The following is a 53,294-nucleotide window of genomic DNA, read 5'->3' as shown; positions in this document are numbered from 1 at the left end:
GATGCTGCGCTGCGATGCGAAGGGCAAGTTGTTGCCGCCGAAGCTCCTCAAGCCTGGCGACCAGGTGACCCTGACCAAGGGGCCTTTTGCCAACTTCGTGGCGGAGGTCGAAAAGATCGCGCCGGACCGGCGCGTCTGGGTCCTCATGGAAATCATGGGCGGACAGACTCGGGTTGCGGTTGGGGCCGATCAGTTGCGGTCCTTGTGAACTCGATAGATAAGCGCAATCACAAATAATTCGTATCGGAAAACCTTCATGACACCCGTTCGCAAAGCTGTATTTCCCGTTGCCGGTTTCGGCACCCGATTTTTGCCGGCTACCAAAGCTATGCCGAAGGAGCTGCTGCCGATCGTGGATAAGCCGTTGATTCAATATGCAGCTGAAGAAGCCATTGCGGCAGGGATCGACACGCTGATCTTTGTGACTGGGCGGAACAAGAGGGCGATCGAGGATCATTTCGACAGCAATCAGGAACTAGAGGCCGCACTCCGGGCAAAAGGCAAGAACGAGCAAGCGCAGATGGTGCGCAGCATTCTGCCTGATGGTGTCGAATGCATTTTCGTCCGTCAGCCGGAGCAGCTGGGGCTTGGCCACGCTGTCCTCTGCGCCGAGCGTGCTGTGGGTAATGATCCCTTCGCGGTCCTCTTGGCAGACGACTTCCTGACCTGCGAAGGGGCGGGCGTGACGGCTGATCTGGTCAAAGGATATAAGGCCTCAGGTCGCACGCAGCTGTCGGTCATGGAGGTCAACGGACCCGACATCTCGAAATACGGCGTAATCCAGCCCGGCGCTGCCACAGGCAGTGTTGCGGGCCTTGTCGAAAAGCCTGCCTTTGAGCAGGCGCCATCAAACCTGGCCTCGATCGGCCGCTATGTGCTAACGCCTGACATCTTCGAGATCCTACGTGGCCAAGCGCCCGGCGCCGGCGGCGAAATCCAACTGGCAGACGCGATCAACACCCAAGCCGCCGCCGGCCAGGTGGAGGCCGTCACGCTGAACGGCCGGCGGTTCGACTGCGGGTCTGTGAAAGGATTCTTGCAGGCCATCATGCATGTGGCGCAGCGATACGGTTTGGTTTGAAGGGGAGCATTACGATGACGGGGCGAGTTTTCATCACCGGCGCTGCTGGTTTTATCGGGTTTCACCTTGTAAAACGAATGCTGAGTGACGGCTGGCAGGTGATGGGCTTTGATGGCATGACGCCGTATTACAGCCCCAAACTGAAAGAGTCCCGCCTATCTGTCCTGCAGGCTCAGCCAGGTTTTTCTTTTGAGCAAGGCATGCTCGAGAAGGAGGGACGCCTGACAGATCTGGTCGGGGCATTCGATCCTGACGTGATTGTCCATTTGGCGGCTCAGGCAGGTGTCAGATATTCGATCGACGCACCACGGTCCTATGTTGCATCAAATTTGATAGGCGCGCACGAGGTCTTGGAAGCGGCACGGGCCTGCAAGCCGAAGCACCTGATGATGGCGTCCACCAGTTCTGCATATGGCGCCAACACCGAGATGCCCTATGCCGAGACGCATCGGGCCGTCCATCCCATGAGTTTTTATGCGGCAACCAAAATTGCCAATGAGGCTATGGCTCACTCTTACGCTCATCTGTTTGGTATTCCGACAACCATGTTCCGGTTCTTTACCGTCTATGGAACTTGGGGGCGCCCTGATATGGCGTTGTTCAAGTTTACAAAGGCGATCCTCAATGGCGAGCCAATTGACGTCTACAATCATGGCAACATGCAGCGTGACTTCACTTATGTCGAAGACTTGGTCGAGGGGATCGTCCGTCTGGCTGGAACTGTCCCCGGAACAGAACCGATAGGTCCGGCCGACAGCCTGTCGCCTGTAGCGCCATTTCGGGTCGTAAATATTGGAAACGGGATGCCCATTGCGCTGAACGAATTCATCGCGGCCATTGAAGCCGCGACAGGGCGTGAGGCACAGCGCAACTTGATGCCGATGCAGCCTGGTGATGTTCCTTCAACCTGGGCAGATGCGAGCCTGGTGGAAGCTTTGGTTGGGAAATTGCCTCGTATGGACATTCGGGAGGGCGTGCAGCATTTTGTGGATTGGTATCTTGGGTGGAACGCCGCCGAATGAGATTTGCTTTGCGCAAGTTGGTTCGCGGTCAGATCCATTCGAACCAGATGACTTTCGAACTCAGTCCACAATCAACGATTACAATGACTTAATGGGTGGAGAGGGTTCGCCGCCAGAGCCATTCCCTCCTCGGACGCCCCTGGCAGCGAACTTTTTCTCTGCAACATTTTTACGACGGGCGCCTTAAAGCCAGAAATGTCTCGTAACATACTGAATTATTGACGAAAATGAGGGAAACCTGTTTTCTATTTTTTCCGCTGAATTCCGTTGCAGAGATGGTTCGCTCCGAGTCCCATGTGAAGGGCGGATAGGGTTGAAACAGAACTTTTCTCTGGAACGGAATTTTCCGCGAGATGCTCCTGCTGCATGTCTTTTAAGCGCCTGTTTTCGAGACATAAAAATGCAGCGCGATCAACGTCTTTCCGTAGAATTCTGTAGCGCAGAATTTTCGCCACGAAAGTCGAGCGCCGGCGTGGAGATGCGATGTGCTCGAAAAACAACTGAATTTGCACCCTTTAAGGGAAGTCGCCTCTGAGAATGCAGCTTAGAGATCAGCCTCGTCATGGCGGAATGCGCGGCCTTCGAAGTATCTTGTTGGTCGGACTAGGTGTCTATTATATGGTCACATCTTGACATTTGTTTATTTTGTGAACGCGCTGGCGCAGGAGGTGCAAACCATGCAATCAACGACGACTGTTAAGGCAACAAGCCGTAAGGACCTGACGGGTCCGGCATTGCGCACGTTCTTCCGGATTGCAGAGGCTTGGAAGCTGCAGGAGCAAGAGCAAATGCGCTTGCTTGGTCTTGAGAGCCGATCAACATTCCAGTCTTGGAAGCGGGGCAGTGTATCAACGATCCCAAAGGATGCGTTAGAGCGCATCTCTTACGTTTTGGGGATCTACAAGGGCCTGCACATCCTTCTTCCGCAGACCGCTGACGAGTGGGTACGAAAGCCTAACGCCGCCAAAACGTTCAGTGGTCGTTCTGCCTTGGACAGGATGATGTCTGGTAACGTTGCGGACCTCTTTGTCGTGCGGCAATACGTTGATGCGCAACGCGCATGATCGACGAAATCCAAACGAGTAACGTTGCATGTCAACCTTGCTTTCGTATCGTGCCAAGCCGCTTCCCGCCAATCAGCCTCTTTGAGGACGTTGCAGATCCGGCTGACCTTGAAGCAATTTACGAAATCGAGGCCATGACCAATGATAAGCTGCGCGAAGAAATCGGGGACATTGCGTTGGTTGCGCTTGAAGACCGAGTGTCCGGTCCGGGTACTTCGCCTATCATGGCTGCTTTCACACATCTCAATCCTGAGGGTGATCGCTTCACAAACGGCACCTATGGCGTTTTCTATGCTGGCAAGTCGATTGAGACAGCCGTTGCGGAAACCAAGTATCACCGTATCAAATTCCTGCAGGCAACCAACGAGCCCGCGCAGGAGCTTGATATGCGCGTTTACACCGTTGATTTGAATGCTGATCTCCACGACATCCGAGGTATGCAGTCCAGCCATCCAGCCTACTATCACGCAACAAGCTATGGGATGTCACAGGATCTGGCACTCCGGCTTCGCGAGAGTGGGGCGGACGGGATCGTCTACATGAGCGTTCGGGATGAGGGCGGTGAATGTGTTGCCGTGTTCCGGCCTCGGCTTCTGTCCAACTGCCGTCAGGAGCGCCATCTCTGTTACGTCTGGGATGGAAAAACAATCTCGACCATCTACGAGAAAAAAACGTTCAGCTGAGGTTGATGAAATTTGGGAGGGGTTCGCTGTCAGTCTCGTTCAAGCCAGTTAACTCGCGAACTCACATCCACACCAATGATTACAATGGCTTAAGGGGTAGAGAGGATTCGAGCGAAGTCGACAGTCCTCCCAAACCGCCATAGGCCGCCATGAACCGACACTGGCCGACATGGAGTAAATTAGTCGAGCCAAGACTCGCCATGCAAGGAAATGAAAAAATCAATTATTTACAAAGCACTAAAAGATTTTTCTGGCCACTTCAAGTCGTTTAAAAAATGTTGCAATGCCCGAGTAGAGAATGTTTGCATCCCGTCCGCCTGTTTTGAGAAATTCATGCGTGCGCGGAGCCTTCGCAGGCATTGAGTACATTCTGAAAGGTTGCCCTGAGCAGCAGCAACGTATTGTTTCTACTCATAAATACGCATTGACCGCCATGAGCCGGCAATGTGGGTAGAGAGGGTTCGCGGCGTGTGACTCCCTATCCTCGCTTATTTTTGCAGCTTTCTGAATGACTATGAGGCCCAGCCATCACCTAGTGAAGCTAATTTGATTCAATGCAATAGAAGGTCGGCGATCTTCGCAGGATGACGCTGATTATTGATAATTATGTCTTTTTTGCGGTGTGAATTGCTAAACGTTGACATGGCGCCAACATTAGATGCCTGGATATTTCACCAGTACTTCATTCGGGAACTAAGTATTTATTGGTTATGAAATTTCGTTGAGAAGACGGAATTTTAGCCAGTGAACTTTGAATAACACACTTACATTTACAGGAATTTTGATAGCTGGCTATATTTTCAAAACTGCTGAATATAATTTCCAACTGACCTGCGTACGAAACTGGGAGTGCGTCAAAACCAAATACAAATTTAGCCCCGCAATATAGGTTTTGTATGAGGTTTAGTATTTAGTGCAGACCAAAATTTTTGCTGAGATATTTTCTCTTTAGGGCGTTGTTTACGAAAAAGTGTATCTTGAAGTGTATCTATATTGCGGTCTAGACTAGAATAAACCAATAAATTTAATTACTTAAGCCATATAGATGGCGGAGGAGGTGGGATTCGAACCCACGGAGGGCGTTAACCCTCGTCGGTTTTCAAGACCGGTGCATTCAACCACTCTGCCACTCCTCCGACGCGGCTTCCTTAGCCTGAGATTGTGGCAGTGAAAACCACAAAAATACACATTGGGTGAAGATTTTTACAGAGATGTCATTTTACAGGTCTTTTCGGCTGACGATTTTATGCCGATTGCGAAGCGCAGACTTTTCATAAGCGGCCCAAAAGGCTAAGCTCTTGCTCAAAGCGTGTGAAAAAGCGCGGTGGTGAAGCGGGCAGGGCTGTCTCTTGGGGCAGTTCGGCGGGAGTTGGCAGAGAGCAGAATGTATAAACAGTATATTTCCTACGGATTTGGCGGCGCACGCAAGCTTGGCTTGATGTTCGGGGCTGTCTTGGTGGTGGCCGGATGTGAAGAGGGCGGTGAGTTTACGCTTTTCAAGCCCAAGGTTGAAGGCGAGGCCAGTGTTGCATCGGCCGCTGCAGGGCAGAAGACAGTTGAACGCGATGTCGAAGCGCCTGATGTGTTTCAGGTGAGTGAAGCGGGTCTTTGGGATGGTCGCCCCTCGCTTGGCGGGGTCTGGGTTGCGCATCCTGATGTCAAAGAGCCTGAGCGCGTGATTATCCGCAACCCTTCCAATGGCAAGTTTGTGGTGGGGGCGCTGTTCCGTCGTGAGCGGGAAAACCCTGGCCCACGCTTGCAGATCTCTTCAGATGCGGCGGACGCCTTGGGAATGCTTGCAGGGGCGCCAAAAGAGCTGAATGTGACGGCGCTGCGGCGTGAGGAAGTGGCTGTCGAAGCTGATCCTGCGACGGATGCGGCGGCGGGGCTGAGCGAGCCCGAGTTTGTGGCCGAGACATCGCTTGACCCTATCGAGAGTGCGGGTGCGGCGATTGATGCGGCAGATGCTGCTTTGGAGGCTCCTCTGACGCCTGCTCCTGCCGCCGCGTCGGTTGCCACATCTTCCTTGGCGAAGCCTTTTGTGCAGATCGGTATTTTCAGTGTTGAAAAGAATGCGGGCAACACCGCGACGGCGATGCGCACAGCGGGCATGGTTCCGACTGTGAAGCAGCAGAGCCTGAACGGCAAAACCTTCTGGCGCGTGATTGTCGGACCCGCTCAGAGCAAGTCTGATCTTGCGCAGCTGCTCAAGAAGGTTAAGTCGCAAGGCTTTAACGATGCTTACGCGGTGAGAAACTAAACCCCAAACGGACGGAGGCGCTGATGCTGCGCGCGGCCTTTTCTTCTTTTGTTTTCGGGCTCGCGCTTGCGGGTCAGTCCCTCAGCCTTGCGGCCTTTGAGACGCAGGCAACCTCGGCTTTTGTGCTCGATTACACCACGGGCACTGTTTTGCTCTCTAAGGATGCGGATGTGCCTTTGCCGCCTGCGTCTATGAGTAAACTGATGACGTTATATGTGGCGTTTGAGGCTGTGCGCGACGGGCGGCTCAAGCTTGATGAAGAGTTGCGCGTCTCTGAGCATGCGATGAGCTATACAGGTTCGACCATGTTTTTGCAGGCGGGCGAGCGTGTTAATGTCGAAGATCTGTTGCGAGGGATCATTGTGTTGTCGGGCAATGACGCTTGTGCTGTGATTGCCGAGGCGCTTAGCCCTGATGGGACAGAGGCGGGCTTTGCGCGGTTTATGACGGGGCGGGCCAAGGCTTTGGGCATGACCCATTCGACATTTGCCAACGCCAATGGCTGGCCCGATCCGCGGCATCGGATGTCGATGCGGGATTTGGCTATTTTGGGCACAAAGATCATTGAAGATTTCCCTGAGTTCTATGAGATGTTTGCGGAAAAGGAGTTTCTTTTTGACAAGAAAGAAAGCCAGAACCGCTTTAATCGTAACCCGCTTTTGGGGCTCGGGATTGGCGCGGATGGGCTTAAGACGGGTCATACCAAAGAAGCAGGCTATGGCCTTGTCGGCTCTGTGAAGCAGGGCGCGCGGCGAATTGTTTTTGTGATTTCAGGATTGCAGACCGAGCAAGCGCGTGCGCGTGAGGCTGAAGCAATCACAAATTGGGCATTTCGCCAGTTTACCACTGCGCAGCTTTTGGAAGAGGGGCAGATCGTGGCTGAAGCCGAGGTCTGGATGGGGGAAAAGGCGACTGTGCAGCTCACCGCGGCCAAAGCGTTGAACACTCTTGTGCCGACAGGAACAACGGATCGTAAAGTCGAGGCCGAAGTCATTTATGACAGCCCCTTGAAGGCGCCTGTGATGGCGGGAGACCAAGTGGGCAAGCTGATTATCCGTCCCGAGGGGCTGGCGGCCACAGAAGTGCCCTTGATCGCGGCCAAGACAGTTGAGCAGGGCGGTGTGATGGTGCGTCTGAAGACGGCTTCGCAGCGGGTGGTCAAAAAGCTGATGGCTGAGGCTGAGGGTGCGCTTTGAGCCACGTTAAAGCGCAGTTTATCACGCTGGAAGGCGTGGACGGGTCGGGAAAGTCGACCCAAGCCAAGCTCTTGAAAGAGGCGCTGGAGGCTGAGGGCCACAGCGTTTTGCTCACCCGCGAACCGGGCGGCTCTCCCGGCGCGGAAGAAATCCGCAGCCTTGTGCTTGAGGGCGAGCCCGACCGCTGGTCTGCGGAGACGGAGATTCTGCTATTTACAGCCGCGCGACGTGACCATCTGGAGCGCACGATTTTGCCGGCGCTTGCGGCGGGAACCATTGTGATTTGTGACCGCTTTGTGGATTCGACACGCGTCTATCAAGGGCTCACGCGCGGGGACTTGCGCGATGTTGTGGACAAGCTTCATGCGTTGATGATCGGGCGCGAGGCTGATCTGACGCTTTTGTTTGATATGGACCCAAAGCTTGGCCTCGCTCGGGCCAAAGCGCGACAGACGTCAGAGGAACGCTTTGAAGATATGGGTCTTGAGATGCAGCTTGCGATGCGGCAGGGCTTTTTGGCGCTGGCCAAGGGCGCGCCAGAGCGTTTCGCTGTGATTGATGCGGGGCGCGATATTGAGGCGATTGCGGCGGACACTCTTGCGGCTGTCAGGGCGTCGCTCTGATGGCGGATGAGGCGCTTATCGAGCCTGACCGTCTGGACGGTACGCCGCACCCGCGCGACACGGCTAAACTCTATGGGCAAGAAGCTGCGGAGGCGCGTTTCCTGCAAGCGTTCAATGCGGGGCGGTTGCATCACGCCTGGCTTTTGACAGGGCCGAAGGGCGTGGGAAAAGCGACGCTGGCATGGCGGATTGCGCGGTTTTTGCTAACTGAAGAGCAGGCAGAGGCGGGGATGTTTGGCGATATGACTGATGCCAAGCCTGAGCGGCTTGATGTGCGCGCCGACCATCCTGTTTTGCAACGTATTCTGGCGGGCAGTGAGCCACGCTTGTTCAAGATCACGCGTTCAATCAATCCCGATACAAAGCGTATGCGCGATGTGATCGTTGTGGATGACGTGCGCAAGCTGGGGCATTTTCTGTCGATGTCAGCGGCGGAAGGCGGGCGACGTGTTGTGATTTTGGACGCAGCGGACGAGATGAACACACAGGCGGCAAACGCGCTTTTGAAGATGCTCGAAGAGCCGCCCAAGCTGACCACGTTCTTGCTGATCGCGCATCAACCTCAGGGGCTTTTGCCGACGATCCGCTCACGCTGTCGAGAGTTAAGACTGAATACACTTGAGGCGAATGATATCGCCGCCGCCCTTGAGGCGGCGGGTGTTGAGGCGGAGCTTGGTGCGGAGGCAGCCAGTGCTTTGAGTGCGCTTTCGGGCGGGTCTGTCGGGGCTGCCGCCCGCATGCTCGAGCTAGAAGGGCTTGTGCTCTATGGCGAATTGGTCGCCATTTTTGAGAGCTTGCCCAAGCTTGACCGTGCGCGCGTCTTGCGACTTTCAGAGGCCTTTGCTGCGCGGGGCAGCGAGCAGAAGCTGGATCTGTTGCTCGTACTTTTGGAGACCCTGCTGTTTCGTCTTGCGCGCGCAGGCGCGATGGGAGCGCAGGCGCAAACCCTGGCGAACCCGAACGAGCCGGCGCTCTTTGAACGGCTTTCGCCCAATCATCAGGCGGCGCAGCGCTGGGCGGTGCTTTCGGATGAATTGCTCGCGCGCGCGCGCCATGGGCGGGCGGTGAACCTTGACCCTGCTGCGCTGATCCTTGATACGTTCTTGCGTATTCAACGATCCGTGGCAGAGCACAGCGCAAGATGACTTCAAGCACCAAGATAACCGACAGCCACTGCCACCTCGACTTTCCCGACTTTGATGACGCGCGCGCGGCGTATATCGACCGCGCCCTCGAGGCGGGTGTTCATCGTATGGTGACAATCTGCACAAGACTGAAAAACGAGCCGAATGTGCGCGCTATTGCTGAAGAGTTCGCGCCCGTGTTCTACGCTGCGGGGACGCATCCTATGAGCGCGGCGCAAGAGCCTTTGACCAATGTGGAGGAGCTATGCCGAATGGCCAAGCACCCCAAGATGGTCGGGATTGGCGAGACAGGGCTTGATTATCATTACACCGCCGACAGCAAGGATATTCAGCAGAAGAGTTTGCGGATTCACTGCGCGGCGGCAGCGGAGGCGGGTTTGCCTCTGATCATTCATGCGCGGGCGGCAGACGACGATATGGCGCGGATCCTTGCGGAAGAGCACGGCAACGCGCCATTTGGCTGCGTCATGCATTGCTTTTCTTCCAGCCGCGAGCTGGCAGAGGCAGCTCTGGATCTCGGATTTTATCTATCTATGTCGGGGATCGGGACATTTCCGAAAAGTCAGGAGATTCGCGATATTTTTGCGAGTGCGCCTGTTGAGCGTATTCTTGTGGAGACGGACGCGCCCTATCTTGCGCCGCCGCCCTTTAGAGGCAAGCAGAACGAACCTTCATATGTGGTGCATACGGCCAAGGTTGCAGCAGATGTTTACGGCTTGAGCTATGAAGACTTTGCCGCGCAGTGTGAGCGGAATTTTGAGCGTCTCTTCACGAAAGCGGTGTTTGCATGAGCGAGAAGCTGCGCTTTACCATATTGGGCTGTGGCTCTTCGGGGGGCGTCCCACGCCTTGGTGGCCATTGGGGCGATTGTGACCCGGAAAACCCGAAGAACCGCCGGCGCCGCTGCTCCATGCTTGTTGAGCGTGTTGGGGCGGAGGGTATCACGCGGATTTTGATTGATACATCGCCTGACATGCGCGCGCAGCTTTTGGACGCTGGTGTCGGGGCGCTGGATGCTGTGGTTTATACCCATAGCCACGCCGACCATGTGCATGGCATTGATGATTTGCGTATGATCGTGTTCAACCAACGCGCACGTTTGCAAGTCTGGGCCGATGGCGACACGCAGCGCGACCTTTATGCACGCTTTGGCTATGCCTTTGTGCAGCCGAAAGACAGCCCTTATCCGCCCATTCTGGATATGAACACAATAGACGGCCCGTTCGAAATCAGAGGCAAAGGCGGGGTGATCAGCCTTTTGCCATTTGAGGTCAATCACGGCTCTATCGAGGCTTTGGGCTTTCGCATGGGCGGGCTCGTTTATCTGCCTGATGTGGCGGAGATGTCTGATGAGGGCTGGCTTGCTGTTGAGGGAGCAGATGTTTGGGTGCTTGATGCGCTGCGCCGTACGCCGCATCCGACGCATGCGCATTTGGAAAAGTCGCTCGCGTGGATCGAGCGGGCAGCACCTAAGCGGGCTGTTCTCACGAACATGCATATTGATCTGGACTATGCCACTTTGGAGGCTGAAACGCCTTCGCATATCACGCCTGCCTTTGACGGTATGGTGATTGAGCTAGAGGCCTAAAATGCAAGCGCTTCTTGACGTTATCCTGCCTGTTTTTCTTGTTGTCGGGGCGGGATACGCCACTGTCAGATTTGCGTTGTTTTCGGATGGTGTGATCGACGCGATCATGAAGTACACACAGAATTTCGCGATCCCTGCGCTGCTCTTTAAGGCAATTGCTGGGCTTGATCTGAGTGAGAGTTTTGACCCTGCACTGCTGGTGAGTTTTTACACGGGCTCGGCGACCTGCTTTTTTGCGGGGCTTCTGGCCGCGCGATATCTTTTTAAGCGCGACTGGGAAGACAGTGTCGCCATCGGCTTTTGCTGCCTGTTTGCCAATTCGGTGATGATGGGCCTCGCGATCACGGAGCGGGCCTTTGGGGCTGATGCACTGGCAGCGAATTATGCCATTGTGGCGGTGCATTCGCCGTTTTGTTATGGGCTTGGGATCACCGCTATGGAGATTGCGAGAGCACATGCGACGGGGCAGCCTGCGCGCACTTTGCCAGCGACTGTGGGCAAGGCGATGTTTCGCAACGCACTTGTGCTCGGTATTTTGCTTGGCTTCGCCACAAACCTGTCAGGTGTTGTGCTGCCGCAGGTTTTTAAGGACGCTCTGGGCATGATTGTGAGCACGGCGCTGCCGCTGGCGCTCTTTGGTCTGGGGGGCGTGCTCGTGCGCTACAAGATCAAGGGTGATATCAAGCTTGTTGCGTTTGTTTGTGGTGTCTCGCTGTTTTTGCACCCCACAGTGGTGTGGAACATGGGCAAGGTCATGGAAATTGATGTGGGCCAGTATCGCTCTGCCGTGCTTACGGCGGCGATGGCACCAGGCGTTAACACCTATATTTTCGCGTCCATGTATGGGAAGGCGCAAAAAGTCGCCGCGACCTCTGTCTTGGTCGCGACGGTGTTGTCGATCTTTTCGGTATGGCTTTGGCTTGACTGGCTGCCTTAAGCGGCGTTGGCCAAAGCTTGACGCTTTGCGATAAACGCGGCGCGGCGTGTGCCACGCTGCCAGGGCATTGCTGTTGTTTCTTGACGCGCGGCCTCGATCATTGTGTCGAGCCAGCGCTTGCGTGTTTGGGTTGCCTGCATTTCGTTACTCCTCAAACTATGCCAGTCGGTGCTGGCTTCATTGCTGCTCAGGAGTAAATAAAGCCCCGAATTGGGGCGCAGATTGGGCGCATTGGAGACAATATTGAAGTGATTTGAAATTAAAACTGAGGCAAATGTGGCGGATCTTTTGCCTAGAGTCGGATCACTGAAACGAGGCGGCCATAGTCTTTTTCGCCGCGATGTGTGGTGCGACGGTAGCTGTAAAAGCGCTCCTCGTCCCCATAGGTGCAATGGCCTGTCCAGCGGGCTTCGCGGACACCTCGGGCGCGCAAGCGCGCAAGGCCGAAGGCGGGCAAATCAAAGAGGTATTTGTCAGGCGTTGCACCGCTTGAGAAAAAGCGTGTGCTTTCGGGGTCTTCATCAGTGAAGCGCTCGAAAAACTCGTGACCCACTTCATAGGCGCGTTGCGAAATGCAGGGGCCGATGACGGCGGTTATGTTGGAGGCTGTCGCGCCGAGAGCTTCCATGGCGTCGATTGTGGCTTCAAGCACGCCAGTCTGTGCGCCCTTCCAGCCTGCGTGGGCCGCGCCGATCACGCCAGCGGTTGTGTCAGCGAAGAGAACGGGCTGGCAATCGGCTGTGAGAATGGCGAGGCCAATACCTTTTGTCGCGGTGACCATTGCGTCGGCCTTGGGCTTCTCGGCGAGAGGCTCTGTGAGCGCAATTGCGTCTGCAGAATGGATTTGATGCACCGACGCGAGGGCCTCTGGGCCCAGATCAAGCGCATCGGCGACGCGGGCGCGGTTGAGCGCGACGATCTCGCTTTGGTCCGAGGAGCCTTGGCCACAGTTCAGCCCAGAAAAGATACCTGAAGATGCACCGCCCTTACGGGTGAAGAACCCGTGTTTGAACGTGGCGAGGCCTTCGTCGGTTATGATTTCAAGCACCATTTTGCAATCCTGCGGGGGCGGGCGCACCACTTGGCATGAGCGCCATCACTTTGAAGAGCGTCCCCATTTCTGCAGGGTGCGTCAAGCGGCGATGTGCGGCGATATGGCTTTCAAGCGCCGCTCCAGTGAGGTTTTGGGTGAGAGCTTGCGCGCGGGCGGTTATTCCGAGACGCTCCAAAAACACGCCTTGGGGCGTGAGGGGCGAATGCGCGGCAGGCTCTGCCGCCTGTGCGAGCACTTCAAAGTCAACGTGGGCTGTGAGATCGGCTGAGCCGAGGCTTTCGAGCGGGCTGACTTTTTCATGGGCTTTGACGGCTTGGAACGTGTCTCCGCTTGATCGCCAGTTTCCATAATCGATGATCAGAGCGCATCCGCCATGGTCGGCGATATGGGCGCCGATTTCGGAAGCGACGGCCTCGGCGGGGCCGCAGACTTCGACAAGATCGCCAATCTCGGTGTCATCCAACCGGTGTTCCAGAGCGGCAAGTTGGGTTGCGTCTGTGAGGCCGAAGGCAAGCGCCCTCTCCTCAAGCCCGATAACGCGCTCGCGCCAGCCTGCTTCATCACGGATAAACTGCCGAATGGGCAGGGCATCAAAGAACTCGTTTGCGACGAGAAGAAGCGGCTGAGGCTTCGGGGCAAAGGTATTTTCCCACGTGGGCGCATAGCCTGCGAGCGCCTCGGCCTGGCGTGCGCGAAGGGCCGGCGACGTTTCGATCAGGACAATTTCGGCTGCGGCGTGAAAGCCAGCCACGCCGCGTGTGGCGCGCAGGATATCGGCCATGAGCGTGCCACGGCCAGGGCCAAGCTCTGCAAGTGTGAAGGGGGCAGGCGCGCCCATATCGAGCCATGTTTGGGCAAGACAAAGCCCGATGAGCTCGCCGAACATCTGGGAGATTTCGGGGGCTGTTGTGAAGTCACCGCCTGCGCCGAGGGGGTCGCGGGTTGTGTAATACCCATGCTCAGGGTGCTGAAGGCAGAGCGCCATGAACTCAGCGAGGGTCAGGGGACCACTGGCGCGGATGAGCGCGGTGATATGGTTTTGAAGTGGGCTCATGCGATGCGTTGGCGCTTGGACCAGAGGATAATGAGCACACCGACAAAGACCATCGGGAGCGAGAGGAGCTGGCCCATAGTCAGTCCAAGGACAACATGGCCGAAGGGATTGTCAGGTGTCACGAATTGCGCGTCAGCTTGGCGGAAGTGCTCAACAATAAAACGCGCTGTGCCGTAGCCCGCGACGAAGACGCCTGTTACGAGGCCGCGGGTTTTGAGCGCGCCACGCGCGAAGGCGAGATAGAGCAGAACGAGGCCGAGGAGCGCGCCTTCAAGCGCGGCTTGGTAGAGCTGCGAGGGATGGCGCGTGAGCTCGGCGCCTGTGTAGAACCATTCGCCTGCTTTTTCACAACCTTGCAGAACCGTATTGTGACACATGGACGGGAATTTCATCGCCCATGGTACATCAGAGGGCCTGCCCCAGAGCTCGGCGTTGATAAAATTGGCCAATCGCCCGAGCATGAGGCCCCAAGGCACGCCGAGAGCGATTGTGTCGGCGGCGGCGATCTTGCTGACGCCATTGCGCACACACCAGACCCATGAGGCCACGACCACGCCGAGGAAGCCGCCGTGGAAGGCCATGCCGCCTTGCCAGACCTTGAGGATCTGGGAGGGGTTGGCGAGGTAGTAGGCGGGCTCGTAGAACAGCACAAAGCCGAGGCGGCCGCCAAGGATGATCCCGAAAATGATCCATGTGAGCAGGTCTTCAAGCTGTGGCTTGGTGAGGGGCGCTGTGCCGCTCCAGAGCGCGGGGCTGCTTACAGCGCGGATGCTGACGCGCCATGCGATGAGAATGCCGACGACATAGGCGAGCGCATACCATCGCAGAGAAAACTCCATGCTGCCGATGGGCAGGGTGAATATCTCGGGGGAGATTTCGGGGAAGGGGATTTGTTCCAACATGTCTCACGTTGTTGCCTGCCTTGAGGGCGCGGTCAAGCTTGAGAATGTGCGCGCGCTGCCCCATATAGGGGGTAAGCAATGTGCCAAGGAGGCAAGACCCGTGCAAACACGCAATAAAGTTCTGGATGATATTTCCCAGTTGATGACAAACGCGATGGGCGTGGCCCAAGGCGCAAAGACAGAGGCCGAGACGGCGCTGAAATCCATGATGGACCGCTGGCTTGCGGACCGTGATTTTGTGACCCGTGAGGAGTTTGACACGGTGCGCGCTATGGCGCAGAAGGCGCGCGAAGAGAACGAAGCTCTAAAAGCGCGGCTTGATGCGCTGGAAGCGGCAAAGCCTGCGGCGAAGAAGGCTGCGGCCAAAAAGTAAGGCTTGCCTGACAGAACAGGGACTGGTTCACTTTGCCTATGAGCCAAGATGAGCCAGACCTTGACGCAGCCTACGGGCTGAAAACCCCTGAAGACAGCAAGCGGCTCTATGCGGCTTGGGCCAAGACCTATGACGCGGGCTTTGCGGCTAGGATGGATTATTGCTTGCCCGAGCGGGTTGTGCAGGCGTTCGTTGCGTGCCGCCCGAGGGGGCCTGTGCTTGATATTGGTGCGGGAACAGGGCTTGTCGGGGCCCATCTTGCGGCGGCGGACCTGGGGCCAGTGGATGGCGTGGACATCAGCCAGGAGATGCTTGATGTGGCCGCAGAGCGCGGCGTTTATCGGCGGCTGTTTATAGGCGATATGACCGCGCGGCTTGATGTGGCGGATGGGACCTATCAAAGTGTTGTTTCGTCGGGGACGTTTACCACGGGGCATGTCGGTCCAGAGGCTCTGGACGAAGTGTTGCGGGTGGCAGCCAAGGGCGCGCAGATTGCGATTTCTGTAAGCAAGGCGCACTTTGAGGCGGCAGGGTTTGCCGAGAAGTTTGATGCATTGGCGGGGCGGATTACGGCTCTAGAGCTGAAGAGCGTGCGGATTTATGGCGACAAGGCAGAAGGCGACCATGCGCTGGATGAGGGGTATGTGGCGTTGTTTGGGAAGGCAGCAGGATGATTGCTTATGTCACTGTCGGGGCTGATGATATGGTGGCGGCAGAGCGGTTTTATTCAGCGTTTTTGCCTGCGCTCGGCTATCGGCTGGAGCGATATCACGGTGATTTGAGCTACATTCTCCCTGTTGCTGCGGGAGAGCGTGCCGTTTCGCCTGACTTTTATGTGAAAGCGCCGTTTGATGGCGGGCCCGCCACGGCGGGCAATGGCAATATGGTGGCGTTTGAGGCACGTGATCAGGCGCAGGTGCGCGCGCTCCATGCGGCAGCGCTGTCAGCGGGCGGAGCGGACGAGGGCCAGCCCGGCTTTCGCGAGAGCTATGGTCCGCAGTTTTACGTGGGCTATCTGCGCGATCCACAGGGCAACAAGATCGCTCTGTTTTCAAGCAACCCTGATGAGCGCGGGCGGGACGGCTAAATCGATCCGCCTTCGTCGGGAATAACTTTACCTGGGTTCATGATATTTTGCGGATCGAGCGCTTGTTTGATGGCGCGCATGGCGGCGAGCGCAGTTTTGTTTTTGCGGCGTGCCATTGAGGGGAGTTTGTAAGTCCCGATGCCGTGCTCGGCGGAGAAGCTGCCGCCGAACTTAAGCACGCAATCTTCGATGATTTCTGTCACTTCGTCTTTGCGCTCGGCTGTCATGTCAGCTGTTTTGACGGCGTAGTGCGCGTTTCCGTCGCCAAGATGCGCGACGATGATCACAAAAGGATCCGGGTCAATCTTGCGGATTTCTCCGTCAATCATATCAAGAACGGCTTCCATCTTGTCTGTTGGTACAGCGATATCGGCGCTTACCATGGGCATGAAGGGTATGCAGATTTCGGCGGCGGCCTCGCGGCGGGCCCACATCTCGCGGCGCTGCACTTCGTTTTGCGCGATCACTGCGTCGAGCACATCTCCGCTTTCCAAAAGAGCGCCAAGCGTGTCTTCAAGCGTGACCGAAACGGCAGGGTGGCCATCGGGGGCAAGGGCATCAGAACTTGCGCCGACTTCGACGAGGATATTGACATCATACTGCTCTTCAAACGGTGCGCGCGCGCTTTTGACGACCTTAAGATGCGTGTCGATGAAGCCTCGCGGCATGTATTCAAAGGCCTCAACGCTGCCGCCTGTGGCTGCTTGCAGTTTTGCCAATAGATCAAGTGCTGCGGGCAGACTTTTGACGGCGACCATGGCGGTTGCATAGGTGCGCGGTTTTGGGAACAGCTTGAGCACTGCACCTGTGATGATCCCAAGTGTGCCTTCGGCTCCGATGAAGAGATGCTTGAGATTGTAGCCTGAGTTGTCTTTGTGCAGCTCGCTCATAATATTCATGATCTCGCCGCTGGGCAAAACGACCTCCAGCCCTAGGCAGAGATCTCGCGTATTGCCATAGCGCAGGACATTGGAGCCGCCTGCATTTGTCGAGAGGTTTCCACCGATCATAGCGGAGCCTTGCGCGCCGAAGGTGAGCGGGAAGATGAGGCTGTGGTCATCAACCGCTTCGCGTAAATTAGAGAGGACGACGCCCGCTTCGACCACGGCGATACGCGCTTCGGGGCGGATTTCGCGAATTTTGTTCATCCGTTCCAGCGAGATCATGACGGCGCCCTCGGCACTTGTGCCAACGCAGAGGCCGGTATTGCCTGAGACAGGAACAACTGCGGTCTTGTTCGCACTCGCCAGTTTTACAACGGCCGAGACCTCTTCCGTACTGGCGGGGCGCACGACGGCGAGGGGCGTCCAGCTTTCCGTGTTCATCCAATCGTGGCTGTATTTGGCCATATCGGCCGCCGTCAGAACGTTGGTGTCTCCGACGATGGCTTTGAGTTGTTCTAGCATGTGCGCGCTCCCCTAATGCGGGGAGGTTAGTCCGACAATCCGACCTCATCAAGACAATGTCGCCCCTGACGGTCTTCCACTTCGATGACCCAGAGATCGGGGTCCATACTGCCCTGTTTGGCAAGCGAGGCATCGACTGTTGCCTCGTCTCCTTCGGCGAGCAGCTCCCAGCTGCGGCTGTCTGTGAGAAAGTCAAAACGGCGCTGGAAGGCCTGCGCGTGGCCATCAAGGGTGTTGAGTTTTATAAGCACCGCGCCTGCAGTATCGTCGCCATGTTTGACCACGAAAGCCGGGATATCATGGAGACGGAGGCGTGTGAGGTAGGCAGAGACCCAGAATTCCGAGGTCAGCCGTGTCACGCGTTGCCATCCTTGAAATCAAGGCCCATCTCGGAGTAGCGCTCGGCCTCATCCAGCCAGTTCGGGCGGACCTTGACCTGCAAGAACAGGTGGACCTTGCGCCCAAGAAATTCTTCGAGTTCCTCGCGCGATGCTTTGGAGACAGCCTTGATTGTCTCTCCGCGTTTGCCGAGCAGGATGCCTTTGTGGCCATCGCGCATGACATAGATGATCTGGTCAACGCGACAGGAGCCGTCTTTGCGCTCTTCCCAAGCTTCTGTTTCAACCGTCAGCTGGTAGGGCAGCTCTTGGTGCAATCTGAGCGTCAGCTTTTCGCGCGTCATTTCGGCAGCAATCATGCGCATTGGCAGATCGGCGATCTGATCTTCGGGGTAGAGCCAAGGGCCTTCGGGCAGCTCGGAGGCGAGCCATTCGCGCAGGGCGGGGACGCCATGACCGCGCTCAGCCGAAATCATGAAGGTTTTGACGAAAGGATGTAGAGAGTTCATTTGCTCGGTGAGTTGCAGCAGGGAGTCTGACTTAACCTTGTCGATCTTATTGATCGCTAGGGCTACTTTTTGATTAGGATTGAGGCCTTTGAGGCTCTCCAGAATGTGCTTTACGCCTTCTGAAATTCCGCGGTGTGCCTCGATCAGCATCACGACGATATCGGCATCTGCTGCGCCGCCCCATGCGGCGGCGACCATGGCACGGTCAAGCCTGCGGCGGGGCTTGAAGAGACCGGGGGTGTCGACAAAGACGATTTGGGCTTCGCCTTCGAGTGCGACGCCACGGATGCGGGCGCGTGTGGTTTGTACCTTGTGGGTGACAATACTCACTTTCGCGCCAACCATGCGGTTGAGCAGCGTAGATTTGCCAGCGTTCGGTTCTCCGATGAGGGCAACAAAGCCTGCGCGTGTGGTCATGTGATGGGCTCCAATAGGGTTGCGCGCTCTTTAACGGGTTTCATTGCCCGCTGCCAGCACTGCGTGCGCGGGAGAAGCTATAAAGGCCTGCGAGCACGATTATTGTGGCGCCAAGCAGTGTAAGCGGATCGGGGCGCTCGCCAAAAACAGTGAAGGCGATGAGCAGCGCGAAGACAAGCCGCGTGTAGCGGTAGGGTGCAACAAAGCCAACATCACCCGCTCGCATGGCGCGTGTGAGCGACGCATAGGCCAGCACGCCGACAATGGCAGCGCCAGCGGTAAGGAGTAGGCTTTGGCCTGTTGGAAGGCTGGGGACTGTGCTCTCAAGCGCTGAGAGCAAGAGGCCTGCGACTGTTAGAACCGCAAAACCGAGGCTGCCCAGCTGTGCTGTGGACATTGCGGGAGGGCTGGCGCGCGTGGCCAGATCGCGGCCCGCGAAGCCTATCGTGGCGAGAAGGGCATAGAGCGATGTGATCTGAAAGCTCTCAAAGCCCGGGCGGATCACGACGAGCACACCCAGAAAGCCCAAGGCCATCGCTATCCAGCGCCGCCAGCCGACGGCCTCACCAAAGATGAAAATTGCACCGAGCGTCACCACGATTGGAGCGGCCTGTAGGATTGCTGATGTGCTTGAGAGTGGCGCATGAGCGAGTGCGAGGCCGAAGAAAAGCCGCCCCATCAGCTCAAAGGCGGAGCGGATGAGCATTGTGCGCTTGAGGCAAGCGGGATGCCAGACGGCTTCGCCTGCGCGCAGCGACAGGCTGGCAAAGATGACAAGCCCCATGAGGCCAAAAGAAATCAGGGCCGAGCTAACAGATGTGAGTTGAGTGGCGGCTTTGAAGAAGCTGTCCTCAAGCGCAAACGCGCCCATGGCGAGGATCATAAAGCCCGCGCCCGTTTTGTTGGCGCTCATGAAGCGCTTTCGATTTGTGCCAGCAGAAGGGCGGCGGCCGCTTGCTCGGCGGCGCGCTTGGAGTTCGCTGTGGAGGCGGCGGTTTCACCGCTGGCAAGCCGCACTTCGATTGTGAACTCGGGCGCATGGTCTGGGCCTTGGCGCGCGGTTTCAACATATTTGGGCGGGTTTTGCTTGCGGGCCTGCGCCCATTCTTGCAGTGCGGTCTTCGGGTCGCGCGCATCGCTGTCGACAGTTTTGATGCGTTTCGCCCAGAGCTTAAGGATCAGGGCCTTGGCGGCGTCAAACCCGCCGTCGAGATAGACCGCAGCGATCACGGCTTCCATGGCGTCGCCGAGAAGCGCTGTTTTGCGTCGCCCACCTGACATCATCTCGGAGCGGCCCAGCTTGAGGACGGCGCCTATGTCTATATCGCGGGCAATGTCGGCACAGGTTTCTTTGCGCACGAGGGCGTTGTAGCGCGGCGCAAGCTGGCCTTCGCTGGCGGACATGTCGTCTTTGAGCAGGGCTTCTGAAATGACAAGACCAAGCACGCGATCCCCGAGGAACTCAAGGCGCTGGTTGTCGGGGCGTGTGGGCGAAGACATCGAGCTATGCGTGAGCGCACGATTGAGCAGCTCGGGGCGCGCGAAGTGATGCCCTAATACGCCTTCAAAGGCCTGAAGATCGGATGAAAGTTTCAATCTATTCTCTTGAAAAAGCGGTCAGCGCGCCATGTCCAGAAGTAGAGCATTGAGCTTCCGCCAGAGGAGAACATGACACGGTCGGCGCGGCCGATCAGATTTTCATAGGGAACAAAACCGACGCCACCAACACGCTGATCAAAGCGGCTGTCGGTTGAGTTGTCGCGATTGTCGCCCATGAAGAAGTAGTGGCCCGCGGGGACAGTGAAGACAGGGGTGGTGTCGGCGCGTTGATCGCCGATGTTGAGGATCGCGTGAGAGCGTCCGTTTGGCAGCGTTTCGATCTGGCGTGATTTGGTGCACTCGGCGCCCATACCGACCGAGCCATTTTCGCAGCGCGGGCGCATTCTCTGGGGGCCTTGCAGCTCGAATGTCTCGCTGAACACGCCATCATCCTGAAGTTTTACCGGGGTTCCGTTGATGCTGAGAACACCATTGGTGAGCTGTACCGTATCGCCGGGCAGGCCGATGAGGCGCTTGATGAAATCTGAGCCGTTGACTGGATGGCGGAAGACCACAACATCGCCGCGCTCGGGCTCACCGCCGAAGAGACGACCGTTTTCACCGCGTGACCAGCCGCAGACGTCCTCTGCATCTACGTTGATGCCAATGGCGGGCAGGCGCACCGATGGGCAAGAGGCGTAGGAGTAGCCGTAGGCCATTTTGTTTACAAAGAGGAAGTCGCCAATCAGCAACGTGTCTTTCATCGACCCTGATGGAATCCAGAAGGGCTGGAAGAAGAGGGTGCGAAACACCCCTGCGATGAGCAGGGCGTATACGATTGTCTTGATCGTTTCGACAAATCCGCCGCCGCTTTTTTTCTCTTCTGTGGTCATCAAATAAATCCCTAAAAGCTGAGAGCTACATGAGCCGCAAGGGCGAGGCTGTCAACCCAGAGGCCGCTTTGAGGGCGCTTTATGCCTGTGCTTCGGCTGCAATCGGGCGTGCCTCTATCACCACAAATGCTTGCGCCCACGGGTGATCATCCGTCAGGGTCACATGGATCAAGGCCTCGTGCCCCGCGGGTGTGAGAGCATCAAGGCGTTCCTTGGCCCAGCCCGTGACTTCCATGACGGGCTGGCCAGTGTGCAAATTGCTCACCCGCATGTCTTTCCAAGCGATACCCATGCGCAGGCCTGTGCCGAGCGCTTTGGAGCAGGCTTCTTTGGCAGCCCAACGTTTGGCGTAGGTTCCAGGTGTATCGGCGCGACGCTCGGCTTTGGCCTGTTCTGTTTCGGTAAAGACACGGTTGCGGAACCTGTCGCCAAATCGTTCGAGCGTGGCGGCTATGCGCTCGATATTGGCTAGATCGGTCCCGATGCCTAAGATCACCCGCGCACCTCGTCCATGAGCGCACGCATCTGGAGAATGGCGGCTTCCATGCCGATAAAGAGCGATTCGGCCATCAGGAAGTGCCCGATATTGAGCTCCATCACTTCAGGGATCGCGGCGATGGGCTTAACTGTTTCGAAGGTGAGGCCGTGGCCTGCGTGCACTTCAAGTCCGAGCGAATGCGCCAAAGTCGCGCCTTCGATCAGTGCCGCGAGCTCGGCGTCGCGTTTGCCAAAATTTCCTTCGTAGTGATAGTCGCAATACGCGCCTGTGTGCAGTTCGACCACGGCGGCCCCGATGCGGGCAGCCGCGCGGATCTGGCTTTCCTCATGGCCGATAAACAGCGAGATACGACAGCCTGCCTCGCGCAGGGGGGCGATAAAGCTGGCGAGGCGGTTGTCATCACCAGCCACATCAAGGCCACCTTCTGTTGTGCGCTCCTCGCGCTTTTCGGGCACGATACAGACGGCGTGTGGCTTGTGGGCCAGCGCGATGGACTGCATTTCAATGGTTGCGGCCATCTCGAAGTTGAGCGGTGTTGTGAGCGCAGCCATCAGCCCGTCAATATCTGCGTCGCGGATGTGGCGCCTGTCTTCGCGCAAGTGCGCTGTGATGCCATCCGCACCTGCCGCTTCGGCGAGCTTGGCCGCGCGCACGGGATCGGGATAGGCGCTGCCGCGGGCGTTGCGCACTGTGGCCACGTGGTCGATGTTTACGCCCAGTCGTAGTTTGTTGCTCTGTGCCATGATGGCTCCTATCGATTCGATGTATTCACCTAGATTTGATCAAATTCACGCAGGAAGCCCAAGAGTTTTATTCTGGTGCTTTGGCGCTTTGCTTTTCGAGCTTCTTTTTGCGCAGTGCTGCGAGCTTTTCCTTGATCCGCCCTTTGCGGCGGTTTTGATAGGCTCGGATCAGTGGCACTGCGATGTAATAGCAGATCGACGCGGTGATTATGCCCGGAATGATCCCGCCGATAAGGTAGGGGAAGAAGACCTCGTCATAAAACACAGATAGGCCGTGCCAATCTGCAGTCTCTTCTGTGAACATCGACATGAAGTTGTGCCATAGATCGCCGCCGGCTTCGGCGAATTTGCCTCCAAGCTTTTGCTCGGCGACCTCAAACTCTGTCCCCAAAAGCCAGTGACCCGTCTTCAGAGAGGCGACACCGATGGGAATATAGGTGAGCGGATTGCCAAAAAATGTTGCGAGAAGTGCTGCGATCAGATTGCCCTGCATCACGCGTGAAACGAGCGCTGCAACAATAAAGTGCATTCCGTAGAACGGCGTGAATGTTGTGAAAACACCTGCCCAGACGCCACGTGCAATCTTGTGAGGCGGATCGGGGAGCCGGTGCAAACGGTGACGGATATAGTGAAACGCGCGCGCCCATCCACCTTTAGGGTAGAGGGATTCTGCGATGACCTTCCACCACGCCCGTTTGTCTCGCCGTTTAAAGACCAAAACTTCTGTCCTTACCGTTTTTTGTTACTGCGCCTCAGCCCCGTTTTCAACGTTGCTGGCGTCGGGGTCAACAACCCGTTCGAGCAAGGCGATATCATTTTCCGCCTCCAGCACCGAGCTCAGCGTATGCAAATGTTCCGCGTCGCTTAAATCAACATCAAGCCGCAATTTGTAAAAGTCTGGTTTGCGATCCAGAAACACCAGGTTGGAGATATTGGCCTTGGTCTCACCGATCAAGGTGCAGACCCGTCCTAAAACGCCGGCATCATTGCCGATCGTCAATTCCAAGGTCACAGGATAGATTGCGGGGTGGTTGCCTGACTGCCAGTGGAGATCGAGCCAGCGCTCTGGCTGATCCTCAAAATCGCTGAGCCTGTCACAATCAATCCGATGTGCCACAACGCCTTTGCCACGATAGGTGATACCGACAATGCGCTCTCCCGGAAGCGGCTGACAGCAGGTGCCGCGCTGGAAATGTTGGTCCGAGGAAAGGCCGATGACGGCGCGCTCTGGGGGCACGGCTTCGGTGCGGTCTTCGATCAGGTCGGGGTAGACCGCCTGCACGACGCCGCGGGCCTCTATTTCGGCGCTGCCAAGACGGGCGAGCACTTCATCTCCATCCTCAAGGCGCAGCTTTTTGGCGGCACTGTTGAGCACTTTGTCGGTGGCTTTTTTACCGACGTTTTCAAAGGCGGCGCGGGCGATCTCGCGACCGAGTTTTATAAAGCGTTCACGGTCCATCTCGCGCAGGGCGCGGCGGATGGCGCTTTTGGCTTTGCCTGTTACGGCCATGTCGAGCCATGTCGGCTGCGGGGTCTGGCCCTCGGCTGTGATGATCTCGACAGACTGGCCGTTGCGAATACGGGTCCAAAGGGGAACGCGCATGTGATCAATCTTGGCGCCGACACAGGCATCGCCGATGCGAGTGTGAATCGCATAGCCAAAATCAAGCGGAGTCGCACCTCTGGGGAGCTTGATCACATCGCCCTTTGGCGAGAAACAGAATACCTGATCTGCGTACATTTCGAGTTTGACGATTTCAAGGAAGGCGTCGTGATCTTCCTCGGCGTCAAACTGCTCGGTCAGGCCAGACACCCATTTGACAGGGTCCACGGCGAAGGGGTTTTCGGTGCGCACACCGTCGCGGTAGGACCAATGCGCTGCGACGCCACTTTCGGCAACATCGTGCATTTGATAGGTGCGGATCTGAACTTCAACACGCTTGCCGTCACGGCCAGAAACGGTCGTATGGATCGAGCGATAGCCGTTGGATTTGGGTTGGCTGATATAGTCCTTGAAGCGTCCCGGGATGGCGCGCCAGCGTTGGTGAATCACACCAAGGATGCGGTAACAATCTGCTTCATTTTGCGCGATGATGCGGAAGCCGTAGATGTCGGACAGGCGGGAGAAGGCCAGTTCTTTTTCCTGCATCTTACGCCAGATCGAGTAGGGCTTTTTTGCGCGCCCGATAATCTGGGCTTCGATGCCCGCTTTGTCGAGCTCGAGGTTCATGTCGTTGGTGATTCGATCAATCACATCGTCGGTTTCGTTTTGCAGCGTTATGAAACGGCGCATGATCGAGGCGCGACCCTCTGGATTGAGAACTTTGAACGCAAGGTCTTCAAGCTCTTCGCGCATCCACTGCATACCCATACGGCCCGCAAGCGGAGCGTAAATGTCCATGGTCTCACGCGCTTTTTGCGCTTGTTTTTCAGGGCGCATGGCCTTGATCGTGCGCATGTTGTGCAAACGGTCAGCCAATTTGACAAAAATCACGCGCAGATCGCGCGACATGGCGATGAACAGCTTGCGAAAGTTCTCGGCCTGTTTTGTCTCGGTGGAGGAGAGCTGTAGATTGGTCAGCTTGGTGACGCCATCGACAAGATCAGCGACTTCACGGCCGAATTTATCTGTGACGATCTCGTAGGATGCGCCAGTGTCCTCGATTGTGTCATGCAAAAGGGCAGTGATGAGCGTGCTATCGTCCAGCCGCTGACCCGCCAGTATCTGTGCGACAGCAAAAGGGTGCGTGAAATATGATTCGCCAGAGTGACGCTTCTGGCCCTCATGCGCAGCTTTTGCAAAATCGTAGGCCTCGGCAATGAGGCGCTCGTTTGTTTTGGGGTTGTATGCGCGGACGAGGCTTAAAAGCTCATCGACTGGAGGAATCATCCGCTACATCACCTTGTTGGCAGGTTAGCCCTGACCTTGTGCTTCCATCAATTGGCGAAGGAGCTGCTCTTCTGTCATGTCGTCATCAGACGGCTTGTCAGCCTCAGCACCCATAAGAAGCGCCATAGCATCATCTTCAGGCTCATCAACTTCGATCTGTGTCTGGTTGATTTCGATCAGACGCTCGCGCAGATCGCCAGCTCTCTGAGTTTCGTCCGCGATTTCACGCAGGGCAACAACAGGGTTTTTGTCGTTGTCACGGTCTACTGTGAGCGACGCACCAGCAGAGATTTCGCGTGCGCGATGCGACGCAAGCATGACAAGCTCAAAGCGGTTTGGAACTTTGTCTACGCAATCTTCAACGGTCACACGGGCCATGGGTCACTCCAGATCAGTCTTGTGAAGGCTCGTATTTAGGAGCCTTGTGCCTGAAACACAAGGCCAAAAAGCCCCCTCACAAGGGCAAAACCAAGTCTTTTTCGCTGGCAGGCAGTGAAGCAAGCATCTCTTTGACGGAGAGTCCTGAGACTGGGTGGGTCCAATCAGGTGCAATCTCAGCAAGCGGGACAAGCACAAAAGCGCGCTCGGCGAGGCGCGGATGAGGCAGGATAAGCTCGCTTGGCGCATCGCTGCGCTGGGCGTCTGGGGGAAGGGTTTGCCATTGGGTATAGGTCTTTATATCAGGAAGAACACGCTGTCCGGCCGAAAGAAGATCAAGATCAAGGCATCGCATACCCCAGCGCTGGAGGCGCTCGCGGCCAAATTCCGCTTCAATGCCGTGCAAGTTCTGCAACACCTCTTGGGGCGATTTGTCAGAGGACAAGCATGCCGCTGCATTGACATAGTCGGGCCCTGCGCCAGCGGGGAAGCAGGGGGTCTGAAAAAAGCGGCTCACGGCCTCCACTTTGAGGCCCGTCTCTGGCAGGCGTTTGAGGGCAGCGCGCAGGGTGATCTCGGGGCCTCCGAGTGCGGACGGCATATTGCCGCCGAGAGCGATTAAGTATGTTTGTGCTTTGCTAGACACAGGCCTATCCTCGCGCTGATTTGTGTTGCCCTTCAAAGGGTTTTTTTAAAGAGTGTTATCTGTGTAGTAACGCTGCTTGCTTGACCGCTTAACAGTCTCGTTTTTTGCAAGCCAGTGGTTTTTGGAAGGACTTTTTATGTTTTACAAGGATGAGCGCTTGGCGCTGTTCATTGATGGGTCAAACTTATACGCCGCCGCAAAATCTCTCGGGTTTGATATCGACTATAAGTTGTTGCGCAGCGAATTTATGCGCCGTGGTAAGCTTTTGCGCGCGTTTTATTATACAGCTTTGCTGGAAAATGACGAATATTCGCCGATCCGCCCGCTGGTCGACTGGCTGAACTATAACGGCTTCAATATGGTCACTAAGCCAGCCAAGGAGTTCACCGACAGCCAAGGCCGCCGCAAAGTTAAGGGCAATATGGATATCGAGCTTGCTGTCGATGCGATGGAGCTTGCGCCGCACGTGGACCATATTGTGATTTTCTCTGGCGATGGTGACTTCCGCCCGCTCGTGGAAAGTTTGCAGCGCCAAGGTGTGCGGGTCTCTGTTGTGTCTACGATCCGCAGCCAGCCGCCTATGATCGCGGATGAGTTGCGCCGTCAGGCGGACAATTTCATCGAGCTGAACGATCTCAAAGACGTCATTGGGCGCCCGTCGCGCGAGGACGTTCTGGGGGACGACGGCGATCTTGATGATCTCGACTAGGTTTTAGGCCAAAGCGGGGCGCGATTGTCTTTGGAGGCCGCGCCCTTTTTTTTGTCCGTAGGTCTGGACCTGCGCAGGCGCATCGCTTAGCTCAGGGGAAAGAGGAGCGCGCCGATGAAAAAACCACCTCTCAAAGTTATTCTTGCCGCCCCGCGCGGCTTTTGTGCGGGGGTCGACCGCGCCATCAAGATTGTCGAGATGGCAATCGAGAAATGGGGCGCGCCTGTCTATGTGCGCCACGAGATTGTGCACAACAAATATGTTGTCGACGATTTGCGCGCCAAAGGCGCTGTTTTTGTCGAGGAACTTGAAGATTGCCCCGATGATCGCCCTGTTATCTTTTCGGCGCATGGTGTGCCGAAGGCTGTGCCTGCCGAGGCTGCGCGGCGCGAGATGGTTTTTGTCGATGCGACTTGCCCGCTTGTGAGCAAGGTCCATATCGAGGCGGAGCGCCATCACGATGCAGGCTTGCAGATCATCATGATTGGTCACGAGGGCCATCCTGAAACTGTCGGGACGATGGGACAACTGCCTGAGGGCGAGGTTTTGCTTGTGGAAACAGAGGCGGACGTGGGCGGCGTGGCTGTGCGTGACGCAGCCAAGCTTGCGTTTGTGACGCAAACCACTTTGTCTGTTGATGACACAGCGGGCATTGTTGCAGCCCTTCAAGCACGCTTTCCGAAGATCGTTGGCCCGCACAAAGAGGACATCTGCTACGCGACAACCAACCGTCAGGAGGCAGTGAAGGCCATGGCGGGGCGCGTCGATGCGATGCTTGTTGTCGGTGCGCCAAATTCGTCTAATTCGCAGCGGCTTGTTGAAGTTGGCTCCAATGCGGGGTGTGGCTATTCGCAGCTCGTACAGCGGGCGGCCAATATCGACTGGCGTGCGCTTGAGGGGATCAACTCCATTGGAATCACAGCGGGCGCCTCGGCCCCTGAGCTTTTGGTGCAGGAAGTGATTGACGCACTGGGCGCGCGCTATGAGCTTGATATTGAAGTGCTCGAAACGGCCAAAGAAAACGTTGAATTCAAAGTGCCGCGTGTTTTGAGGACGCCAGCATGAGCTCGGCTTCGCGGCGTATTCCGCGCGCGCCGCTTGTCTTGGGTCTTGCCGGGCTGCTGCCCTTTCTCTGGGGCGCGCTCACAGCGCATTTGGGCAGCTTTGGTGCAGAGGCGTTTTTGGGTGAGCGGCTCATCGGCCTTGCGGCACTGGTCACTTACGGCACGGTAATTTTGTGTTTTATGTCGGGCATTCTTTGGGGCTTTTCTATGCAACTGACGGGAGCGGTCGCAACACGAGGCTACCTATTCTCTGTGTTGCCGGCGCTGTGGGCTTTTTTCTGTGTCGGTGGTGAGGCATCACTTCTGGCTTTGATGGCGGGCTTTGCGGCTCTTCTTGCTTTGGATTTTTGGTTTGTTCGCACAGGCGCCGCGCCTGTCTGGTGGATGTCGCTGCGCGTTCTGCTTACCTCAGTTGTGTTGGCCTGTCTGCTCTTGGGACTGTTGGTATGAGTGCGGATGCGAAGACACTGGCGATTTATGATGCGAAGGCTGCGGACTACGCAAAAATTGTTGTGAGTAAGGCTGAACACAAAAGCCTAATTGGCTTTGTTGAGGATTTGCCAAAGGGCGCGCATGTGCTGGATTTGGGCTGCGGTCCTGGGCACTACGCAGCTGAAATGCTCAAGCGCGGGTGCACTGTGGATGCCGTTGATGGTTCTGCGGCGATGGTTGCTCTGGCGCAGGACGTTGAGGGGCTGAATGCAACACAGGCTCTATTTGATGACTTGGACGCAGCTGAAACATACGATGGCGTATGGGCGAGCTTCTCGCTCTTGCATGCGCCGCGCAAGAAGCTGCCGCAGCATCTGGGCCAGATCAAACGCGCCTTGAAGCCTGGTGGGGTATTCCACATCGGCATGAAGCTCGGTGATGCTGAGGCGCGAGATGCGTTGGGGCGGGCCTATACCTATGTGAGCGAGCCTGAGCTTCTAGAGCTTTTGACCGATGCGGGCTTTGAGCCCTATGATATCTTTAAAGGAGAGGGGACTGGCTTGTCTGGATCCATCGATAAATTCATTCTGGTGCGCGCCCATGGCTGAGCTTTTTGCCTATACGGACGGCGCCTGTTCGGGCAACCCCGGTCCAGGAGGCTGGGGGGTGCTTTTGCGCGCGGTCGAGGGGGAAGCTGTGCTCAAGGAGCGTGAGCTCAAGGGCGGTGAAGCGGATACAACGAACAACCGCATGGAGCTCTTGGCTGCGATCAACGCATTGGAACGGCTTGAAAAACCATCTCGCCTGACTGTTGTTACAGACAGTGCCTATGTCAAAAATGGCGTAACAGGCTGGATCTTTGGCTGGAAGCGCAACGGCTGGAAGACCTCTAACAAAAAGCCAGTGAAAAATGTTGATCTCTGGCAGCGTCTCGACGCGGCGCAGGAGCGCCACAGTGTAACTTGGAAGTGGATCAAAGGGCATGCGGGCCATGCTGAGAACGAGCGCGCTGACGAGCTTGCACGCGCGGGTATGGCGCCATTCAAACCGTCGCGGAAAGAGGCATGAGTGCGCTTGCTCTGCTGGACTATACATCGGTCTTTATCTTTGCGCTGACAGGGGCTCTGGCGGCCTCGCGCGCGCAGCTTGATATTATTGGATTTGCATTTCTGGCTTCGCTGACGGCGGTTGGCGGTGGCACTTTGCGTGACCTTTTGCTCGACAGAAACCCTGTGTTCTGGATTGCTCAGCCTGAGCACATAGCGATCGCTTGTGTCGCAGCGGGTCTGATTTTCTTTACGGCGCATTTGTTTGAAAGCCGCGCACGGCTTTTGCTTTGGCTTGACGCTTTGGCGCTTGGTGTTGCAGTTGCGGCGGGAGTGGGTGTGGCGATGTCACTTGGCCACGGCGCGCCTGTGGTGCTCCTTATGGGTGTGATGACAGGGACATTTGGCGGGCTGATGCGCGATGTCGTGGCCAACGAGGTTCCAATGGTGTTGCGGCAGGGAGAACTTTACGTTTCTGCAGCTTTTGGCGGAGCCGTTGTGGCGCTTTTGTCTGCCAATGTTTCGGGTGCGCCACTGGTTGTGCTTGGCTCTTGTGTCCTGAGCACATTTGTTTTGCGAGCGGGATCTATCGCTTTTGGCTGGCGCCTGCCTGTTTACCGCGCACGGCCCCCTAAGCTCTAACGTTTAAAGTATTTTTGCCAAACCCATATCACGAGCATCGCGCCCATGACCGCGCCGATCAGGCCGCCGAGCATCCCCATGACGCTTAACAAAAAGCGCAGAAGAAAGCCGCCGATCAGCGCACCTGCTATACCGATCGCCATGGTCGTGACGATGTCGGTTTCAAGGCGCATCATGCGAGTTGCGAGAAAACCTGCCGCTGCGCCGATGATGATCAGATAGAGTGCCATCTACTTCCTCCAATGCGTTGGAATAATGACCAATGCGCCGATGGATGCGGCGATCGCGTTTATTCCGTGACTGCTGAAGCCTATATTGAACATCAGGCTTATGAAGTAAAAAACAAAGGCACCGCCGACACAGATGATGATCGATTGGAGGATACCGTTGCGGGTGAAGCCCGAGCGCTCGCTCAGATAGCCGACGATACCAGCGATCACGACTGTTCCGATCATGGAGGGAAACATAGGGTTTGCTCCTTAGCTGAGGCGCGCCCCCTTGGGGAGCGGCGTGCCGCGTGTGAACTCAGAGATATCTTGCGCCTGACTGCCCGCTTTTTGCAAGCGCAGCAGTTCGACCGCGCCAGCGCCACAAGCGACATGCGCTGGCGTATGGATGATCTCGCCTGCTTCTCCGCTCCCCTCGGACATGCGGGAGGCAAGAATTTTGAGGCGCGCTCCATTGAGTTCGCACCACGCTCCCGGGAAGGGAGACAGGCCGCGAATTTGACGGTCGATCTCGTCAGAGGATTGGGTCCAATCGATGCGGGCTTCGTCTTTGCGGATTTTTTCGGCGTATGTGACGCCCGTATCGGGCTGGGCGACGGGTGTGAGGGTCGGTAATGTGTCCAGAGCTGCAACGATCGCCTCAGAGCCAAGGGCAGAGAGGCGGTCATGGAGTTGAAGTGTGGTCTCTTCCGCGCCAATCTGGGTCGCTGTGCGCAAAAGCACAGGGCCTGTGTCAAGGCCAGCTTCCATCTGCATAATGCAAACGCCTGTGTCCGTGTCCCCGGCCATAATCGCGCGGTGGATGGGTGCCGCGCCGCGCCAACGCGGCAAGAGGGAGGCGTGGATATTGAGACAACCATACGCAGGCGTATCCAAAATAGCTTGCGGTAAAATCAACCCATAGGCGACCACCACGGCCACTTCGGGTTTGAGGTCGGCGAAGTCCTTTTGCGCCTCTTCGGACTTGAGCGAAACAGGATGGCGAACATCTAGCCCAAGTTCTAGAGCGCGTGTATGGACGGCTGTGGGGCGCTCTTTTTTGCCTCGCCCTGCCGGGCGAGGGGGCTGACAATAGACCGCGGCAATCTCGTGACCGGCCTTGACCAGCGCGTCCAGAACGGGAACGCTAAAGTCAGGAGAACCCATAAAAACAAGCCTCATGAGAGCTTCCTTGCACGGCGCAGAAGCATGTCGCGCTTCACTTTTGAGAGACGGTCAAAATACATTTGGCCGTTGAGGTGGTCGATTTGGTGTTGGACGGAAGTGGCCCAGAGGCCGACGTAGTCGCGGCGCTCGATGATGCCTTCGGCGTTAAGGAAGCGTACGCTGACTCCGCGGGGGCGTTTGATGACGGCTGACACACCGGGGAGATTCGGGCTGGCCTCGTCATGCTCACGAAAGACGCCGCTGGCGTCGATGATCTCGGGGTTTGCCATGAGCACAGCTTTGCCGCGTTCTTCGCTCGCATCTACGACTGCAAGGCGCAGCATCACGCCGATTTGGGGTGCGGCAAGACCGACACCGGGCATGGCTTCCATTGTGTCGACCATATCGGACCAGATGGCGCGGATTTCATCGGTTATGGCGTCAACGGCTGCGGCCTCGGTGCGCAGGCGTTTGTCGGGCCAAGGGATACAGAGTCTGGCTGTCATGTGTGCGCTTTCAGGTAAGGCGTTTCGAGGTCAGTGCGCAGATCAGGCGATACGCGGTCAAAGTGAAGCTTGCCATCGAGATGATCAAACTCGTGCTGGATAATACGGGCCTCTGCGCCGCCAAACTGCGCTGCCTGTGGCGCACCATGCTCATCGCGCCAGCGCACAAAGACACTTGAGGGGCGCAGAACAGGCACACCCACATCAGGCACAGAAAGGCACATTTCTTCCAATGAAGCGGGTTCACCACAAGGCTCGATCTCGGGGTTGATCATAATGCGCGGTGTGGGCGTGCCCTCTTTCCAGCCTGCGTCCATGACAAATAGACGCTCAAGGACGTCGACTTGTGGGCCAGCGAGGCCACGGCCCTTGGCGGCATACATCGTGTCAAACATATCATTCAGTAGCGTTTCGCAGGTGGGCGCATCGACAGGGGCGCAGACCGTAGAGAGGCGCGGATCAGGCCACTGAACGATAGGCAAAACGCTCATGTGCGCATCATCTCACGTTTGAGCTTCTGCATTTTGCGGGTGATCATCTGGCGGCGCATGGCGCCGAGATAATCAATGAAGAGCTTGCCATTGAGGTGGTCAATCTCGTGCTGCACACAGGTCGCCCAGAGGCCATCGAAAGTATCGCTCTGCTCGCGTCCGTCGCGGTCGATCCAACGCACATCAACGGCCTTGGGGCGGGTCACTTCGCCGTATTGGTCAGGGATCGAGAGGCAGCCTTCGTCATAGGTGTTTGTTTCGTCTGACGCGGCCACAATTTCCGGATTGAACATGACCATCGGCTTGGGCGTCTCGCCTTCTTCCTTGACGCAATCCAGTACGATAACGCGCGAGAGAACCCCGATCTGGGGCGCGGCAAGGCCAATGCCTGGTGCCTCGTACATGGTCACGAGCATATCGTCGCCAAGTTTGCGCAGATCATCCGAAAGGTCTGGCACAGGAGCGCAGACCTTTTTGAGGCGGGGGTCGGGGTGTATCAGAATAGGCCTTTTCATAGGGCTCATTTAGGCGATGCGGCGGGGCACTGCAACACGCTGTGCAACATGGTCTTGCACTCGTTTTTTAATCGGCTAGCTTTTGCGCAGGCCAAATATGGGCCGACCACGAGCCCAACACTGGAGAGCACGCCATGAATTTTGACGAGATTATCGACCGCAAGGGCACCCATTCTACGAAATGGGACATGATGGACAAACTCTACAATGTGCCTGCGGAAGACGGGATCGCCATGTGGGTTGCAGATATGGACTTTCGCCCACCCGCTTGTGTGCAAAACGCGCTGCAGGGGATGCTGGATCACGGGATTTACGGCTATTACGGCGGCGATACAGAGTACCGTGCGGCGATCTGCTGGTGGATGAAAACCTGTCATGGCTGGGAGGTTGATCCCGCTGCGATCTTTACGACCCACGGGCTCGTGAATGGCACAGCGCTTTGTGTGGACACATGGACCGAAAAGGGCGACGGGGTCGTGCTCTTCACGCCCGTCTATCATGCTTTGGCCAAAGTGATTAAAGCCAATGGCCGGCGCGTTGTTGAATGCCCTTTGGTGCTTGAGAACGGGCGCTACGAAATGGACTTTGATAACTATGATGCGCTGCTGGATGGCTCAGAGAAGATGGTCATTCTCTGCTCGCCTCATAACCCTGGCGGGCGTGTCTGGAATGAGGCTGAGTTGAAGCAGGTGGCTGAGTTTGCCAAGAAGCATGATCTGATTCTGGTGTCTGATGAAGTCCACCATGATCTTGTAATGCCTGAGGCCAAGCATACCGCAATGGCCAATATCGAGGGGATCGAGGACCGCCTTGTTATGATGACGGCGACAACCAAGACCTTCAACATCGCAGGTGGGCATTCGGGCAATGTGATTATCCCGAACGAGACGTTGCGCGCTGAGTTTGGCGCGAAGATGATGGCGCTGGGCATTTCGGCAAACTCTTTTGGGCTTGAGATGGCCGAGGCGGCCTATAGCCCTGAGGGTGCGGAGTGGGTTGATGCGCTTGTGACTTATATCAATGGGAACCGTGAGATATTTGATGCGGGGATCAACAGTATCCCTGGCTTGAAGTCGATGCCGCTTGAGGCGACCTATCTGGCGTGGGTTGATTTTGAAGACACAGGCATGAGCCGTGAAGAGTTTACCCGCCGTGTAGAGGAAGACGCCAAGATCGCAGCCAACCATGGCCCAACGTTTGGCACAGGTGGGGAGAGCTTCATGCGCTTCAACTTGGCCACACCACGCGCCTATGTTGAGCAGGCGGTGGAGCGGCTTCAGAAAGCTTTTGCTGATCTGCAATGATCAATGGAGTGAGGGTGCCGCCTTGCCGATAAGGGCCACGGGCGCGTTTTCGTCGCGCTCGTAATCCAGCGGGGCTTTGTCTTGCGCTTGGGTGGCGCGCTTGAACTCATAGTGCATCATATCGCCTTCGGCCTCGGTGGCGATGATCAATCCGTTCATCAAATGTTTGGTTCCATCGTAGATATCCACCAGCCCTCGCAGCTTAGGCGCGCCTGAGACATCAAGCGCAAAGCCTTTGTCCCACAACTTGAGGATTGGATATTGGGTCTCCCCCATCTGCACGCGCAGACGCGAGGACTTTTTCATTGCGGCTTTGCGGGCAGCCTTGAGAGCAGCCTCGATCTCGGGGGATAGATAATCAGTCATTGTGTGCGCCTTTCCTGTGCCTGTTAGATTTGCACGGTTTGGTTGAGAAACAAGTAACGAATTCTTTCTACGCGCTTAATGTTGCACCTGTGTAACGCTCGCTCTGTGCATCAGCGCAGGGGCGCTGCGCGGGAGCGAGAGTTTATCGTCAGGATCAGTGCAGGTAGGAAGGGGCAAGACAGAAATAAGGAGGCCCTGATGGGACAGTTGGTAGACGGCACATGGCATGATGTTTGGTATGATACGGCGTCAACGGGCGGTGCGTTTGAACGGACCACGGCCAAGTTTCGCAACGGGATCACGGCTGATGGCGCAGCGGGACCGACGGGTGAGGGCGGCTTTCCTGCGGTGAGCGGGCGGTATCATCTCTATGTGTCCTATGCCTGCCCGTGGGCGCACCGCACGCTGATTTTTCGGGCATTGAAGGGGCTGGAGGCGCATATCAGCATATCCGCAGTGCATCCTGATATGCTCTCGGAGGGCTGGACCTTTGAGACCGATGCGCATGGGGCCACGGGCGATACGCTCTATGGGCTGCCTTTTGCGCGGGACATTTATCTGAAGGCGGATCCGCAGATATCAGGGCGGGTGACTGTGCCGATATTGTGGGACAAAGAGCGCCAGACGATCGTGAGCAACGAAAGCTCAGAGATCATCCGTATGCTGAACTCTGCGTTTGACGGGTTGACTGGGAATAGCGACGACTACTGGCCTGAGCCGCTGCGCAGTGAGATTGAAGAGGTGAATGCGCGGATCTATGACACCCTGAACAACGGCGTCTACAAGGCAGGGTTTGCGACTACACAGGCGGCCTATGATGCGGCGGTTGATCCTCTGTTTGACACGATGGAATGGCTCGAGGCGCGGCTCGCGGAGCGGCGGTATTTGATGGGTGCGCAGATCACCGAGGCGGATTGGCGGCTGTTCACGACGCTCGTGCGGTTTGATCCGGTCTATCATTTACACTTCAAATGCAACCGTGCGCGGCTGATTGATTACCCCAATCTTTGGGCCTACACGCGCGAGCTCTATCAGATTGAGGGTGTCGCTCAGACCGTGAACCTTGAGCACATCGTGCGTCATTATCACTATAGCCATGACACGATTAACCCCAATCGCATCCTTCCGACAAACCCTGTTCTGGACTTTATGGAGCCGCATGGGCGGGGTTAAAACGCGTTATCTTGTGGATAACTGCCTCTGAGGCCCCATATAGAGGGTCCAAACGTTGACAAGCTTGTGCTGACGCCGCCAGACTGGGTCTGTTCAGAATCATAGGTGCAATACCGGCAGTGCGATTTCATAAGCTCAGACTTACGGGGTTCAAAAGCTTCGTCGATCCGACCGACCTGATTATTCAGGATGGTCTGACAGGCGTTGTCGGCCCAAATGGCTGCGGTAAATCCAACCTGCTTGAAGCTCTGCGCTGGGTGATGGGTGAAAACCGCCCCACTGCGATGCGCGGCGGCGGGATGGAAGACGTGATCTTTGCAGGCGCGTCCTCGCGGCCCGCGCGCAACTTTGCCGAAGTCTCGCTTCATATCGATAACCAAGACCGCCTCGCGCCCGCTGGCTTTAATGACATGGACAACCTCGAGGTCGTCCGCCGTATCACACGCGACGTCGGCAGCGCTTATAAAGCCAACGGCAAGGACACCCGCGCGCGCGATGTGCAGATGCTGTTTGCGGATGCCTCGACAGGTGCGCATTCCCCTGCTCTTGTGCGGCAGGGGCAGATAAGCGAGCTGATCAACGCCAAGCCCAAGAGCCGCCGCCGTATTCTCGAAGAGGCAGCAGGGATTTCGGGCCTATATCAGCGCCGCCATGAGGCCGAGCTAAAGCTTAAGGGCGCAGAAACAAACTTGACCCGGGTTGACGATGTCCTCGAACAGTTGGCCGCGCAGCTGGCGCAGCTTGCGCGTCAAGCCCGTCAAGCGGCGCGCTACCGTGAGATCGGGGATGAGCTGCGGCGTGCGGAGGGGTTGCTGCTGTATCGGCGGTGGAAGGAAGCGCAAGTCGCACATCTTGAGGAACAGAATGTTCTGAAGGAGCGTACCGTAGCCGCAGCGCAGGCCGAAGCGGCTGCGCGGGAGGCGACGAAGCTGCGCCAACAGCGCGAAGATGCGTTGCCCGCTCTGCGCGAGGAAGAAGCCATCGCTGCGGCAGTGCTCCAGCGCCTTTCGGTGCAGCGCGACACTTTGGAAGACCAAGAAAAGCGCGCGATTGCGACGATTGAAACGCTGGAAGCGCGGATCAGGCAGCTGGCGGCTGATATGGAGCGTGAGGAAGCGCTCAACCGTGACGCAGGCGAAACCATTGCGCGGCTGGAGTGGGAAACCGAAGAACTGAAAAAGGCGGGCGCGGGCCATGAGGCCAAGCTGGCGCAAGCTGCGGAGGCGTCTCAAGAGGCAGCACAGGTCTTGCAGGCGCGTGAGAATGCACTGTCTGAACTGACCGAAGATGTGGCCCGCTTGGCTGCGAGGCATCAGTCTGCACAGCGCTTGCTAGAAGACAGTCGCAAGACAGAAGCCCGCTCTAGCGAAGAGGCCGAAAAAGCCAAGCGTGCTGCGGGCGAGGCCAAGGCGCTTTTGGAAAAAGCGGCAGTAGATTTTGAAGCGGCAGAGCAGGCTGAGAGCGAAGCGACCAAACGCTCGCAGGATGCTGAGGAGGCGCTTATCGCTGCAGAGGCGACGCGGGCGGCCACGCAATCTCGCGAGGCGGATGCGCGGGCAGAGCTGAGCGAAGCAGACGGCGAAGTGAATGCGCTCTCGGCTGAAGCCAGTGCCTTGGCGCGGCTTGTGGAACGTGACACCGCCGAGGGCGGGCAAATCATTGATCAGCTGCAAGTGACGCCAGGCTATGAGAAGGCACTGGGCGCGGCCCTGGCAGATGATTTGCGCGCGCCTGAAGTGGGCGAAGACGGGCCGTCTGGCTGGGCAAGCCTTCCCGCGTATCGAGATGCGCAAGCGCTGCCAGCAGGTGTTGAGCCGCTTTCGATGCATGTGAATGTGCCTGCGGTTTTGACACGGCGGATGGCCCAGATCGGGCTTGTGGAGGCCGAGGTGGCAACTGCTTTACAGGCCGAGCTGCAGCCTGGGCAGCGGCTTGTGAGCCTTGATGGCGATTTGTGGCGCTGGGACGGGTTTCGCGCCTGGGCCGAGGATGCGCCGAGCGCGGCGGCCCTGCGTCTGGAGCAGATGAACCGTCTTGAAGCGCTCAAGCAGCAGATGGAAGCTGCCACATCAAAAGCGCAGGGCGCGCGGATGGCGCATCAGGTTCTCACAGAGCAGCTCAAACGCGATGGTGAGGCCGACAAGGCCGCCCGGGAGGCACGGCGCGCAGCCGATACAGCCGTTGCAGAAGCGGCGCGGGCTTTGAGCCGCGCGGAAGCGGACCGTACCTTGGCAGAGTCGCGGCTGGACTCTCTTGGCCTTGCAGTGAAGCGCCATGAGGACGAGGCAATGGCAGCGCGGCGCTCTTTGCAGGAGGCCGAGCGCGGTCTCGCGGGTCTTGGCAACCTCGAGACGGCTCGGGCCGAAGTCGAAGACGTGAAGATGACCGTTGAGGCGGCGCGCATGACCATGATGGCGAAGCGCTCGGGGCACGACGAATTGCGCCGCGAGGGCGAGGCACGCACGCGGCGGGGGCAGGAAGTCACGAAGGAGCTTTCGGGCTGGCGCCACCGTCTGGAGACAGCCGAAAAGCGGATTGCCGAACTGGCCGAGCGCAAGACTGCGAGTGAGGCTGAGCTGAAAGATGCCACGGCGGCGCCTGAAGAAATTGCGGCAAAGCGTGAGGAACTTGGTTATTCGATCTCACAAGCGGAGGCGCGCAAGGCCAAGGCCTCTGACGCGCTCTCGACAGCCGAAGGCGCTGAGCGTGATGCGACAATGGCCGAGCGCGAGGCGGAGCGGGCGGCAAGTGAGGCACGCGAGGCGCGGGCACGCTCGGAGGCACGCACCGATGCGGCAGGCGAGACCGTAGCTTACGCGGCGGAGCGGATCGAGGAAGAGCAGGACACAACGCCAGAGGCGCTTTTGGAGAGCCTTGGGGCCGACCCTGAGAAGATGCCTGCTTCTGAGATGATCGAACAGGATGTGAACCGTCTGAAGCGGCAGCGGGATGCGCTTGGCGCAGTCAACCTGCGGGCCGAGGAAGATGCGAAGGAAGTCTCTCAGGAGCATGACGGGCTTTTGCTTGAAAAGACCGATCTGGAAGAGGCGATCCGTGCTTTGCGCACAGGCATTGCCAGCCTGAACCGCGAGGGGCGCGAGCGGCTGCTGACCGCTTTTGAGCAGGTGAACGATAACTTCTCTATGTTGTTCAAACACCTCTTTGGTGGCGGCGATGCCAATCTTGTTTTGGTGGAGAGCGACGACCCGCTCGATGCGGGGCTTGAGATTATGTGTCAGCCGCCTGGCAAGAAGCTTGCGACACTTTCGCTATTGTCGGGTGGGGAACAGACGCTCACTGCGATGGCGCTGATCTTTGCGGTTTTCCTTGCGAACCCTGCGCCGATCTGTGTGCTCGACGAAGTCGACGCGCCTTTGGATGATGCGAACGTCACGCGCTTTTGTGACTTGCTTGACGAGATGTGCCGCCAGACCGACACACGCTTTCTGATCATCACGCATCATGCTGTGACGATGAGCCGGATGGACCGCTTGTATGGCGTCACGATGCAGGAGCGAGGGGTGAGCCAGCTTGTCTCTGTCGACCTGAAGAAGGCCGAGGCGATGGTGGCTTAGTTAAGGCTGCGTCCCGCTGGGTTAATGGCGCTGGTAAACGCTGATTCTAGGGGGGTGAAAAGCGTGCACAACCCGTGCACAACCCGTGCACCGTCTGAAACGGGCTTTTGTTTACACAAAATTAGGTAATGCGGCGTGCGGTGTGCAAGGGGCGGGCTTGACAGCGGACTGACCTAGGAGAGCAGCTGACGCGCAGTGCGGCCTTCTCTGGACTGGATAATAAGGGCAAAAAGCAAAACTGCAGCCGATGCTCGGCCGCTTTGGAAACATCTGTTTCGTTGTTTCGTTGCCATGAACGATCCGTGGGAAAACCCTGATATTATCTCACTAGCGCCAAGAAGTTGCCCGATTGTGAGGCGATACCATGCTTTGAGAAAAGAATAATCAAGGGATTATCGAGCATGGACCGACTGACTGAAATGGAAGCCTTTGCAATGGTCGTAGACCAAGGCGGGTTTACGGACGCAGCCAAGAAAATGGGGATTTCAAAATCCGCTGTTTCAAAGCACGTCTCCAGCCTTGAGGCCCGTCTGGGCGCGCGGCTTTTGAACCGCACGACGCGACGGGTCAGCCCGACCGAGATTGGCCTTGCCTATTATGACCGTGCACGGCGCGTTTTGAATGATGCGGGCGAGGCAGATGCGCTCGTGTCGTCCATGCAATCCGACCCCTCTGGCCTATTGAGAATTTCTGTGGCGACAGATTTTGGTGTGAACCACCTTTCGCCTGTGTTGGGCGAGTTTCTCTCGGATTTCCCAGATATCACCGTGAATATGGTCCTCAACAATCGTTATGTGGAACTGATTTCGGAGGGCTTTGATATGGCCATCCGCATTGGTGATCTGGAAGATAGCTCGTTGCGAGCGCGCAAGCTCACCGAGACGAGTATGCGCATGATTGCCTCCCCAAGCTATTTCCAGCGCCACGGGCGGCCTCAGAAGATTGACGATCTGAATGATCACAAGCTTTTGCATTATTCCAACCATTCGGCAGGCAATGTCTGGAAGATTACCGCGCCATCTGGTGAAAAGCGCCAAGTGCGCACGGCGGGCTGGCTAACTGTGAATGACGGGCAATCGCTGCTCAATGCGGCTGTGTCTGGCCTTGGCATCGCTTATCTGCCGAGCTTTCTCTATGCGGAGGCGCTTGAGAAGGGTCTTGTGGAAGATGCGATCCCTGATTTGCCGATGGAGACCCAAGGTATCTATGCGGTGTATCCGCCCGGGCGCTTTACGCAGCCCAAGGTGCGCGCCTTTATCGACTTTCTGGTTCACTCGTTTGGCGACAAAGGGCCAAGTGACTGGTAAGGCCGGCCCCCTGATTTTCCCCGCGGTTTATCCGCAACTGGCCCCAGTTGATCCGGGGCCTTTTTTGTGGCGGGGCATTTGCTGTATGCGGCCGTCCAATATCAGTGAATGCGATTTGCAGACGTGGCCTAGGTTGTAGAGCGGGCGGCAGCCATGACCGTGGTTTGTTATTTATAACAAGAAGCTGCCTTAGCGCGTCGGAACGGGGACGTCTCCGCGATAGTCATAAAAGCCGCGGCCTGTTTTGCGGCCCAGCCAGCCTGCAGCCACATATTTCGTCAAGAGTGGGCAAGGGCGATACTTGGTATCGGCGAGGCCATCATGCAGAACGTTCATGATTGCGAGGCAGGTATCAAGGCCGATAAAGTCAGCAAGCTCAAGTGGACCCATCGGGTGATTGGCGCCGAGCTTCATGGCGTTGTCGATCGAGGCGACATTGCCGACGCCTTCATAGAGCGTATAGCAGGCCTCGTTGATCATCGGGATCAGGATACGATTGACGATAAAGGCGGGGAAATCCTCGGCGGAAGCGGCTGTCTTGCCGAGCTTTTCGACCACGGCGAGGCAGCTCTGATATGTCTCGTCATCAGTGGCGATGCCGCGGATCAGCTCGACCAGTTGCATGAGCGGCACAGGGTTCATGAAGTGAAAGCCCATGAACTTTTCGGGGCGGTCCGTGCGTGCGGCGAGGCGGGTGATCGAGATCGAGGAGGTGTTTGATGTGATGATCGTGTGCTCGGGCAGGTGGGGTACGATGCCTTCGATGATCTTGTTTTTGATGTCTTCGTTTTCTGTTGCGGATTCGATCACGAGATCGGCTGTGCCGAGCGCGGCCACATCAAGCGCAGGGCTGATGCGGGCGAGGCCAGCTTGCATATCGGCTTCTGTGATAAGATTGCGCGACACTTGGCGCACCATGTTTTTCTCGATCTTGGCGAGTGCGGCTGTGAGCGCGTCTTGGCTGAGATCATTGAGTGTAACGTCATACCCCGCGAGCGCCATAACATGCGCGATACCATTGCCCATCTGGCCTGCACCGATGACGCCGACTGTTTTGATATCCATGCTGCTCTCCTTCGGGGTTAATCACGACAATAAGCCGCGGCTTAAGTAGGCTGCAAGGCGAAAGATCGGCCTTTAATTTCCGACCATTTTATCTGTTAGGGAATTGGAAATGGCTGTGGCGCATCTTCGGTTTTGGGTGAACTAAAATTGTGGTGGGAACTATGTCCTATGACAGAATAGGGGGCGCAGCCCTTGACTATCGACTCTGCGAGTATGACGGATCGCGGCTGGCCTTTCGCGGGCCCAAACGAAGCCTTGATGAGCCTTTTGTGGCCGTGCTGGGAGGCACAGAAACCTTCGGGAAATTTGTGCCGCGTCCCTATGTGGACCGACTGGAAGACAAGCTGGAAATGCCGTGCCTTAACCTTGGGGTCATGAGCGCCGGACTTGATGCTTTTGCGAGTGATCTCGGTGTTTTGAGTATAGCAGCGCGAGCGGAGGCTGTCATTGTGCAGGCGATGGGTGTGCACAATCTTTCGAACCGCTTTTATACGGTGCATCCGCGCCGGAACGACCGCTTTTTGCGGGCCTCAGACCAGATGAGAAAGTTGTTTCGGGGTGTGGATTTTACCGAGTTGCACTTTACCAACCATCTGTTGCGCCATTTGGCGCGCTATCAGCCGGACGGGTTTATTCTGTTGATGCAGGAATTGCAGCAGGCTTGGGTGGCGCGGATGCGGCTTTTGGCGGATCGGGTGGCGAAGCCGATGGTTCTGTTGTGGTTTGCGGATCATGGCCCTGATGAGAAGCGTGGCTTTGCCCATGCGGCGAGTGCGCCTTTTGGCGTGACCCAAGATATGATGGATGCGCTGGAAGGCGATGTGGCACGCACGGTGATCTGTCGTGCAAGTCCGGCGGCTTTGGCGCGTGGCTATGAGGGTATGGTTTTTGCCGATCAGGAAGCTTTGGCTGCGATGCAGCTTTTGGGGCCTGCGGTGCATCAGGAGGCGGCAGATGCGCTTGAGCCTGTGCTGCGGCGCTTGCTTAAACGCTAATTCAAGTCAGCGTTGAGCCATGTGCGCACTGCGGCCTCAAAGGCGCGAGGGCGTTCGGCGTGAAGCCAGTGCCCTGCTTCAGGGATTTTGGCAAAGCGCGCCTCTGGGAAGAGCGCTTTGATCTGGGGCCGGTGATCGCGCGTCACGTAGTGTGACGTTGCGCCTGTGAGAAAGAGGGCGGGGCCCGTGAAGCATGCGTCTATTGTCGGAAAGCTCAGGATCTGGGGCATATTCGCTTCAAGAGCGGCCAGATTGAGCCGCCATTGGCGTGCTTTCAGATCCAGAGACTGGGTGAAGAACGAGGCGAGTGTCGGGTCTTCGACCAGCGGCAGGAGCGCGGCTTGGGCTTCGGCGCGTCCCTCGATCCGGGAGAGGTCGAGCGCGCGCATGGCGTTGATATATTGCTGTTGGGAGTGGCCGTAGCTCACAGGGGCGATATCGGCGACAGTGAGGCGCTTGACCATCTCGGCGTGCTCAAGGGCAAGTACCATAGCGGCTTTGCCACCCATGGAATGGCCCAAGACGTCGGCTTGGCCTCCGTGTGCGGCGATCACTTCGGCGAGGTCGTCGGCCAAGGCGGTGTAACTGTGATCATCCGAGTGTAGCGAGCTGCCGTGGTTGCGCATGTCGACGGCGATCACCTGGCGCTCATCGGAGAGGCGCTTGGCGATAACGCCCCAGTTGCGGCCTGAGCCGAAGAGGCCATGCGCGATGAGCAACGGGGGCTTGGCGTTGGCGATGCCATGGGTGATAGTGTGTAACATATGCGAGTGATACGCCATTTTCCGCGGGAAGGAAAAGGCGCAAGTTAGGCAGGATGTAATGTGATTGAGGCGAGCCGTTTGAGCGAAATGGAGCGTGAGCTGCGGGGGCTGATGGCCGCGCATCTGGGCGTGAACAAGCCAAGCCTGGCCGCAGGGTTGCGCAGCATTGGCAGGGGGCTACCCCTGCGCCAAAGGCAGAACGGCGCGCGGCTCACGGAGGCACTCGAGAAAGTCTCACATCCGCAGCTTTGTGTGCAGCTTGACGAGGCCGCTATCGTCAAGGCGCATGGGCGCTTGAAAGCCTATTTGGAAAAGATTGACCGCAACGAAGTAAAGCGCCGACAGTGGATACGAGCTGGCTCGGCACTGGCATTTAATCTGTTGATTGTGCTGACGGTTCTGATTGTTGTGCTGCGGCTGCGCGGCTTTATCTAGGCGTATGTATTGTGCTCTGAGTGCCAAAGAAAAAGCCCGCGACCTTTGAGGCGCGGGCTTCATCGATCTGATGGAAGCGAGGCTTAGCGCGCGTAGGCGTCAGAAAATCCTGCACGTCTTGCTGTGGCGACAGCCGCGTTGATCTGGCCCGCGCCGAAGGGCCCCGCCATAACCAAACGATAGGACTTGCCACCTTTTATCAGTGTGCCAAAGCGTGCTGGCAGGCCTGCGGCGGAGATGCGTTGTGCCGCGCGCTGGGCATTGGCTTCGCTTGCGAACATGCCAACTTGAACGTAGCGCCCGTCTGTTCCGCTTTTGGCCGTGCCCCCTTGTTTGCGGGGGGTGGCTGCTGTGGCAGACTTGCTGCGTGAGGACGTTGTCAGACCCATCGCGGCGTTTTGATCGTTCATGCTTGTGTAAGGGTAGCGCAGCTCCGGGAAGAGATTGTTGACGACCCGACCTGTGCCCTTGACGTAGAGCTTGCGTGGGATTGTGCGTGTCCAGATGAGGTCGGACTGGCGGATGCCCTCCACTGTCATTTGAGCGCGCTTCGGATTGAGGCGGTCGTCATCCCATGCCTTGCGATAGCCCTTCGGCACTTTGTTGGTGACCGCCGAGCGCTGTTGTTCGTTGTAGACATGGCGCGGGACAACACGGGTGTTGCCAGCGGCATTGATCTGGCCTGTTTGGCTGTTGCGCGTGATGATGCGTTGGCCTGTTGGTGTGCCTGAGATTTTTGGTGCAGCGGTCGGCTGTTGCACGACGCGCTGCTGGACTGTTTTTTTTCTGGCCGTTGCGCATGACTGTGACGGGTTGGCGCTGAACCTGGACCGCGCCAGTCACAGGCTGAGTTTGTGAGCCGCAGCGCACACCTGGCCCAGAGCCCGCGTATTGGGCGCTGATCCCAGTGAAATTGGCGCAGGTTGTGGCACGTGTGACGCGCTGCACCTGACGGGGCGCAGGCTTTGGCGCAGGGGCTGGCGCAATTGTACGCTGTACAGGCTGAACGCGCTGTGGCGCTGGCTGAACGCGCGCTTGCTGCACGCGCTGAGGCGCAGGGGCGACGCGCGGTGCTGGCTTGGCGGCTGCAACACGCGGCGCTGGTGCTGGCGCAGGAGCTGCGGCGGCGGGCGCTTCGTTGTTGGTGATCTGCACTGGAGCATTTGCGCTCTGGGCTTGGGCCAGGTTGGCTTCAGCGCCCGAGAAGGTCGGCTTGAGCCCACAGAGGAGCTTGCGCGAGCGCGTAACCCGCGGAATCCAGTTGACGCGGCCATCAATCCCGGCGCGCACAAAAGCACAGCCGTTGTTATCGACGAATTGTTTGCCTTTGTAAGAACCGGGTGGGAAATTCACTGGTCCGTCAACATCACGCAGGGCCTGTGCCTGCGCTGTTGAGAGCGTCAGTGTTAGGAAAAATGCGCAAAGCGCGCCGACTCGTTTACAACTCATATCTTGCCCCCACAAGTGTGCAAGGAACATGCCCGATCACCAAAGACGAGTCTAGCCGAGAATAGTGCAAATATGCGCTATTTTGTGCCGAACATGCGGTCACCCGCATCCCCTAGGCCCGGAACGATGTAGCCTTGTTCGTTGAGACATTCATCCAGCGAGGCTGTGATGATGCGCACATCAGGGTGGGCTTCCTGCATCCGCGCAACGCCTTCAGGGGCAGCAAGAAGGCAAAGGAAGGTGATGCGGCGCGCACCGGCTGCTTTGAGGAGATCAATGGCCGCGACAGAAGAATTGCCCGTGGCGAGCATGGGGTCAATCGCAAGGACATCGCGCTCGCTGATGTCTTCTGGGACTTTGAAGTAATACTGAACGGGCTTGAGCGTTTCTTCGTCGCGGTAGAGGCCGACAAAGCCGACACGCGCGGACGGGATCAGGTGCAACAGGCTATCAAGCATGCCGTTGCCTGCCCGCAAAATCGAGACAAGCGCGAGCTTTTTGCCTGACAGGTAGGGCGATTGCATCGACTGGAGCGGAGTTTCGACCTCGCGCATTTCCAGCGGCAGATCGCGGGTGGCTTCATAAGCGAGGAGCTGGGCGATTTCGCCAAGGAGCTGTCGGAAGTGCGCGGAGGGTGTGGTCTTGTCGCGCATGAAGCTGAGTTTGTGCTGCACCAGAGGGTGATCAACGACTGTTAGATTTTGGCTCATATTCTTGTCTCGCTTTCGTCTGGCGCTTTAGAGGAAGCTTACCCCTGATCCGCGTTCTTTCAGGCCAAGATGAGCCGCTATGGAGGCGGCGACATCTATCATTTGGATGTGTCCTATCTCACCTTGGCCCGCGCCCGCAACCAGAACGGGGACACGCTCTCTGGTATGGTCGCAGCCCTGCCAAGTCGGATCATTGCCGTGATCAGCTGTGAGGATGAGCAGATCGTCTTGGCGCAGCGCAGCCAGAATATGGCGGAGCTCTCTGTCAAACCATGTGAGGTGGGCGGCGTAACCTTCCGCATCGCGCCGATGGCCGAATTCGGTATCAAACTCCACGAAATTGGCAAACGTCAGGGAGCCTTCAGGGGCTGTATTGATGCGGTCATGGAGGTCTTGCATCAGCTCTGCGTCGCGGCCCTTTGTGGCGGTGTCGATGCCGCGGTGAGAGAAGATATCGCTGATTTTGCCGATGGCGTGGGTGTGGTGCCCCTCTGCTTGTGCCCAGTCCAGCAGCGTGGGCGCGGGCGTGGCGATGGCGTAGTCATGGCGGTTTTTGGTGCGTTGAAAGCTGCCGTTGGCGCCTATGAAGGGGCGGGCGATAACGCGGCCAACCTTGAGCGCATGGAGATGTGGCGCGAGCTCTTCACAGAGCTTGAGAAGGCGCGGCAGGCCGAAGTGCTCTTCATGGGCGGCGATCTGAAAGACCGAATCTGCGGAGGTGTAACAGATCGGCCAGCCTGTCTTGATGTGCTCTTGGGCGAGGTCATCAATGATCTCTGTGCCCGAGGCGTGGCTGTTGCCGAGGGTTCCTTCTGTGCCTGCAAGCTGCGCGACCAGTGCGAGCAGATCGGGGGGGAAGGCGGGGGCTGTGTCAGGGAAATAGTGCCACGCCCAAGGGACGGGCACGCCCGCAAGCTCCCAATGGCCCGACGGGGTGTCCTTGCCGAGGCTTGCTTCTGTGGCAGCGGCAAAACGGCCACCAAGCTCTGCTGTGTTTGGTAGGGCGAGGCCAGAAGCGAGCGTGATAGCTTGTTTGAGGCCGAGGCTTTCCATGTGGGGCAGAGCAGGCGCGCAGGCTTGATAAATATGACCCAGCGTGTTTGCCCCTGTGTCGGGTAAGGCGCCGTTGAAGAACTGGTCGGCATCTGGTGCGCCGCCGATACCAGCGCTGTCGAGCACGACAAGGAAGGCGCGGCTCATGCTGTGACCCTCTCAAGCAAGAGAGGCTGTGCAGTTGGGGCTGCGCCGAGAGTTGTGGCTTGAAGGACGTCAACTGCTGCGCGGCGGGCGGCGTCTTCGCGGCTGGCATGGACGCGGGCGATGGGCTGGCCCTTTTCGACGCGTGTCCCAAGCGGAAGCATGTCAGAGAGGCCGACAGCGTAGTCGATGCTGTCACTTTCAACCTGCCGCCCACCGCCGAGGCTGACCACAGCAAGGCCGAGCGCTTCGCCATCATAGGCAGCGATATAGCCCGCTTCGGGGGCTGTGACTTCGTGGATGATATTGGCTTCAGGCAGGTAGCGCGCCCAGTTGTCGGCAAACCCGCGGGGCCCGCCTTGGGCCGCGCACATGCGTGCGAAGGCTTCGGCGGCGCGGCCTGAAGCGATGGCTTGCGTGATCTTGGCTGCGCCCTCTTCAGGTGAGCTTGCGAGGGCTGCATCAGCGAGGAGCTGGCCGCCAAGCGCGGCGGTGATATCGGCGAGGCGGGACGGGACGGGAGAGGTGAGCGCACGCATGACCTCGCAGATTTCGAGCGCATTTCCAAGTGACGCGACGAGGGGCTGGCTCATCTCTGTGATGAGCGCGGATGTCTTGCAGCCTGCGGCATTGGCGATGCTGACGAGCGATTGCGCGAGTGCGCGGGCCTCGTCAGGTGTTTTCATAAACGCGCCAGAGCCGCATTTGACATCGAGCACCAGCGCTTCAAGCCCTGCGGCGAGCTTTTTGGAAAGGATCGATGCGGTGATGAGGTCAAGGCTTTCGACCGTGCTTGTGACATCGCGGATGGCATAGAGGCGCTTGTCAGCGGGGGCGAGATTGGGGGATGCGGAGACGATGGCGAGGCCATTTTCACGCACGACGCGCTGGAACTCGCCCATGCTGAGCGCGGTCTTGAAGCCGGGGATGGCGTCGAGCTTGTCGAGCGTGCCGCCCGTGTGGCCAAGACCGCGACCAGAGATCATGGGCACGAACGCTCCGCATGCGGCAAGCGCGGGGGCAAGCAGAAGCGAGACGCAGTCCCCGATCCCGCCTGTGGAGTGCTTGTCAACGACGGGCGCGGTGAGGTCCCATTCTGTGACATCACCGCTGTCGCGCATGGCGAGAGTGAGGGCGACGGAGTCTTTCTGGGAGAGCTTGGAGAGCACCACGCCCATGGCAAAGGCCCCTGCTTGGGCATCAGATACGGAGCCATCGGCCAAGCCTTGTGCAAAGCTGCCCAGTGCTGCGGAGCCGATGGGCTGACCACGGCGCAGAGCGGCGAGCAGGGCGCGGGTGTTGGTCATGCGTTGTCCATGTGGGCGCTGGCAAAGGCACCGGGAAGCAATTCGGCGAGGGTGGTGCTGATTTCTGTACCTGCCGTTGTGGCGAGGGTTACACGGGTGTCGGCTTGGCCGAACTCCATAAGCTTTTGGCGGCAGCCGCCACAGGGAGGCACGGGCGCGGGGCTATCGGCGATTACGTAGACCTCGGTGAGCTCTGTTTGCCCAGCGGCGACCATGGCCGCGATTGCGCCTGCCTCGGCACATGTGCCTTCGGGGTAGGCGACATTTTCGACGTTGCAGCCAGAAAACACCTCACCCGAGGCAGCGCGAATGGCGGCGCCGACCTTAAAGTTGGAATAGGGGGCGTAGGCATTGGCGCGGACAGTGCGCGCGGCGTCAGAGAGGGACATGCTGTGTCTTTCTGTTTGTTTTGGGGTATCTTGGAAGGGACAGACTGGCGAGTGCAAGGGGAGATTCGTCAGAATGAGAAATTTGGCTTCACATTAATTGGTTTAATGTTAAACTACTTTTGAAAAGGCTCAGCGCCGAGGGAGAGACCATGTCGATTGATAAGACCGAAACGGCGCGAGAAGCGGCGCTGAACTATCATGAATTTCCACGCCCCGGGAAGCTTGAGATCCGCCCGACGAAGCCGATGGCAAACGGACGCGACCTTGCCCGTGCTTACTCTCCTGGTGTCGCAGAGGCCTGTATCGAAATTGCTAAAAACCCTGCAGATGCAAGCCGTTACACGGCCCGCGGAAACCTTGTGGCTGTGGTGACAAACGGCACGGCTGTGCTGGGCCTTGGCAATATCGGCGCGCTGGCCTCCAAGCCTGTGATGGAGGGCAAGGCTGTCTTGTTCAAGAAATTTGCAGGGATTGATTGCTTTGATATCGAAGTGAACGAGAGCGACCCTGTGAAGCTGGCCGAGATTGTTTGTGCGCTGGAGCCAACCTTTGGAGCGATCAACCTTGAGGACATCAAAGCGCCTGACTGCTTTATTGTGGAGAAAATCTGCCGCGAGCGCATGGGCATCCCTGTCTTTCATGACGACCAGCACGGCACAGCGATTGTTGTGGGCGCGGCGGCGACGAATGCTTTGCATGTTGTGGGTAAGACATTTGAAGACATCAAGATTGTCAGCACGGGCGGCGGCGCGGCAGGGATCGCCTGCCTGAACCTTTTGCTGAAGCTCGGTGTGAAGCGTGAAAATGTCTGGCTTTGTGACATTCACGGCCTCGTTTATGAGGGCCGCGAAGAGGACATGAACCCCCAGAAGGCGGCATTTGCACAAAAGACGGACAAGCGCACACTGGATGATGTGGTTGATGGTGCGGATATGTTTTTGGGCCTGTCTGGGCCCGGTGTGCTCAAGCCCGAGCATGTGAAGAAGATGAGCAAGCGGCCCGTGATCTTTGCGCTGGCGAACCCCACCCCCGAGATTATGCCTGATGAGGTGCGTGCTGTGGCGCCTGATGCGGTGATTGCGACGGGGCGGTCTGACTATCCGAACCAAGTCAACAATGTGCTGTGTTTTCCGTTTATCTTCCGTGGTGCGCTTGATGTGGGCGCAACCGAGATCAATGATGCGATGCAGATCGGCTGTGTGGACGGGATCGCGGCTCTGGCGCGCGCGACCACAAGTGCGGAAGCGGCGGCGGCCTATAAGGGCGAAGCGCTGACCTTTGGCGCAGACTATCTTATTCCCAAGCCGTTTGACCCGCGTCTTTCGGCTGTCGTCAGCTCGGCTGTGGCCAAAGCGGCTATGGAAACGGGCGTTGCAACCAAACCGTTGGAGGATCTGGAGGCTTATAAGGAGCGGCTCAATGCGTCGGTCTTTAAGTCGGCGCTTTTGATGCGGCCTGTGTTTGATGCGGCGAGCCATGCCTCGCGGCGGATCATTTTTGCCGAGGGTGAGGATGAGCGCGTGCTGCGTGCGGCGCAGGCAATTTTGGAAGAGACAACGGAGCGCCCCATTTTGATTGGTCGGCCAGAGGTGATCGAGGCGCGCTGTGAGCGTTTCGGGATTACGGCGCGGGCTGGCAAGGATTTTGAACTGGTCAATCCAGAGAATGACCCACGCTATCGCGACTTCTGGGGCAGCTATCACGAGATCATGGCGCGTAAGGGCGTCACGCCTGATTTGGCCCGTGCGATCATGCGCACGAATACGACAGCGATTGGTGCGATTGCTGTCCATCGTGGCGAGGCAGACAGCCTCATTTGCGGAACATTCGGCGAGTTTCGCTGGCATTTGAACTATGTGCAGCAGGTACTTGGCAGTCGCGAGCTCCGGCCCCACGGGGCCTTGTCGATGATGATCCTTGAGGATGGGCCGCTGTTTATTGCGGATACGCATGTGCACACGCTGCCTACGCCTGAGCAGATCGCCGAGGCGGCGATAGGTGCTGCGCGCCATGCCAAGCGTTTTGGCGTTGAGCCGAAAGTGGCGCTTTGCAGCCAGAGCCAGTTTGGCAATCAGCCGTTTGGCTCGGGGGAACGCATTCGTGCGGCGATTGAGATTTTGGACGCAGCGCCACGGGACTTTCAATACGAGGGCGAGATGAATGTTGACGCGGCGCTTGACCCTGAGCTGCGTGAGCGCTTGCTTCCAGCTGGCAGGCTTGAGGGCGTGGCGAATGTGTTGATTTTTGGTCATGCGGACGCGGCCTCGGCGGCGCGCAATATCCTGAAAATGAAGGCGGGCGGGCTCGAAGTTGGCCCGATCCTTATGGGTATGGGAAACCGTGCGCATGTTGTCAGCCCCGGGATCACGGCGCGGGGCCTGCTCAATATGGCGGCGATTGCGGGCACGCCTGTGAAAAGCTACGGCTGAGTTTTCAGGTAGGACTTCGCAAATTTGCAAATGATGTGATATTGCCTGCGAAGCTTAGGCTTTGCAGGCATATTTGCAAAAATTTGCAGGCTGAATTGCAAAATATTTGCGCCAAACTGCCGCGCATTGTGACTCCTTGCTTGCCTAAGGGTCGGGCTGGCCTTTACCTCTCTTTCCAAAGTGGAGGAGAACACTATGGGCAATACCGCGGGCTATAAAGCGCTCTATGATGGCTGGAAGGCCGACCCCGAAGCCTTTTGGATGAAGGCGGCTGAAGCGATTGACTGGGACGATAAACCCTCAAAGGCGCTCTTTGACAAGGGCGACAATCTGTATGAGTGGTTTGCCGACGCCAAGTGCAACACATGCTATAATGCCGTTGACCGCCATGTAGAGGCAGGGCGCGGCGAGCAGACGGCTATTATCTATGACAGCCCCATCACTCACACCAAACGCGAGATTTCGTATGTCGAGCTGCGCAACCGCGTCGCAACACTTGCAGGTGCGCTGCGCGCCAAGGGGATCGAAAAGGGCGACCGTGTGATCATCTATATGCCGATGGTGCCTGAAGCGCTGGAGGCCATGCTGGCCTGTGCGCGGCTTGGTGCTGTGCATTCTGTTGTTTTTGGCGGCTTTGCAGCGAGCGAGCTTGCTGTGCGGATTGATGATGCCAAGCCCAAGGCCATTATTGCGGCCTCTTGTGGCCTCGAGCCGGGGCGCGTTGTGCATTATAAGCCGCTTCTTGACGGGGCCATTGATATTGCCACCCATAAGCCTGAGTTCACCGTTATTTTCCAGCGCGAACAAGAAGTTGCTGAGCTCAAGGAAGGCCGTGACTTTAACTGGCACGGATTTCAATATGGCGTTGAGCCCGCCGAGTGTGTGCCTGTAGAGGGCAACCACCCTGCCTACATTCTTTACACCTCTGGCACGACTGGTGCGCCCAAAGGCGTGATCCGTCATACCGCTGGTCACATGGTTGCGCTCAATTGGAGCATGAAGAATATATACAATGTCGATCCTGGCGATGTCTTCTGGGCGGCGTCGGATGTGGGCTGGGTTGTCGGCCATAGCTATATTGCCTACGGGCCGCTCATTCATGGCAACACGACGATTGTCTTTGAGGGCAAGCCCGTGGGCACGCCTGATGCGGGGACATTCTGGCGGGTTATTTCAGAGCATAAGGTGAAGAGCTTTTTCACAGCGCCGACGGCCTTCCGCGCTGTGAAACGCGTCGATCCGAAGGGCGAGTTTGTCGGGAAATACGACCTCAGCTGCCTCAAGACTGTTTATCTGGCGGGTGAGCGGGCCGACCCCGATACGATTGTCTGGGCGCAAGATCAGCTCAAGGTTCCTGTGATTGACCATTGGTGGCAGACCGAGACGGGCTGGGCCATTGCGGCGAACCCTGTGGGTGTCGAAATGTTGCCTGTGAAGCTTGGCTCTCCTTCTGTGCCGATGCCAGGGTATGATGTGCATATTCTGGACGAGGCGGGGCATGAGCTGCCTGCGGGCGAGCTAGGCGCGATTGCGGTCAAGCTGCCGCTGCCGCCCGGAACGCTTCCCAACCTGTGGAACGCGGAAGCGCGCTTTCAGAAGAGTTACCTCAACACCTTCCCTGGTTACTACGAGACGGGTGATGCGGGGATGATTGATGAGGATGGCTACCTCTATATTATGGCGCGCACCGATGATGTGATCAACGTGGCGGGCCACCGTCTGAG

At 57.5% G+C, this 53,294-nt stretch carries 59 protein-coding genes and 1 tRNA gene; 29 read left to right on the top strand and 31 right to left on the bottom strand.

Annotation, left to right across the window (positions count from 1 at the left end; translation table 11 throughout):
• From P8O11_RS03375 to P8O11_RS03355, 5 genes are all read left to right on the top strand, one after another.
• A partial coding sequence (locus P8O11_RS03375; RefSeq protein WP_300291636.1) for a KOW motif-containing protein occupies positions 1-208 on the top strand: 208 nt, incomplete at its 5' end.
• A gap of 48 nt (positions 209-256) precedes the next feature.
• The gene (gene galU, locus P8O11_RS03370; RefSeq protein ID WP_300291634.1) at positions 257-1,081 is read left to right on the top strand and encodes a UTP--glucose-1-phosphate uridylyltransferase GalU; all 825 of its coding nucleotides are present in this window, start codon (positions 257-259) and stop codon (positions 1,079-1,081) included.
• 14 nt (positions 1,082-1,095) lie between these two features.
• The gene (locus P8O11_RS03365) at positions 1,096-2,103 is read left to right on the top strand and encodes an NAD-dependent epimerase/dehydratase family protein (protein WP_300291632.1); all 1,008 of its coding nucleotides are present in this window, start codon (positions 1,096-1,098) and stop codon (positions 2,101-2,103) included.
• Positions 2,104-2,780: 677 nt separating this feature from the next.
• A complete protein-coding gene (locus P8O11_RS03360; RefSeq protein ID WP_300291630.1) occupies positions 2,781-3,167 on the top strand; it encodes an antitoxin Xre-like helix-turn-helix domain-containing protein in 387 nt (128 codons plus the stop codon).
• Entirely contained in the window at positions 3,164-3,850 is a 687-nt protein-coding gene (locus P8O11_RS03355) for an RES family NAD+ phosphorylase (RefSeq protein WP_300291628.1), read from the top strand. The genes P8O11_RS03360 and P8O11_RS03355 overlap by 4 nt, the downstream gene beginning before the upstream one ends.
• A gap of 1,046 nt (positions 3,851-4,896) precedes the next feature.
• Here P8O11_RS03355 and P8O11_RS03350 read toward each other — a convergent pair.
• A tRNA-Ser gene (locus P8O11_RS03350) sits at positions 4,897-4,986 on the bottom strand.
• Positions 4,987-5,288: 302 nt separating this feature from the next.
• On the opposite strand from P8O11_RS03350, the gene P8O11_RS03345 reads away from it, so the two are divergent.
• The 7 genes from P8O11_RS03345 to P8O11_RS03315 are packed head-to-tail and all read left to right on the top strand — an operon-like array spanning position 5,289 to position 11,599.
• On the top strand, positions 5,289-6,110 hold the full coding sequence (locus tag P8O11_RS03345) for an SPOR domain-containing protein (RefSeq protein ID WP_300291643.1): 822 nt from the start codon (positions 5,289-5,291) through the stop codon (positions 6,108-6,110).
• 23 nt (positions 6,111-6,133) lie between these two features.
• Positions 6,134-7,306, top strand: coding sequence for a D-alanyl-D-alanine carboxypeptidase family protein (locus tag P8O11_RS03340; protein WP_300291626.1), 1,173 nt, complete (start codon positions 6,134-6,136; stop codon positions 7,304-7,306).
• Positions 7,303-7,929 (top strand): dTMP kinase, encoded by a 627-nt coding sequence (tmk, locus tag P8O11_RS03335; RefSeq protein WP_300291623.1) that lies wholly within the window; start codon positions 7,303-7,305, stop codon positions 7,927-7,929. Before P8O11_RS03340 ends, tmk begins: the two co-directional genes overlap by 4 nt.
• Entirely contained in the window at positions 7,929-9,074 is a 1,146-nt protein-coding gene (locus P8O11_RS03330; protein WP_300291621.1) for a DNA polymerase III subunit delta', read from the top strand. The genes tmk and P8O11_RS03330 overlap by 1 nt, the downstream gene beginning before the upstream one ends.
• Positions 9,071-9,865, top strand: coding sequence for a TatD family hydrolase (locus P8O11_RS03325; RefSeq protein ID WP_300291619.1), 795 nt, complete (start codon positions 9,071-9,073; stop codon positions 9,863-9,865). Before P8O11_RS03330 ends, P8O11_RS03325 begins: the two co-directional genes overlap by 4 nt.
• Positions 9,862-10,662, top strand: a complete 801-nt coding sequence (locus P8O11_RS03320) for an MBL fold metallo-hydrolase (RefSeq protein ID WP_300291617.1) — start codon at positions 9,862-9,864, stop codon at positions 10,660-10,662. The genes P8O11_RS03325 and P8O11_RS03320 overlap by 4 nt, the downstream gene beginning before the upstream one ends.
• Before the next feature lies 1 nt (position 10,663).
• A complete protein-coding gene (locus tag P8O11_RS03315) occupies positions 10,664-11,599 on the top strand; it encodes an AEC family transporter (RefSeq protein WP_300291615.1) in 936 nt (311 codons plus the stop codon).
• On the opposite strand, the gene P8O11_RS03310 is transcribed toward P8O11_RS03315, so the two are convergent.
• The 4 genes from P8O11_RS03310 to lgt all read right to left on the bottom strand — a co-directional run bounded on the left by P8O11_RS03310 (position 11,596) and on the right by lgt (position 14,609).
• Entirely contained in the window at positions 11,596-11,739 is a 144-nt protein-coding gene (locus P8O11_RS03310) for a hypothetical protein (protein ID WP_177170686.1), read from the bottom strand. The two genes, P8O11_RS03315 and P8O11_RS03310, sit on opposite strands and share 4 nt — an antisense overlap.
• A 152-nt stretch (positions 11,740-11,891) precedes the next feature.
• The gene (pgeF, locus tag P8O11_RS03305) at positions 11,892-12,650 is read right to left on the bottom strand and encodes a peptidoglycan editing factor PgeF (protein WP_300291610.1); all 759 of its coding nucleotides are present in this window, start codon (positions 12,648-12,650) and stop codon (positions 11,892-11,894) included.
• Positions 12,640-13,707 (bottom strand): SAM-dependent methyltransferase, encoded by a 1,068-nt coding sequence (locus P8O11_RS03300; RefSeq protein ID WP_300291608.1) that lies wholly within the window; start codon positions 13,705-13,707, stop codon positions 12,640-12,642. The genes pgeF and P8O11_RS03300 overlap by 11 nt, the downstream gene beginning before the upstream one ends.
• Positions 13,704-14,609: a prolipoprotein diacylglyceryl transferase gene (gene lgt / locus P8O11_RS03295; RefSeq protein WP_300291606.1), complete on the bottom strand. Its 906-nt coding sequence runs from the start codon at positions 14,607-14,609 to the stop codon at positions 13,704-13,706. The genes P8O11_RS03300 and lgt overlap by 4 nt, the downstream gene beginning before the upstream one ends.
• Before the next feature lie 100 nt (positions 14,610-14,709).
• Between lgt and P8O11_RS03290 the strand changes: the two genes are divergently transcribed.
• The 3 genes from P8O11_RS03290 to P8O11_RS03280 are packed head-to-tail and all read left to right on the top strand — an operon-like array spanning position 14,710 to position 16,069.
• Entirely contained in the window at positions 14,710-14,982 is a 273-nt protein-coding gene (locus P8O11_RS03290) for an accessory factor UbiK family protein (protein ID WP_300291641.1), read from the top strand.
• A 38-nt stretch (positions 14,983-15,020) separates the two neighbouring features.
• The gene (locus P8O11_RS03285; protein WP_300291604.1) at positions 15,021-15,656 is read left to right on the top strand and encodes a class I SAM-dependent methyltransferase; all 636 of its coding nucleotides are present in this window, start codon (positions 15,021-15,023) and stop codon (positions 15,654-15,656) included.
• Positions 15,653-16,069, top strand: coding sequence for a VOC family protein (locus tag P8O11_RS03280; RefSeq protein WP_300291602.1), 417 nt, complete (start codon positions 15,653-15,655; stop codon positions 16,067-16,069). Before P8O11_RS03285 ends, P8O11_RS03280 begins: the two co-directional genes overlap by 4 nt.
• Here the strand turns inward: P8O11_RS03280 and P8O11_RS03275 are convergent.
• From P8O11_RS03275 to folK, 12 genes are all read right to left on the bottom strand, one after another.
• Positions 16,066-17,475 carry an FAD-binding oxidoreductase gene (locus P8O11_RS03275; protein ID WP_300291599.1) on the bottom strand — a complete coding sequence of 470 codons (1,410 nt, stop codon included), beginning with the start codon at positions 17,473-17,475 and terminating at the stop codon, positions 16,066-16,068. The two genes, P8O11_RS03280 and P8O11_RS03275, sit on opposite strands and share 4 nt — an antisense overlap.
• A gap of 26 nt (positions 17,476-17,501) precedes the next feature.
• Positions 17,502-17,834, bottom strand: coding sequence for a DUF1491 family protein (locus P8O11_RS03270; RefSeq protein ID WP_089892014.1), 333 nt, complete (start codon positions 17,832-17,834; stop codon positions 17,502-17,504).
• Positions 17,831-18,739: a GTPase Era gene (gene era / locus P8O11_RS03265; RefSeq protein ID WP_300291596.1), complete on the bottom strand. Its 909-nt coding sequence runs from the start codon at positions 18,737-18,739 to the stop codon at positions 17,831-17,833. The genes P8O11_RS03270 and era overlap by 4 nt, the downstream gene beginning before the upstream one ends.
• Before the next feature lie 40 nt (positions 18,740-18,779).
• Positions 18,780-19,652: a DMT family transporter gene (locus P8O11_RS03260; protein ID WP_300291594.1), complete on the bottom strand. Its 873-nt coding sequence runs from the start codon at positions 19,650-19,652 to the stop codon at positions 18,780-18,782.
• A complete protein-coding gene (rnc, locus tag P8O11_RS03255) occupies positions 19,649-20,335 on the bottom strand; it encodes a ribonuclease III (protein ID WP_300291592.1) in 687 nt (228 codons plus the stop codon). The genes P8O11_RS03260 and rnc overlap by 4 nt, the downstream gene beginning before the upstream one ends.
• Positions 20,332-21,171: a signal peptidase I gene (gene lepB / locus P8O11_RS03250; RefSeq protein ID WP_089892004.1), complete on the bottom strand. Its 840-nt coding sequence runs from the start codon at positions 21,169-21,171 to the stop codon at positions 20,332-20,334. The genes rnc and lepB overlap by 4 nt, the downstream gene beginning before the upstream one ends.
• A 79-nt stretch (positions 21,172-21,250) precedes the next feature.
• A complete protein-coding gene (gene acpS / locus P8O11_RS03245) occupies positions 21,251-21,667 on the bottom strand; it encodes a holo-ACP synthase (protein ID WP_089892001.1) in 417 nt (138 codons plus the stop codon).
• Positions 21,664-22,413 carry a pyridoxine 5'-phosphate synthase gene (locus tag P8O11_RS03240; RefSeq protein WP_300291589.1) on the bottom strand — a complete coding sequence of 250 codons (750 nt, stop codon included), beginning with the start codon at positions 22,411-22,413 and terminating at the stop codon, positions 21,664-21,666. Before P8O11_RS03240 ends, acpS begins: the two co-directional genes overlap by 4 nt.
• 67 nt (positions 22,414-22,480) lie before the next feature.
• Positions 22,481-23,131 carry a DUF2062 domain-containing protein gene (locus P8O11_RS03235; RefSeq protein WP_089891994.1) on the bottom strand — a complete coding sequence of 217 codons (651 nt, stop codon included), beginning with the start codon at positions 23,129-23,131 and terminating at the stop codon, positions 22,481-22,483.
• A 24-nt stretch (positions 23,132-23,155) separates the two neighbouring features.
• Positions 23,156-25,300 (bottom strand): bifunctional (p)ppGpp synthetase/guanosine-3',5'-bis(diphosphate) 3'-pyrophosphohydrolase, encoded by a 2,145-nt coding sequence (locus P8O11_RS03230; protein ID WP_300291638.1) that lies wholly within the window; start codon positions 25,298-25,300, stop codon positions 23,156-23,158.
• Between the two features lie 27 nt (positions 25,301-25,327).
• Positions 25,328-25,681, bottom strand: coding sequence for a DNA-directed RNA polymerase subunit omega (gene rpoZ / locus P8O11_RS03225; protein WP_300291584.1), 354 nt, complete (start codon positions 25,679-25,681; stop codon positions 25,328-25,330).
• Between the two features lie 76 nt (positions 25,682-25,757).
• A complete protein-coding gene (folK, locus tag P8O11_RS03220) occupies positions 25,758-26,327 on the bottom strand; it encodes a 2-amino-4-hydroxy-6-hydroxymethyldihydropteridine diphosphokinase (protein ID WP_300291581.1) in 570 nt (189 codons plus the stop codon).
• A gap of 136 nt (positions 26,328-26,463) precedes the next feature.
• On the opposite strand from folK, the gene P8O11_RS03215 reads away from it, so the two are divergent.
• The 6 genes from P8O11_RS03215 to P8O11_RS03190 all read left to right on the top strand — a co-directional run bounded on the left by P8O11_RS03215 (position 26,464) and on the right by P8O11_RS03190 (position 30,220).
• Complete coding sequence (locus P8O11_RS03215; RefSeq protein ID WP_089893600.1) at positions 26,464-27,036, top strand: NYN domain-containing protein; 573 nt, start codon at positions 26,464-26,466, stop codon at positions 27,034-27,036.
• Between the two features lie 114 nt (positions 27,037-27,150).
• Positions 27,151-28,101 carry a 4-hydroxy-3-methylbut-2-enyl diphosphate reductase gene (gene ispH / locus P8O11_RS03210; protein WP_273498585.1) on the top strand — a complete coding sequence of 317 codons (951 nt, stop codon included), beginning with the start codon at positions 27,151-27,153 and terminating at the stop codon, positions 28,099-28,101.
• Positions 28,098-28,550 carry a DUF3429 domain-containing protein gene (locus P8O11_RS03205; protein ID WP_300291578.1) on the top strand — a complete coding sequence of 151 codons (453 nt, stop codon included), beginning with the start codon at positions 28,098-28,100 and terminating at the stop codon, positions 28,548-28,550. The genes ispH and P8O11_RS03205 overlap by 4 nt, the downstream gene beginning before the upstream one ends.
• Complete coding sequence (locus tag P8O11_RS03200) at positions 28,547-29,140, top strand: class I SAM-dependent methyltransferase (RefSeq protein ID WP_300291575.1); 594 nt, start codon at positions 28,547-28,549, stop codon at positions 29,138-29,140. Before P8O11_RS03205 ends, P8O11_RS03200 begins: the two co-directional genes overlap by 4 nt.
• Complete coding sequence (rnhA, locus tag P8O11_RS03195) at positions 29,133-29,600, top strand: ribonuclease HI (RefSeq protein ID WP_300291573.1); 468 nt, start codon at positions 29,133-29,135, stop codon at positions 29,598-29,600. Before P8O11_RS03200 ends, rnhA begins: the two co-directional genes overlap by 8 nt.
• The gene (locus tag P8O11_RS03190) at positions 29,597-30,220 is read left to right on the top strand and encodes a trimeric intracellular cation channel family protein (protein ID WP_300291571.1); all 624 of its coding nucleotides are present in this window, start codon (positions 29,597-29,599) and stop codon (positions 30,218-30,220) included. The genes rnhA and P8O11_RS03190 overlap by 4 nt, the downstream gene beginning before the upstream one ends.
• Here P8O11_RS03190 and P8O11_RS03185 read toward each other — a convergent pair.
• The 6 genes from P8O11_RS03185 to def (P8O11_RS03160) are packed head-to-tail and all read right to left on the bottom strand — an operon-like array spanning position 30,217 to position 33,105.
• Entirely contained in the window at positions 30,217-30,450 is a 234-nt protein-coding gene (locus tag P8O11_RS03185) for a GlsB/YeaQ/YmgE family stress response membrane protein (RefSeq protein ID WP_263764882.1), read from the bottom strand. The genes P8O11_RS03190 and P8O11_RS03185 overlap by 4 nt on opposite strands.
• Positions 30,451-30,687: a hypothetical protein gene (locus P8O11_RS03180; protein ID WP_300291568.1), complete on the bottom strand. Its 237-nt coding sequence runs from the start codon at positions 30,685-30,687 to the stop codon at positions 30,451-30,453. It abuts the gene before it with no gap.
• A 12-nt stretch (positions 30,688-30,699) separates the two neighbouring features.
• Positions 30,700-31,608, bottom strand: a complete 909-nt coding sequence (fmt, locus tag P8O11_RS03175) for a methionyl-tRNA formyltransferase (RefSeq protein WP_300291566.1) — start codon at positions 31,606-31,608, stop codon at positions 30,700-30,702.
• The gene (gene def, locus P8O11_RS03170; RefSeq protein WP_300291563.1) at positions 31,605-32,099 is read right to left on the bottom strand and encodes a peptide deformylase; all 495 of its coding nucleotides are present in this window, start codon (positions 32,097-32,099) and stop codon (positions 31,605-31,607) included. The genes fmt and def (P8O11_RS03170) overlap by 4 nt, the downstream gene beginning before the upstream one ends.
• Positions 32,096-32,590 (bottom strand): peptide deformylase, encoded by a 495-nt coding sequence (gene def, locus P8O11_RS03165; protein WP_300291561.1) that lies wholly within the window; start codon positions 32,588-32,590, stop codon positions 32,096-32,098. Before def (P8O11_RS03165) ends, def (P8O11_RS03170) begins: the two co-directional genes overlap by 4 nt.
• Positions 32,587-33,105 (bottom strand): peptide deformylase, encoded by a 519-nt coding sequence (def, locus tag P8O11_RS03160; RefSeq protein WP_300291559.1) that lies wholly within the window; start codon positions 33,103-33,105, stop codon positions 32,587-32,589. The genes def (P8O11_RS03165) and def (P8O11_RS03160) overlap by 4 nt, the downstream gene beginning before the upstream one ends.
• Positions 33,106-33,239: 134 nt before the next feature.
• Between def (P8O11_RS03160) and P8O11_RS03155 the strand changes: the two genes are divergently transcribed.
• On the top strand, positions 33,240-34,409 hold the full coding sequence (locus P8O11_RS03155) for a MalY/PatB family protein (protein ID WP_300291557.1): 1,170 nt from the start codon (positions 33,240-33,242) through the stop codon (positions 34,407-34,409).
• Here the strand turns inward: P8O11_RS03155 and P8O11_RS03150 are convergent, their stop codons facing one another.
• Positions 34,410-34,775 carry a hypothetical protein gene (locus P8O11_RS03150; RefSeq protein WP_089891950.1) on the bottom strand — a complete coding sequence of 122 codons (366 nt, stop codon included), beginning with the start codon at positions 34,773-34,775 and terminating at the stop codon, positions 34,410-34,412.
• A 198-nt stretch (positions 34,776-34,973) separates the two neighbouring features.
• Here P8O11_RS03150 and P8O11_RS03145 point away from each other — a divergent pair, with 198 nt between their 5' ends.
• The 3 genes from P8O11_RS03145 (at position 34,974) to P8O11_RS03135 (ending at position 40,830) form a co-directional block, all read left to right on the top strand.
• Entirely contained in the window at positions 34,974-35,948 is a 975-nt protein-coding gene (locus P8O11_RS03145; RefSeq protein ID WP_300291554.1) for a glutathione S-transferase family protein, read from the top strand.
• Positions 35,949-36,067: 119 nt separating this feature from the next.
• Positions 36,068-39,523, top strand: coding sequence for a chromosome segregation protein SMC (gene smc, locus P8O11_RS03140; RefSeq protein WP_300291552.1), 3,456 nt, complete (start codon positions 36,068-36,070; stop codon positions 39,521-39,523).
• A 401-nt stretch (positions 39,524-39,924) separates the two neighbouring features.
• The gene (locus P8O11_RS03135) at positions 39,925-40,830 is read left to right on the top strand and encodes a LysR family transcriptional regulator (RefSeq protein ID WP_300291550.1); all 906 of its coding nucleotides are present in this window, start codon (positions 39,925-39,927) and stop codon (positions 40,828-40,830) included.
• 189 nt (positions 40,831-41,019) lie between these two features.
• Here P8O11_RS03135 and P8O11_RS03130 read toward each other — a convergent pair whose 3' ends face one another.
• Positions 41,020-41,895, bottom strand: a complete 876-nt coding sequence (locus P8O11_RS03130) for a 3-hydroxybutyryl-CoA dehydrogenase (RefSeq protein WP_089891938.1) — start codon at positions 41,893-41,895, stop codon at positions 41,020-41,022.
• A 161-nt stretch (positions 41,896-42,056) separates the two neighbouring features.
• Here P8O11_RS03130 and P8O11_RS03125 point away from each other — a divergent pair, with 161 nt between their 5' ends.
• Positions 42,057-42,890 carry a DUF6473 family protein gene (locus P8O11_RS03125; RefSeq protein WP_300291545.1) on the top strand — a complete coding sequence of 278 codons (834 nt, stop codon included), beginning with the start codon at positions 42,057-42,059 and terminating at the stop codon, positions 42,888-42,890.
• On the opposite strand, the gene P8O11_RS03120 is transcribed toward P8O11_RS03125, so the two are convergent.
• A complete protein-coding gene (locus P8O11_RS03120) occupies positions 42,887-43,654 on the bottom strand; it encodes an alpha/beta fold hydrolase (RefSeq protein ID WP_300291543.1) in 768 nt (255 codons plus the stop codon). The two genes, P8O11_RS03125 and P8O11_RS03120, sit on opposite strands and share 4 nt — an antisense overlap.
• Before the next feature lie 60 nt (positions 43,655-43,714).
• Here P8O11_RS03120 and P8O11_RS03115 point away from each other — a divergent pair, with 60 nt between their 5' ends.
• The gene (locus tag P8O11_RS03115) at positions 43,715-44,089 is read left to right on the top strand and encodes a hypothetical protein (protein WP_300291541.1); all 375 of its coding nucleotides are present in this window, start codon (positions 43,715-43,717) and stop codon (positions 44,087-44,089) included.
• Between the two features lie 83 nt (positions 44,090-44,172).
• On the opposite strand, the gene P8O11_RS03110 is transcribed toward P8O11_RS03115, so the two are convergent.
• From P8O11_RS03110 to P8O11_RS03090, 5 genes are all read right to left on the bottom strand, one after another.
• Positions 44,173-44,850 (bottom strand): SPOR domain-containing protein, encoded by a 678-nt coding sequence (locus tag P8O11_RS03110; protein WP_300291539.1) that lies wholly within the window; start codon positions 44,848-44,850, stop codon positions 44,173-44,175.
• Between the two features lie 765 nt (positions 44,851-45,615).
• Positions 45,616-46,248: a uracil phosphoribosyltransferase gene (upp, locus tag P8O11_RS03105; protein WP_300291536.1), complete on the bottom strand. Its 633-nt coding sequence runs from the start codon at positions 46,246-46,248 to the stop codon at positions 45,616-45,618.
• 27 nt (positions 46,249-46,275) lie between these two features.
• Entirely contained in the window at positions 46,276-47,448 is a 1,173-nt protein-coding gene (locus P8O11_RS03100; RefSeq protein ID WP_300291534.1) for a phosphopentomutase, read from the bottom strand.
• Positions 47,445-48,752, bottom strand: coding sequence for a thymidine phosphorylase (locus P8O11_RS03095; protein WP_300291532.1), 1,308 nt, complete (start codon positions 48,750-48,752; stop codon positions 47,445-47,447). Before P8O11_RS03095 ends, P8O11_RS03100 begins: the two co-directional genes overlap by 4 nt.
• Positions 48,749-49,141: a cytidine deaminase gene (locus P8O11_RS03090; protein ID WP_367186828.1), complete on the bottom strand. Its 393-nt coding sequence runs from the start codon at positions 49,139-49,141 to the stop codon at positions 48,749-48,751. The genes P8O11_RS03095 and P8O11_RS03090 overlap by 4 nt, the downstream gene beginning before the upstream one ends.
• Before the next feature lie 149 nt (positions 49,142-49,290).
• On the opposite strand from P8O11_RS03090, the gene P8O11_RS03085 reads away from it, so the two are divergent.
• A complete protein-coding gene (locus P8O11_RS03085) occupies positions 49,291-51,570 on the top strand; it encodes an NADP-dependent malic enzyme (protein ID WP_300291529.1) in 2,280 nt (759 codons plus the stop codon).
• A 195-nt stretch (positions 51,571-51,765) separates the two neighbouring features.
• A partial coding sequence (prpE, locus tag P8O11_RS03080; RefSeq protein ID WP_300291527.1) for a propionate-CoA ligase PrpE occupies positions 51,766-53,294 on the top strand: 1,529 nt, incomplete at its 3' end.

The organism is Lentibacter sp. (assembly GCF_029254145.1).
In the GTDB taxonomy this organism is placed as follows: Bacteria; Pseudomonadota; Alphaproteobacteria; order Rhodobacterales; family Rhodobacteraceae; genus Lentibacter.
Note: the sequence above shows the minus strand (reverse complement) of the source record. Positions and strands in the feature narration are given on the sequence as shown.

Bases quoted from the DNA above. Each gene is read 5' to 3' on its own strand.
- galU (WP_300291634.1), top strand. From the start codon at position 257: ATGACACCCGTTCGCAAAGCTGTATTTCCCGTTGCCGGTTTCGGCACC.
- P8O11_RS03365 (WP_300291632.1), top strand. From the start codon at position 1,096: ATGACGGGGCGAGTTTTCATCACCGGCGCTGCTGGTTTTATCGGGTTT.
- P8O11_RS03360 (WP_300291630.1), top strand. From the start codon at position 2,781: ATGCAATCAACGACGACTGTTAAGGCAACAAGCCGTAAGGACCTGACG.
- P8O11_RS03355 (WP_300291628.1), top strand. From the start codon at position 3,164: ATGATCGACGAAATCCAAACGAGTAACGTTGCATGTCAACCTTGCTTT.
- P8O11_RS03345 (WP_300291643.1), top strand. From the start codon at position 5,289: ATGTTCGGGGCTGTCTTGGTGGTGGCCGGATGTGAAGAGGGCGGTGAG.
- P8O11_RS03340 (WP_300291626.1), top strand. From the start codon at position 6,134: ATGCTGCGCGCGGCCTTTTCTTCTTTTGTTTTCGGGCTCGCGCTTGCG.
- P8O11_RS03330 (WP_300291621.1), top strand. From the start codon at position 7,929: ATGGCGGATGAGGCGCTTATCGAGCCTGACCGTCTGGACGGTACGCCG.
- P8O11_RS03325 (WP_300291619.1), top strand. From the start codon at position 9,071: ATGACTTCAAGCACCAAGATAACCGACAGCCACTGCCACCTCGACTTT.
- P8O11_RS03320 (WP_300291617.1), top strand. From the start codon at position 9,862: ATGAGCGAGAAGCTGCGCTTTACCATATTGGGCTGTGGCTCTTCGGGG.
- P8O11_RS03315 (WP_300291615.1), top strand. From the start codon at position 10,664: ATGCAAGCGCTTCTTGACGTTATCCTGCCTGTTTTTCTTGTTGTCGGG.
- P8O11_RS03310 (WP_177170686.1), bottom strand. From the start codon at position 11,739: ATGCAGGCAACCCAAACACGCAAGCGCTGGCTCGACACAATGATCGAG.
- pgeF (WP_300291610.1), bottom strand. From the start codon at position 12,650: ATGGTGCTTGAAATCATAACCGACGAAGGCCTCGCCACGTTCAAACAC.
- P8O11_RS03300 (WP_300291608.1), bottom strand. From the start codon at position 13,707: ATGAGCCCACTTCAAAACCATATCACCGCGCTCATCCGCGCCAGTGGT.
- lgt (WP_300291606.1), bottom strand. From the start codon at position 14,609: ATGTTGGAACAAATCCCCTTCCCCGAAATCTCCCCCGAGATATTCACC.
- P8O11_RS03285 (WP_300291604.1), top strand. From the start codon at position 15,021: ATGAGCCAAGATGAGCCAGACCTTGACGCAGCCTACGGGCTGAAAACC.
- P8O11_RS03280 (WP_300291602.1), top strand. From the start codon at position 15,653: ATGATTGCTTATGTCACTGTCGGGGCTGATGATATGGTGGCGGCAGAG.
- P8O11_RS03275 (WP_300291599.1), bottom strand. From the start codon at position 17,475: ATGCTAGAACAACTCAAAGCCATCGTCGGAGACACCAACGTTCTGACG.
- era (WP_300291596.1), bottom strand. From the start codon at position 18,739: ATGACCACACGCGCAGGCTTTGTTGCCCTCATCGGAGAACCGAACGCT.
- P8O11_RS03260 (WP_300291594.1), bottom strand. From the start codon at position 19,652: ATGAGCGCCAACAAAACGGGCGCGGGCTTTATGATCCTCGCCATGGGC.
- lepB (WP_089892004.1), bottom strand. From the start codon at position 21,171: ATGACCACAGAAGAGAAAAAAAGCGGCGGCGGATTTGTCGAAACGATC.
- P8O11_RS03240 (WP_300291589.1), bottom strand. From the start codon at position 22,413: ATGGCACAGAGCAACAAACTACGACTGGGCGTAAACATCGACCACGTG.
- rpoZ (WP_300291584.1), bottom strand. From the start codon at position 25,681: ATGGCCCGTGTGACCGTTGAAGATTGCGTAGACAAAGTTCCAAACCGC.
- P8O11_RS03215 (WP_089893600.1), top strand. From the start codon at position 26,464: ATGTTTTACAAGGATGAGCGCTTGGCGCTGTTCATTGATGGGTCAAAC.
- ispH (WP_273498585.1), top strand. From the start codon at position 27,151: ATGAAAAAACCACCTCTCAAAGTTATTCTTGCCGCCCCGCGCGGCTTT.
- P8O11_RS03205 (WP_300291578.1), top strand. From the start codon at position 28,098: ATGAGCTCGGCTTCGCGGCGTATTCCGCGCGCGCCGCTTGTCTTGGGT.
- P8O11_RS03200 (WP_300291575.1), top strand. From the start codon at position 28,547: ATGAGTGCGGATGCGAAGACACTGGCGATTTATGATGCGAAGGCTGCG.
- rnhA (WP_300291573.1), top strand. From the start codon at position 29,133: ATGGCTGAGCTTTTTGCCTATACGGACGGCGCCTGTTCGGGCAACCCC.
- P8O11_RS03190 (WP_300291571.1), top strand. From the start codon at position 29,597: ATGAGTGCGCTTGCTCTGCTGGACTATACATCGGTCTTTATCTTTGCG.
- P8O11_RS03185 (WP_263764882.1), bottom strand. From the start codon at position 30,450: ATGGCACTCTATCTGATCATCATCGGCGCAGCGGCAGGTTTTCTCGCA.
- P8O11_RS03180 (WP_300291568.1), bottom strand. From the start codon at position 30,687: ATGTTTCCCTCCATGATCGGAACAGTCGTGATCGCTGGTATCGTCGGC.
- fmt (WP_300291566.1), bottom strand. From the start codon at position 31,608: ATGAGGCTTGTTTTTATGGGTTCTCCTGACTTTAGCGTTCCCGTTCTG.
- def (WP_300291563.1), bottom strand. From the start codon at position 32,099: ATGACAGCCAGACTCTGTATCCCTTGGCCCGACAAACGCCTGCGCACC.
- def (WP_300291561.1), bottom strand. From the start codon at position 32,590: ATGAGCGTTTTGCCTATCGTTCAGTGGCCTGATCCGCGCCTCTCTACG.
- def (WP_300291559.1), bottom strand. From the start codon at position 33,105: ATGAAAAGGCCTATTCTGATACACCCCGACCCCCGCCTCAAAAAGGTC.
- P8O11_RS03155 (WP_300291557.1), top strand. From the start codon at position 33,240: ATGAATTTTGACGAGATTATCGACCGCAAGGGCACCCATTCTACGAAA.
- P8O11_RS03150 (WP_089891950.1), bottom strand. From the start codon at position 34,775: ATGACTGATTATCTATCCCCCGAGATCGAGGCTGCTCTCAAGGCTGCC.
- P8O11_RS03145 (WP_300291554.1), top strand. From the start codon at position 34,974: ATGGGACAGTTGGTAGACGGCACATGGCATGATGTTTGGTATGATACG.
- P8O11_RS03135 (WP_300291550.1), top strand. From the start codon at position 39,925: ATGGACCGACTGACTGAAATGGAAGCCTTTGCAATGGTCGTAGACCAA.
- P8O11_RS03130 (WP_089891938.1), bottom strand. From the start codon at position 41,895: ATGGATATCAAAACAGTCGGCGTCATCGGTGCAGGCCAGATGGGCAAT.
- P8O11_RS03125 (WP_300291545.1), top strand. From the start codon at position 42,057: ATGTCCTATGACAGAATAGGGGGCGCAGCCCTTGACTATCGACTCTGC.
- P8O11_RS03120 (WP_300291543.1), bottom strand. From the start codon at position 43,654: ATGTTACACACTATCACCCATGGCATCGCCAACGCCAAGCCCCCGTTG.
- upp (WP_300291536.1), bottom strand. From the start codon at position 46,248: ATGAGCCAAAATCTAACAGTCGTTGATCACCCTCTGGTGCAGCACAAA.
- P8O11_RS03100 (WP_300291534.1), bottom strand. From the start codon at position 47,448: ATGAGCCGCGCCTTCCTTGTCGTGCTCGACAGCGCTGGTATCGGCGGC.
- P8O11_RS03095 (WP_300291532.1), bottom strand. From the start codon at position 48,752: ATGACCAACACCCGCGCCCTGCTCGCCGCTCTGCGCCGTGGTCAGCCC.
- P8O11_RS03090 (WP_367186828.1), bottom strand. From the start codon at position 49,141: ATGTCCCTCTCTGACGCCGCGCGCACTGTCCGCGCCAATGCCTACGCC.
- P8O11_RS03085 (WP_300291529.1), top strand. From the start codon at position 49,291: ATGTCGATTGATAAGACCGAAACGGCGCGAGAAGCGGCGCTGAACTAT.